Below are 57,671 nucleotides of genomic sequence, written 5' to 3'. Positions count from 1 at the left end.
TCTCGCCTGGTAGTGGTCACCGCCACCGGTCAAATCCTCAACTTCTATTTTAGCGTCGGGCAACCCTGCCTTAATCATTTCTGCTACTTGAGACGGTGTAACCATTGGTTTCTCTGATAAACGGCTGTAATTTAGATGTTAGTGGAACTATTTTGTCGAGGAGCTCGGTTGACTGCTGGCTGGCCGGGGAAAGGGCGAATCCACAAAACCCAATTCCAGTAACTGCTGGTAAGCTTTCTTGCCCAAGTCGCGAGTTGGCTGCTGCGATCGAATAATCTGAATCAGCAGAGGCACAGCCAGTTCGGGCTTATTTTGCGCCCGGTGTACCAACGCCAGCCGGTAGGTAGCTTCGTCGCGCATTTGGGCTGTTTCTACAGCTTTGGTGCGGTGGCTTTCGGCCAAGCGGATGTCAATTCCGGCAAAACTGCTCCCCAGTTGTTGGTAGAAGTTGGACAGTTGATTGAAAATTTGGCGGGATTCTTGGAGTTTTTGACTGGCGAGTGTGTAATTTTGATTGGAAATAGCACTGCTGGCTTCTGTCATCAAACGCTGGCCTCCTTGGACGCTCAGCAGGCTGCTGTCTTGCGTCAGAGGGCGAAGATTGTTGGGGTCTGTGGGGTCGTCGGCGGGTTCGACTTGCGGTTGGTTCTCTGGCCCAGAAGGTTGTTGTGCTTGGACTTGGAGCGGTTGCAACAGGGTAAAAGCTGCGATCGCCCCGATCGTAATCCGGGCAGTGGAGCGAAGCCAGCAAACAGTTCCAGAGTATACCATGAAATTACTTTGCGCCTGTGCGCTTTAAAAAAATATTTAGCTTGAGCCGATCTTACCATTGGCGATCGCAACCGGCTAAGTGTAAACCAAATTTGTTGAAATGTCAAAGGGTTCGATCGGGCAAAAGGCTTTTTATGAAAAATTCAAGTAGAGACTTGACAGGAGGTTCTCAGTATGAGAACATAAAGGTGTCGTTTAAAAAACGGTACTGGAATGAGACTAAAGTCCACAAGAAATCTTCTGAGTGCGATCGAACCCTACGGTGATGTCCCAAGTGCGATCGCAGCCTGGTGCAAGGTCATGGAAGACAACGATTGGAAATCGCTAGAAGAGATCCGACAGGGGTATTCTAAATCGGTCGATCAAGTCTATGGATATACTATTTTTAATATTAAAGGTAAACATTATAGATTAATTGTACAAATTAACTATAGCACCGGATATGTACTTTTTAAGAAGTTTTTAACCCATGCCGAATATAGCAAAATTAACTGGAATGATGAAGATGAAGTCAAGCAGAAAATAGGTTGAGGTTCCCCTAAATACATCGGGAAATCCTTACAGATTCCCTGATGTATTCAATCAATAAATCAAAAACATTCACTCCAATGGTTAAAAGCATGACACCGAGAAACAAACACCCACCTCGGAGAAACTTCAGGACAATATTATTCCTGCTTTCTTCTTCCTTTTGTTGTCATAAAGAATTGAATGAACTATGAACATCACAATTGAAAAAATAGCTTACGGTCAACTGCTGGCGAAATCGCAGCCTAAGCCCATCCTGAACGAAGAAGATTACGATATTGCCCTCGCAGAATTTGGATCTCTGATGTCCCAGGAAGAATTAACACTAGAAGAAGAAACTTTACTGAGTCTCTGGGGGCTGTTGATCGAAGAATACGAATCAAAATATTACCCAATTCCAGAAGCGACTCCCCAGGATGTTCTATTGCATCTCATGGAAGTTCGCGAACTCAAACAAGCCGATTTAGTGGGTGTGATTGGTTCCAAAGGAGTAGTCTCTGAGGTGGTTAATGGGAAACGGGCGATTAGCAAGGCGCAAGCTAAGGCGCTGGGAGAATTTTTTAATGTTAATCCTAGCGTGTTTATTTGAGCGTGTTTATCTGAAAAACTCGCCGATCTCGAAAAAGACTCGGCGGTTGAAACCGCTAGCAACGCGATCTCACAAACTAAGTCCGACGCGGACTGATGGAAAAACTACCGCTGTTAGTTACAGTTTCAAACCCCTCATGGTAAAAACATCCCTGACGGCTTATAAATATGTTTGATAAATAGACATCAAAGTCAAACAGGAACATTTCTGATGGTACAACCAAGCAAACCGACCTCCGAGACTCTCCAAAATTATCAAGGAATTGGAGTACCCGATGAAAGTCTGGCACTGATTTTGCAGCGCGGCGGCGATGAATTGCTGCTGTCAAAAGCGAACGATCGCTTTACAGTCCGCCCCTCACCAACAGCATCAGCCTCAAACGATTGGGCTGCAACAACTGGGGCAAAACTCAACCGTCGCGTCGGCCTCTTCAATCTGGAAGAATATCTCGTTGCGCCCTCTAACCTAGAAGCAGCAATGCAAGCAGCCCGCGCCAGCGATGCCGTAGCTTTTGCCAGCCACGTCTATTGCCCCGCCAACAATCCGAGTACATTCTTTTATCTGACAGACCAAATTACTATTCAATTTGGGGAACAAGTAGACGAACAATCGCGAAAAGCGATCGCTAATGCAGCAGCTTTAAAAATAGTCCGGCCAGTAGAAGGAATTCCCAACACCTTCGTCTGCGAAGTCACTAAACAAGCAACAGAAAATCCGGTCAAAATTGCCAACCGCTTGACAAGATATCCAGAAGTTTTGATCGCCGAGCCCAACATTTTAGTAGAGACGCAGCAGCATTACACGCCCCGCGATCCGCTTTATCCCAAACAGTGGTATCTCAATAACAAAGGCGGCAACCAACTTGTCGGCGGCGCTCAAATTTATGCCGAACCAGCTTGGGACATCACTCGTGGAGTTCGATCGATCGTAATTGCGATCGCCGACGATTCAGTTGACATCACCCACCCAGATTTTCAAGGCCAAGGCAAAATCGTCTCACCCATCGATTTCAAAGAGGGCGACACTTCCCCGATGCCAGTCGCCGACTCAGACAACCACGGCACAAGTTGTGCCGGCGTCGCCGTTGCTGAAGAAAACGGCAAAGGCATTGTCGGCGTCGCCCCCGGATGCGCCCTGATGCCCATCCGTACCAGTGGTTTTCTCGATGACGATTCTGTCGAAAAAATATTTAATTGGGCGATCGAAAAAGGGGCCGCCGTCATTTCTTGCAGTTGGGGGCCTGCTGCAGTTTACTATCCCCTTTCCCTGCGGCAGAGTGCCGTTATCACCAAAGCCGCCACCCAAGGGCGGGGCGGCAGAGGCTGCGTTATTCTGTTCGCTGCGGGGAATGCCAACCGCCCAGTCAACGGTACTGTTAACGAGAAAGGCTGGCCCAACAACGTCGTGGAGGGTCAAACTAGATGGCTAAACGGATTTGCCGTTCACCCCGACGTAATTGCCGTCAGCGCTTCCACTTCCCTCAACAAAAAAGCAGCCTACAGCAATTGGGGTAGCAGCATCTCGGTTTGCGCCCCCAGCAACAACGCGCCGCCGGGAACTTGGTTGCCAGAAACCGGATTTATCGCCACGCCGCCGGAGGTGACGCAGTATTTGCCCGGTTTGGGGGTGTTTACTGCCGATCGAGTCGGGAATCAGGGCTACGACTGGGGGGACTATACTGATACTTTTGGCGGTACTTCCAGCGCCACTCCAGTAGTCGCTGGGGTTGCAGGGTTGATACTTTCGGCTAACCCCCGTTTGACGGCGCGGGAAGTGCGCGGAATTCTCGAACAAACTGCTGAGAAAATTGTCGATCTCGATCCCGATCCCCAGTTGGGCAATCGCCTGGGAAATTACGATCCTAACAACGGTCGCAGCGATTGGTTTGGTTACGGGAAAGTGAATGCTTTGAAAGCTGTGCAAGCTGCGGTGAGAAAGGGTGGCGGCAATCCGAATATCGGCGGGGCGGTGTTCAGCGATATTTCTGGACATTGGGCACAGAAGTTTATTGAAGCTTTGGCTGCGGCGAATATAATTAGCGGTTTTCCTGACGGTTCTTTTCGGCCTGATGAGAGTTTAAACCGTGCTCAATATGCGGCGCTGTTGGTGAGTGCGTTTAGTCCGATTCCGAGGGTGCCGGCTACAAATTTTATTGATGTTTCTGCTACTTTTTGGGCGAGAAGTGCGATCGAACGGGCAAATCGGGGGGGGTTTTTGGCGGGGTTTCCGGGGTTGAAGTTCGGCCCGAATCAGAATTTGACTAAGAGTGAGGCGATCGTATCTTTGGTTAACGGTTTGGAACTCAAGGGCGGCAATCCTGATTCTTTGAAAGTTTACAACGATCGTTCTCAAATTCCTAATTTTGCTTTAAGTGCGATCGCCACAGCAACTGCTTTGAAGATTGTGGTTAATTATCCTTCCCGCGACTGGCTTTCGCCGCAGCGGGATATTACCCGCGCTGAGATTTCGGCTTTGATTTACCAGACTTTGGTGGCGATTAATCGGGCAAAGGCGATCGATTCTCCTTACATTGTCTAATGGCAATAGGTTCGTAGTGAGGACTGAAGTTCGCAGAATTCTATGAGGACTAAAGACCTCACTACAAACCTATTTTGTGCTGGCCGCTTTTAAGCTCTAAAATCCCCCAAAGCTTTCAAGGCAAATTGTGGCAAAGCTAACATCCTGCGCCACCGCCAAGGTTCTTGATAAAGTCGGTACAGCCATTCTAAATGATTGTCGCAAAACCAAGCCGGCGCGCGGGTTTTTGTTCCCGCCCAAATATCGAAACTGCCGCCTACTCCCACCCAAATTGACTGAGGGCAAAGGTGTCGGTGTTCGGCAATCCAAAATTCTTGGCGCGGCACTCCCAATCCTACAAAAATCAGTTTTGGCTGCATTTTTTTGAGGCTTTCACGGAAGTCTTTTTCTTCATCTGCGGAAAGATAACCGTGTTGAGAAGCAATCGACAATCCGTTAACTTTTTGCTGCCAAGTTTCTGCCGCAGCAGCCGCTACTCCGGGGGAACCTCCAAAGAAAAATAGTGGTTCCGAATCAGGCAATTTTCCAGCTTGTTGCAGCAGCGATTCTGCTAATTCAATCCCCGGATAGCGCTGCGCCGGTTTGCCACGCATCCGCAAGTACAGCACCACTCCCGAACCGTCGGGAATCACCAGTTCCGCTTTGCGGATTACATCGGCTAAAGCCTGATTTTGCTCGGCTTGCATCGCCATTTCAGCATTCAGCGTCACGACGTGACTTCCTAACCCTTGATGCAGGCGCTGCATCAGCCAACCTGCATAATCATCTAATATGTGAACTGGTAGTCCCAGCACTGAAAATTGCGGGCGCGATCCATCCATATTTTTTTCTTTGAGATTCCTACACACCTAGTTATTTAAATTAGCTGAGATTGGCGATCGACGCTAGAGCAGTTTTGGTCGCAAAAAACCCGGTTTGTGCCACCAAAAGTCTGTTAAGTCATCGTTCGGTGGCCCAGAAACCGGTTTTTTTGTAAGCGACGGGTCGCGCAAGTTCCTTAGAGTTTGCCAGCCAAGTGCGATCGAGCATTAGTGTTCGATTTTTTTGACAGACCCGTCTGCGTACCATTCCATCGGTACTAGCTCAATTTTACCATTAATTTTCACTGTAGAGTAGACAACTTTCACGAAAGGAACGCTGTTGTTATTGTGGTTTTGGGTAGACATGGCAATTACCTTTTTGTGTTTGGATAACTTGAGAAATGATCTAATATCTGATATATTTAAAAGTCTATTCACCGCAAATCTACTCGCATCAGGAAAAAGAAGGAAAACGAAATGGCGATCGCAAAAACCCAGCGGCAAACCAGATTAGATTATTACTACCAGCAAATCAAAAACATCATCCTCAAGCGCCAAAATCCAATTACTGGTTTGCTGCCGGCGAGTACCGCCGTTAACGCCCACGGCGACTACACCGATGCCTGGGTGCGCGACAACGTGTACAGCATTCTCGCGGTTTGGGGTTTGGGTTTAGCTTACCGCAAAATTGATGGCGATCAGGGCAGAACATTTGAACTCGAACACAGCACAGTCAAACTGATGCGCGGATTGCTGTTTGCGATGATGCAGCAATCGAGTAAAGTAGAACATTTTAAAAATACTCAGTCGCCGCTAGATGCGCTGCACGCTAAATACAATACTCAAACTGGAAGTATTGTGGTCGGTGATGACAAGTGGGGCCATTTACAGTTAGACGCTACATCTATATTCTTATTAATTCTTGCTCAAATGACGGCTTCTGGGCTGCACGTAATTTTTACAATAGATGAAGTCAATTTCGTGCAAAATTTAGTTTACTACATCGGTAGAGCCTACCGCACGCCGGATTACGGAATTTGGGAAAGAGGTCATAAAATCAATCGCGGCAATGCAGAATTGAACGCCAGTTCAGTTGGCATGGCCAAAGCAGCGCTGGAAGCCATAAATGGGTTGGATTTGTTCGGTATTCAAGGTTCTCAAGCGTCAGTTATTCACGTTTTGCCCGACGAAATTGCCAGAAGTCGCATAACTTTGGAATCGCTTTTGCCTCGCGAATCTAGTTCAAAAGAAGTAGATGCCGCTTTATTGAGCGTGATTAGTTTTCCGGCTTTTGCTGTGGAAGATCGAGAATTAATAGAACGGACTCGAAATAAGATTATTGACAAGTTGCAAGGAAATTACGGCTGCAAGCGGTTTCTGCGGGACGGACACCAAACAGTTTTGGAAGATGCCGATCGCCTGCACTACGAACCCACAGAATTAAGGCAGTTCGAGCACATTGAATGCGAGTGGCCGCTATTTTTCACTTATTTGCTCTTGGACGGCATATTTCAGGGGAATCAAGCTCAAGTGCAAGAGTACCAGCAGCGTTTGGAATCTCTAGCAGTCGATCGCTCTGGTTTGCCGCTGCTACCAGAATTGTACTACGTGCCCGCCGAAAATATAGAAGCAGAAAAGCTCAATCCCCGCAGCCAGCAGCGCTTACCCAATGAAAATATTCCCCTCGTTTGGGCGCAAAGTTTGTATTTTCTCGGTCAATTGCTGAACGAAGGATTAATCGCAGTTGGCGACATCGACCCGCTGGGAAGGCACCTCTCAGTGGGCCAACACAGAGAACCTTTAGTGCAAATTGCACTGTTAGCTGAAGACGAAGATTTGCAAGCAGAATTAGCCGCTAACGGCATTGCGGCACAAACCCCAAAACAGGTAGATCCAATTCAAGTCCGCCAGACTAAAGAATTATCAGCTATTTACACGCAAATTGGACGCAACGACCAATTAGGCTTAACCGGCCGCCCCGTGCGCCGTTTGCGGAGTTTAACAACTTCTCGGGTGTTTAAAATTCGCGAAGAGGCGATCGTATTTCTCCCCTCATTTTTGAACAGACAAGAGTTTTACTTAACTTTAGATTACCATTTTTTAGTAGCTCAAATCAAGAGCGAAATAGCTCACATTCACCGCCACTGGTATCAGTTGGGACGCCCTACGGTAACGCTGATGCTGACTCACACGATGCTGGAAACCGGCCGGGAAGCGTTGTTAGAATTAATGAAGGAATTCCGGGATGGACACTGTAACAACACGCCAGTTAAACTCGGAAATCTTAAGCAGTTAATGCTGACTGCTGGCACGGAGAGAATTGATTTGATGCACGATTTTGAATTTACCGAATCTCCGGTGACAGGTGCAGTAGAAACGCGCAGCTATCTGGCTTACAATCCTGAAAGAACTTGGTCTTTGGGTCACACGCAAGAATTTAAATTAGAGCTTGAAACTAATACTCAGTTATTGCTCACCAGCCTGCGCGATTCAGAAAATTTGTACGAACAAATTGAGTTGCTACACACGCTAGTTCGCCTCAAAGGAATAAATTTTGATACAGGATTTGGAGGTGCCGAAGCCACTGTACAAGTTGTGGATTTGCTCAACGAAGTTTATACAAAAGCTGGAGAAAGTTCGCAATCAAAAATCCAATGGGCAGTCATCCGCCATGCCGCAGGTTTGCTGGACAAAGTTGATATCAGCTTGTCCGATGCAGTGACAGACATTTTGGTGCGGCAAAAACAGATTGCTGTGGGGAAAGCCTACAGCGAAGATTCGATAATTTCGCGACCCGGATCTTACACGGAAGTGATGGACAAAATTCGCCAATTCTGCGGAGAAGATATTCGCGATCGAGTTCTCACCCAAGAAATTCTAATTTACCTCAGCGTCCTAATTAAAGCAGAACCGCAATTATTTAAAGGTCTGCTGACACTGAGAGTTAGCTACTTTATTCTGCTGTTAACAAGCGAATTAGCCCGCGAATTGGGAGTTACGCAAAATGAAGCTTACGAACATTTAATGCAGCTAAGTCCCTTTGAAATCAAAAATCGCCTGCGCCAAGTGTTGACAGAATACGAGGAAATGAATCAAATCCTCAAACAGCAAGAATCCCTGCGCGTCAAACAGCAGGAAAAAGATATTGAATGGGTAGTAGCGCCAGTTTCCGAAGAATCGCAAATGCTTGCGGGAGGATGGCGGCGGAAGCGGCAAATGGAAGGTGCTGTCAATCGCGTACCGAAGGATTTTTATCCGAGTGTTTGGGGACTGCTGCGGCACTGCAAAGGCTTGATAATTGGCGACAAATTAGAGCGGCGCAATCGGTTAGATAGCCATATTATATTATCGGAAATGACGCCGGGAGAAAAGAATTTCGCGCTACAAATCGAGCATTTGTTGAATAAGATTGTGGCGCCGGAATACCGACAAGTCAATATTGAGGCGCTGATGGAGTTGGCGGCGATCGCCCAGCGCAACCCAGAATTGCAAGTAGAAGAATACATCGTTTTAGATGTATTAGTCGGTCACGCAGTTCGGCTAAATTGGCAAGGAAAATACCCCGAAAGAGCCGATAAATACGACGAAGATAAAGCGGCGGCTTGGCAAGCTTTTTACAACACTTCGCCTTACGTTTGCGCGAGTCACGTACTCGATGCTTTCCGGTTCTTGACGAAATTTGGATAGATTGAGTGCGTGTGGTTAATACAAGCTACCCCCTTCATAGTTCGGCGGTTGAAACCGCAACTACACAAACTAAGTCCGCCTCTGCGGACTAAGAAATAAGGGAGATATTTAAGCTTGATGGGGATTATGCGAGAGCCCTCATACAGCGAGCGATGGCTATTATAAAGCAGCTTGCGCCCGCTCTGCACGTCCTTACGCGCCTGCTACACATCACCCGCACCGCATTTTTTGTACGGTTGGCAACACCAGCGATCCTTCCGGCGAGGCTCGCGCCGTCCAGAGTCCTGAGGCTGGCTCATCATGGCGTTGTCACAGTATTGTCGGTTTCTAGGAATAGCTTTGTACGGTTTTCTTCACTGCCAATTAATTCTGATTCTTTCACGTTCATTCTGGTAAATACGACCAACTCAGTGGGGTTTTCCTGGCTGTTGCTCCTACTTAGGAAGCGGCATCATGATAACTGTAAGCAACGGGCTTCAACCCAAACTTTCGTTATAAAGTCTTACCAATCTTTGAGGTGACAGATTATGTTGATGCGCTATTGGCAACCATTCACAGAAATTGAAACGATCCGCCAGCAACTCGATAAAGTTTTTGACCAACGGGCAACAACGAAAGATAACTCACAAGCCACTTGGATGCCCGCTGTGGAATTTGCTGATGCTGGGGACAACTTCGTATTAAAAGCGCAACTGCCTGGAATTGACCCCAAAGACATTGACGTTCAAGTCACTCGCGAAGCAATTTCTATCTCTGGCGAACGCCGCTACGAAAACACAGACGAAAAACCCGGCTACGTCCGCTCAGAATTCCGCTATGGCAAATTCCACCGGACGCTTCCCTTGCCCGCACACATTCAAAACGACTCTGTGCAAGCTGAATACAAAGATGGCATTCTAACGCTAACCCTGCCCAAAGTGACTGAAGCTCGCAATAAAGTCGTCAAGATTAACTTGGCTCAAATTGCTGGAAATCCAGCGAATCCGGCCCTAGAACAGGCTAACCAATAACGATCGGCGTTTGGTGTAACGAATGGTGAACTCAGTACGCAGAAGGCTGCGCTTAATTGAGTGAGACAAATTTTACCAAATTGAGCCTGATTGGATTTACCTAACAACAACGGAATTGGAAAAACTCATACCGGGAGCTACAATTGCTCTCGGTATTCTTTATTTGGGAAAGCCTTAGAAAAGCTACCTATAGGTGTAGCGAATCTGGTTGACTACTTCGAGTGCAGATGTTGGAGAATCGCAATAGTTGACACAAATATCTGCACCAGATTTTGCTAATTCAAAGGCGATGCCAGCACCAATTCCTTTCCAGCTACCTGTGACAACTGCAATCTTATTGGCAAGCATAGTTAGTATTGCAAAATACAGGTAATTACACCTATTCCCCAAGTTTTGCCAACTCTGCGATCGCTCTCCTTTCTATTTTAGATTTTGGAGCTACCATTTGCACAGTCGTATTGCCAGTCCAATTAACCTAAACTTTGGGCTGTAATTTTACACTGTAAACTGTGAATGCGTTCAAGGTCAATGAAAGCTAGGGTCATTGCTTGAATTTTATCGTCAATTTTAACTATCAATTTTAACGCCCGCTAAAAAACAGCAATCCCACCGAGGGAGGCATATTTTGTTTCATACCCAAGGGCGTGAACACATGGGACGTTGGTAAGAGGGTGAGGGATTAACAGCTCGCTGTGCGGGTACACGCCCTGGTTTTTGGACAACGTTTGGTGGTTGTGTGACCGCGAAAGGAATTAACCTGAGGAGTGATCCCGTTAATTTAGAATTTGATACACAGCATGACAGTTGGCGGTAAGCTCACTCTCATGCGTTTCAAGTAACTCGCAGTCGCGATAGCTAGCCCAGTTTTTGCCCAATATCCTTGATAACGGTAAGGCAGGAATGTTTTGACGCGAGTACGATCGCCATCAACGCCCCAATTTTTGGGAAACTACACCCAAACCAAAACCCCAACACGCCCGCCATGCCCAAACTTCCCGAATGCGCTCGCTGTCTCCTCGATCGCCCGCAACCCACACTTAATCTGTGCAGTTCATCCCACAGGCTCAGACACCGACACTTGCCCCGACTTTTGAGCAGACGCCAACGCTGAACCCGATGAAGTGTGGGAACCCGAAGGGGCAAGCTACTATGGTGGCGAATTGATTCTGCAACCGAGGCAGCGGTGGACACCAGAAAGAAAAACAGTTAGAACTTTTGGATACCCACCCACTGTTTACTGACCGGTGTCCCCAATGTGAAATGACTTACCCCCAGTATGAAACGCCGCCTGTTCATTGGGATTGTTCGGCTTGCGGATGGATAGATGATTCGGTTTGAGGTGATGGTTGACAACGATAATTATCAGCAACGGCAAAACACTCGATCGACACCCCCCTTGAAAGTGCAGCCAACTAATCCCCCAACAAACACCCAAAACGCGCCTTGACGCAGCACAGTTAACAACACAATCTCATGAGACCATGATTGCCAGAAGCGAAACATGAGCTCACTTTTGTTGAGTAAATTACTATGTTACGATCAGCTCCAATAATAATTAACTTTTAAAACCGGCCTTAACCTCACACTCAATTCCCTTGCGATCGGTAGAATAACAATGACCATCAACTTAGCTGGCTATCAATTCGTTGAAACCCTCCACAGCGGGATAAGAACTTCAGTCGATCGCGCTCGGAAGGATTCAGACTTTTCCAGCGTGATCGTCAAAAGGCTAAAGGCTGAGTATCCCACTCTTTCGGACATCACCCGCTTGCGACACGAATATCAAATCCTGCACAGCTTGAACGTAGAATCGATTATCAAAGCCATTAGTTTAGAAAGCTATAAAAACGGTTTAGCACTGATATTAGAAGATTCCGGCTCCGAGTCTCTCAACGATTGGATGAAGGGTAAAAAAGTCTCAATCATTCAATTCCTTTCTTTGGGTCTCCAGCTTGTCTCTGCCTTAGCAGAACTCCATAAACATAACATTATTCATAAAGATGTAAAGCCACAAAATATTATCATCAACCCAGCCACTGAAAAAGTTAAAATTATTGATTTCAGCATCGCTTCGCGCCTGGAGCGAGAAAATTCGACGCTCAGCCATCCCGATTTGCTCGAAGGCACACTCGCCTATATGTCGCCCGAACAAACTGGCCGGATGAATCGGTCAATTGACTACCGCACTGATTTTTATTCACTAGGCGTTACCTTCTATGAAATGCTCACAGGCGAGTTGCCCTTTAATTCCACAGACCCGCTGGAATTGGTACACAGCCATATTGCCAAAACTCCCATTCCCCCTCACCAGCTAAATCCTGAAATCCCACCCCAAATTTCAGCGATTGCGATGAAGTTATTAGCTAAAAATGCTGAAGACCGCTACCAAAGCACTGAAGGACTAAAATTTGACTTAGAAACTTGTTTTATCCAACTACAGGCTAGCGGAGATATTTCCAACTTTGTTGTTGGAAGTGCGGATAAAGCAGGGCAATTAAATATACCGCAAAAGCTCTACGGTCGCTACAAAGAAATTGAAGAAATTCTAGAAACTTTCGAGCGCGTTGCCAGTGGCACCACCGAATTAATGCTGGTCTCCGGTTATTCCGGGATAGGCAAAACAGTTTTGGTCAATGAAGTTCACAAACCCATTGTGCGGCAACGAGGCTATTTTATTGCGGGGAAATTTGACCAGTTCAAGCGCAATATTCCTTATGCTTCCCTGATTCAAGCATTCCAATCCTTAACTCAGCAACTTCTAACCGAAGGCGAAGTAGAAATCCAAACTTGGAAAGAAAAACTGTTATCCGCTTTAGGCGATAACGGACAAGTCATCATTGATGTTATCCCTGAAGTCGAATTAATTATTGGCAAACAGCCACCCGTAGCAGAACTAGGGGCAACTGAAGCTCAAAACCGTTTCAGCCGCGTCTTTAAACAATTCATTGGCGTATTTACGACTATTGACCATCCCTTAGTTATCTTCCTCGATGACTTGCAGTGGGCGGATTCAGCATCGTTGAAGTTAATTGAATTGCTAATAACTGATTCTGATAGCAAGTATTTCTTGCTGATTGGGGCATATCGAGATAACGAAGTTTCTCCAACTCATCCGACGATTCAAACAATTGACAAGATTCGCCAAAGTGGTGCGACGGTGAATAATATTGTCCTTCAACCATTACACCTAGTTCATGTCGAAGAATTAATTGCGGATACTTTAAATGAAGCTGGCGGTTCGGAATCCCTTTCAGTAAAGACGCGAAATTTCGCGTCTCTACTTTTTAATAAAACGCAGGGCAATCCTTTCTTCTTAAGTCAACTCCTCAAAACTCTCTATCAAGAAGATTTGTTGACTTATAACTTCACCCCCCTAATCCCCCCTTACCAAGGGGGGACAAAGGGGGGTTGGCAATGGAATATCGAGCAAATTCAAGCGATCGGCATCACCGATTACAATGTTGTCGAACTGATTGCTAGAAACATACGCAAATTGCCAGAAGATACCCAAAAAGTATTAAAATTTGCTGCTTGTATTGGCAACACTTTTAACTTAGAAGTTTTGGCGATTGTCAATCAGGAATCATCCTTAGTCACGGCGGCGCAATTGTGGGCAGCACTTCAAGCTGGGTTGATTTTACCTTTGAGCAACGAATACAAAATTCCCCTCGTATTTAGTCAGGAAGAATCGGGCGGTTTTACCTTAACTGATGTGAAGGTTGACTACAAGTTTTTACATGACCGAGTGCAGCAAGCTGCCTATTCTTTGATTCCAGATGAGCAGAAAAAAGAGACCCACTTAAAAATCGGTCAACTGCTGCTGCAAAGTACAACGCCCGAAGACCGAAAAGAAAATATTTTCGCTTTAGTTAACCAACTCAATTATGGTACTGACTTACTTACCACTGAATCCCAAAAATATGAACTAGCCCAATTGAATCTGATTGCAGGTCAGAAAGCGAAAGCTGCTACAGCCCACGATTCCGCCGTCAAATATTTGCAAGTGGGTTTATCTCTGCTAGCGGTAGATAGTTGGGACAATCGGTATGAACTGACATTAAGGCTGCATGAGGAAGCAGCAGAGTCAGCATATTTGAGTGGTGATTTTGACGGAATGCAGAGATTCGTTGAGATAGTACAAAACTGCGCCAACACGCTATTGGACAAAGTAAAAGTGTACGAAGTCCAGATTCAAGCTTATATGGCGCAGAACAAGCTGGTGGAAGCATTGAATACGGGGCTGCAAGTCTTAAAGCAGTTGGAGGTAGAGTTTCCCGACTCGCCAAACCCATCTGATATTGGCCAGGCGCTGGGGGAAACTGCGGCAATTTTGAGCGGAACCCGAATGGAGGACTTAATCGATCTCCCTGAAATGACCGATCCTTATCAATTAGCAGCGATCAGGATTTTGTCAAGTATATTTTCTGCTTGCTATTCTGGGATGCCCGCACTGGTGCCTTTAACAGTGTGCAAACAGGTCGATTTATCCGTTCAATATGGCAATGCTTCTGTGTCTCCCTTTGCGTATGCGCTATACAGTCTTCTTCTTTGCGGGGCGGTAGGAGATATTGAGCGGGGCTATGAGTTGGGCCAATTAGCTTTACGTCTAGTGTCAAAGTTAAATGCCAAAGAAATCGAAGTCAAGACTTGCCACTTAGTGTATGCTGCTGTTCAACATTGGAAAGAACACGTCCGAAATACCTTAGAACCTTTCCTGGCAGCTTTCTCTACGGGGCTGGAAACTGGAGATTTAGAATATGCTGGCTATGCCGTCATGGTGTGGAGTCATTACTCGTTTTTTGTTGGCAAGCAACTAATGCAACTCGAACGAGAGATAGCAACTTATACATATGCCATTCATAAAATCAGCCAAGAAACAGCGCTTAATAATACAAAAATTTGTTGGCAAGCCGTCTTAAACATGATGGGAAGAAGCGAAAATATATGGCAGTTAAAGGGGGAAGTCTACGACGAAGACAAAATGCTGCCGCTATATCAGCAAACCAACAACCAACTGGCAATTCATTACTTATACTTGCACAAAGTTGCGCTTGGTTATGTGTTTGAGAATTACGCGGAAGCTTTAAAAAATATCCCTCAAGTAGAAAGTTCTTTCGGCTCATCTACAGGGCAGCTAACTGTTGTTATCTTCTATTTCTACGATTCTCTAGTACGGCTAGCTGTGTATCCTGAAACTTCGCAGTCCGACCAACAGGACATTCTTAACCGAGTACAAGCTAATCAAGAGAAATTGCAAAAATGGGCGCAGTATGCCCCAATGAATCATCTGCATAAATTCTATTTAGTAGAGGCCGAAAAATATCGTGTTTTAGGCGAAAAAGTAGAAGCGATCGAGATGTACGACAAAGCGATCGCTCTTGCTAAAGAAAACGAGTATATCAACGAAGAAGCACTAGCTCAGGAACTCGCTGCTAAATTCTATTGTTCATGGGGTAAAGAAAAGATTGCCCGAACCTACATGACCGATGCTTATTATGCCTATATGCGCTGGGGAGCTTTAGCTAAAGTTAAACATCTAGAAGAAAAATATCCGCAATTAATAGCGCGATCGCCTGCGGTCACCGAAACCCCTTTCGATCCTAAGATGACAATTCCTCCTTTGACCATTACAGGCGGTCAAACAGAGTTGCTAGACTTGGCAACTGTAATGAAAGCATCTATTGCCATTTCTAGCGAAATTGTTCTACCTAACTTGCTCACCAAGTTAATGAAAATTTTGATAGAAAACGCAGGTGCTGAAAGTGGAGCGCTTATTCTCTCAAAAGAAGGTCAACTTGTTATAGAAGCGGCGGGGACTAAAGATCGAGTCCGAGTGCTGGAATCTTTACCAGTATCAACTTCTGGGCTAGTGCCTATTTCGGTACTTAATTACGTCACCAGAACTCAGAAAGATGTCGTTTTAAATGATTCGGGCCGCGAGGAAATCTTTAACGCCGACCCCTACATTACCCAGCACAAACCAAAATCAATTTTGTGTGCGCCTATCCTATATCAAGGTAAGTTAACTGCCATCCTGTACCTAGAAAACAACGTGATTGCTGGCGCTTTCACGCCGAAGCGGGTAGAAGTTTTGCGGATGCTATCGGGACAAGCTGCGATCGCCTTAGAAAATGCCAACCTCTATCACACTTTAGAAGTCAAAGTAGAAGAGCGAACCGAGGAATTAAAAGCCAAAAATACGAGCCTAGAAGTGGAAATTCAAGAGCGACAGCGAGCCGAGCAAGCGGCCGAAGCCGCAAACCGCGCCAAGAGCCAATTTCTCGCCAACATGAGCCACGAACTTCGCACACCGCTCAACGGCATTTTAGGTTATACCCAAATCCTCAAACGAGACACAGGTTTAACCAGTCAGCAAAATTCTGGTATTAACATCATTCATCAGTGTGGCGAACACCTCCTCACTCTGATCAATGACGTTCTAGACCTGTCCAAAATCGAAGCCGGAAAAATGGAACTCTATCTCACCGAGTTTCACCTGTCAGACTTTCTCCAAGGCATTACTGAAATCTGCCAGATTCGCGCCCAACAGAAGGGAATCTCTTTGATTTACGAACCGCTAACTGCACTTCCCACTTGCGTCCAAGCCGATGAAAAAAGGTTGCGGCAAATTCTCATCAACTTACTCGGTAATGCCATAAAATTTACCGAAAAAGGAGGCGTTAGTTTTAAAGTACACAGGCTGGAGACTCAGCAATCTTTGTCATCACCAATCGCCAATCCCCAATCCCTAACAGCGAAATTTATTTTCCAAGTAGAAGATACAGGCATTGGCATCGCGCCGGAGGAACTCTCAAAAATATTTTTGCCCTTCGAGCAAGCCAGCGATTCAGTTAGCCAGATAGAGGGGACAGGATTAGGGCTGCCAATTAGTCGCCAATTAGTGGAGATGATGGGCGGCGAACTGAAAGTACAAAGCTCTTTAGGTAAAGGCAGTATTTTCTCGTTTGAGTTAGAGTTGCCTATTACCGAAAACTGGGAAGGGTATCAAAAAGAAACTGAAAAAATTATCAGGGGTTTCTCAGGCGATCGGCGGAAAATTTTAGTAGTTGACGATCGCTGGGAAAATCGCTCTGTCCTAGTTAATCTTTTAGATCCTATTGGGTTTGAATTAAGGGAGGCAACGGACGGTCAAGACTGCGTGAATAAAGCGCTGTTATTTCAGCCGGACTGTATTATAATTGACTTAGTAATGCCAGTCATGGACGGCTTTGAAGCGGTGAGGCGGATCAGAAAAATCCCTGCATTGAAAGATGTAATCGCGATCGGAACTTCTGCTAGCATTTTATCCGGCGAGCCCCACAGCATTTTCCAGGCTGGTTGCAACGCTTTTCTCCTCAAACCAATTCGGGCAGAAAAGTTATTAGAATGCTTGGGCAACCATTTAGGTTTAGAATGGGTTTATGAGGAGCGAACAACTTTCCGTTCAGAAGGTATATTTACCGATGCCTCTTCCCAAATCCAAGACCAACAAATGATTGCTCCCCCTTCGGAAGAAGTTGCAGTCCTGTTCGATTTAGCGATGAAAGGTGAACTCCTCAGTATTGAGAAGCGAGCCAGCAAGCTGAAGGCAATAGATATGCGTTATGCACCTTTTGTCAATCAGTTGCTTGAATTAACTAAAAACTTTGAAGAAGACAAATTAGTAGAATTTGTTCAACAGTTTAGATGAGGAGTAAAAATGACTAGCGAATCTTTAGACAGAGGCACCATTTTAATTGTGGATGATACGCCCACTAATCTGGGTTCAGTATTGGATTTTTTGAGCGCATCTGGCTTCACTGTTTGGGTAGCTCGCAGTGGGTCTAGCGCTCTCAAAAAAGTGCAATATTCCCAGCCGGATTTAATTTTGTTGGATGTTCTGATGCCAGAGATGGACGGATTTAAAACCTGTCAAAATCTAAAAGCAAATGACTTAACTAAAGATATCCCAGTTATTTTTATGACCGCGCTGGACGATACAGAAAGCAAAGTCAAAGGCTTTAATGTGGGGGGAGTTGATTATATCACTAAGCCCCTTCAACAGGAAGAAGTTTTAGCTCGGGCTATCACGCACCTGAATCTGCGAAATCTAACTAAAAAGCTTCAGGCGCAAATTGTCGAGCGCGAGCGAGCGCAAGCCGACCTACAAGTTTTGACACAAGAGCTCGAGACGCGAGTAGAACAGCGCACCGCTGAACTTTCCCAAACGAATGAACGCCTCAACCAGGAGGTTGCTGAACGCAAGCTTGCAGAAGCAGCTTTGCAAGCATCGGAAGCGCGAGAGCGGCACAAAGCCCTAGAGCTCGAAAATTCCCTGCACGAACTCAAGCAGGTGCAAAGCCAGCTCATTCAGAGCGAAAAAATGTCCGGGCTAGGTCAGCTCGTAGCTGGCGTAGCCCATGAAATCAATAATCCAATTAATTTTATTTATGGAAATCTTTCTTATGCTCTGGAATATTCAAAAACTTTGGTCACTATCCTTGACCTCTACGAAAAGCACTATCCTAATCCGGCTCCAGATATACAAGCAGAAATCGCCACAAGCGAGCTAGATTATCTCAAAGACGACTTGCCTAAAATGTTCAAATCGATGTACTTAGGAGCCGATCGCATCCGCGAAATCGTTTTATCTTTGCGCCTCTTCGCACGGCAAGAAGGATATGAAATGAGATCGGTCAACCTTCACGAAGGGATCGACAGCACGCTGATGATTTTACAGAGTCGGCTAAAATTTAACTCAGACCGCCCCTCGATTGAAGTAGTGCGGGACTATTGCCCAAACCTGCCCGAAGTGGACTGTTATGGGGGAGAAATGAATCAGGTATTTATGAATGTACTTGCAAATGCGATCGATGCTATTGACGAGTGGAACACGCAGAGATCGCTAGAAGAAATTAAAGCGAATCCTAGCGTGATTCGGATTAGCACAGAAGTAACAAGCAGCAATTGGGTAGCTGTCCGAATTGTGGACAATGGGCCAGGGATATCGGAAGAGGTTCGTCGCCACGTATTTAACCCGTTTTTTACGACAAAACCCCCCGGTAAGGGCACAGGGATTGGGTTGTCGATTAGCTGGCAAATTGTAGTGGAAAAACACCGGGGAAGCTTGGGGTGTATTTCTGCACCAGGCAGGGGAACAGAGTTTACTATTGAGATTCCGATTCGGCAGGAGTCTCCTGTCTTGTCGCTGTCAGCTTGATCTTCTGCAAAAAAGTTAGTGAATCCATCGGGTTGATTTTTTAAACTACTCCCCAATCTAGCCAGCTTAAAAAAAGTTGTGTGGCCGCTGCTTGTCAAGTTTCCTCACCAACGATCGTCATCCCAGGGGTCACAAACTAAAAAACCTAGGGGTCGCCGGGACTGTGTGCGATCGTCCCGTCAGACTTGCTACGGATTAACGAGTTTGAAAGAGGTTTCAGCAGCAGCTTGGGCACAACTTATGAAGAATGTGCAAAACTCATTGCTTTGGAACATCACCAAGAAGCAAGCAGAAGCTATGAAATTTCTGGCGAAGTTAGCATAGAGGCTATCAATGAAATTGAGCGTCAGATAGCGCTATTTGAGCAGTCAGCCGACAAAAATGGAAATAAACCTGCTTTTGAAGAAATGATAGAAGCTGTTCTTGAGGCTCAAAAAACGAACCATTTAGTTAGGCGATCGGTCAAAGCAGATTTGTACGTGCTATCCCGTGACGGGAGGAAATTTTTCTTTGAAATTAAAGGATCGAAACCCAACAAAGGACAATGCTTGGAGGTAATTCAACCCCTGCTGAGATATCATTTACTGTGCGGACTGTCTCGGCCCGATGCTCAATCTTATTCTGCTATGGCTGACAATCCTTACGGGCCAAATCGTTCAGATTATAAATGGTCAGTGGCAAGGAAGTACACGCCCTTTGAACAAGCTGTCATTATGGGACATGAGTTTTGGAATATTATAGGGGGAGAGACTGCCTACGAAGAACTTTTGGATATATATCAAGAAGTGGGGCGGGAGAAGGGTAAGCATATGCTTGATGCTCTTGCTTTTGGATTTTAGTAAAGTATGAGTTTCTTCAGCTTTCTCTTTTCAGTTAACTAATATATAAAAGAGTTGAGGACAAATAAAAGTGTCAGAGCAACTTCATGAATTATTAGCATTTATTTTAGAAAAAGAAGTAGGACTGCCTGCCAGAAAGTCTCGCTCTTTTGCCAGTCACTTTGCGGAGTTAGAAGAATTTTTTAACTTAGAAGCAGCAACACTCAGAAACGGCATCAGCAGCATATCTGGCCAAACAGCGCTCAGATTTACTCCCGATGAGATTGAACGCATTTTAGCATTTATATCTTCAGGCAAGCTTTCGCTGCAACTTACTATCGCTGAAAATTTTTTAGCCAGCATTTGTCGAGATTTTACTGGGCGACAGCTAGTTATGGTGGAAAATCTGACTTTAGGGAAAATTCATCCCAACCCATTTTTAATCAGGGCGTTAAATCTGGACACTCCTGAAGAAGTTGTCAGGCTTAATGTTTATATGACGGCTACTAGGTCTATTGTCACTTCAATGGGATTTTTTATTCAAAAACTATTGATATCTTGCTCTGAAAGTGCAGAAAGTCCACCGGAAGAGTCAGGATGGGACGCAATTAAAACTACCAGTGATGGTCAGAAATGCTGGATACAGGTCACAAGTGGCCCGAATGATATGGATAAAGACCAGATAGTATATTGGGCTGCCAAAATTGAGGAAAAAATTCAGGAGGGCGATCGCGCTTATATTGGTATAGCTTACGGCAAAAGAACTAATAAAACTGTAACACTTGGTTTGCTGAAGCAAATTTTGCCAAATTCGGAAATGATAACTTTAATAGGTCGAGAACTGTGGGATTTTGTCAGTGAAGATACTGATTTCACTGTCAATTTGTTTGAAGTTTTGCGTCTATCCGCCAGTCAAGTTTTAGCACAAAGTTCTATTGCTGAAGCTATAGAAAGGTGTAGCGATCGACTAATCGCTGAATTTATCGGAAAGTACGGTGAGGGAAGTCAAGGTGTTTTTAACTATATAGCAGATATATTTTGAGTGACAGGTTCGTAGTAGCGCCCAAACGCTACTACAAACCCCATACTACAAAACTCCTTTAGAACTCGGAATCCGACTGGCGCGGCGCGGATCGATTTCTACCGCCATCCGCAGAGCTCGCGCAAATGCTTTAAACGCCGCTTCCACAATGTGATGAGAATTTCCCCCCTGCAACTGTCGAATATGCAGCGTCATTTGAGTGTGGTTCACCACCGCCGAAAAAAACTCTTTGACTAATTCGGTATCGTAAGTGCCGATCCGCTGGTTGGGAATTTCCAAGCTGTAACTTAAGTGAGGCCGTCCCGAAAAGTCTAGCACTACTTCAATTAAAGCTTCATCCAAAGGTGCGATGAAATGCCCGAAGCGAGAAATGCCCGATCGATCGCCGACAGCTTTTGCTAGCGCTTGGCCTAAGGTAATTCCCACATCCTCGTTCGTGTGGTGGTCGTCAATCTCCAAATCACCGATCGCCTGCACGTCCAAATCGATCAATCCGTGAGAAGCAATCTGGTGCAACATATGGTCTAAAAACGGAATCCCCGTAGACGCCTTGCAAGTTCCTACACCGTCTAGATTGAGGCTGGCCGTGACATCCGTTTCCAGTGTCGTGCGTTTCACCAAGGCGGCCCTAGCTGGTTGAACTGAAGTTGCAGGAGGTACAGAAGGGCGATCTATTATCTCCATAATTCGCAATGGGTCATTCATTAGTTATTGATAATTAGTAATTGAAGATTACAGATTGAGCAGCGCTGATTCTCAAGTGTTTAGTTAAGAGAATTATCCACAACTCAAAACTCTCGAAAGGGGCGGTTTTTGCATAAAACTTACTTGTTAAAGTTAAAGTTTATTGTCTCAACCCGCCCCTACATAACTCAAAATTCTCGACAACTGTTACATTCCCATGATTTCGTAACCGGCATCGACATACAAAACTTGACCCGTAATTCCGCTAGCGAGATTGCTGCACAGAAAAGCCGCAGCATTTCCCACTTCCTGCTGAGTCACCGTCCGCCGCAGCGGCGCCACTTCCTCAACGTGGTGGATCATGTCCAGAATACCGCCAACTGCTGACGAAGCCAGAGTCCGAATCGGGCCAGAAGAAATCGCATTTACCCGAATATTTAACGGGCCCAGTTCAGCAGCCAGATAGCGAACATTCATTTCCAAAGCCGCCTTAGCAATTCCCATCACATTATAATTAGGAACTACCCGGACGCCGCCCAAATAAGTCAGCGTCACAATACTGCCACCCTCGGCCATCAGCGGTTTAGCTGCTGCACAAAGCCGTACCAGCGAGTAAGCGCTAATATCTAAAGCATTGGAAAAACCTTGGCGCGAAGTGTTGGTGAAATCTCCCGAAAGTTCGTCCTTGCCGGCAAAAGCCAGACAGTGGATCAGGACATCTAACTTGCCCCATTTGTCGGCGATGGTTTGAAAAGTAGACTCAATTTCGCTCTCGTCTTGGACATTGCAGGGCAAATACAGACTGGGATTGAGCGGTTCCACCAGTTCAGCGACTTTGCGCTCGTGCTTGCCTTTCTCGTCCTTCAAATAAGTTATGCCGAGGTTGGCCCCAGCTTTGTGGAGCTGCTGAGCGATGCCCCAGGCGATCGAGCGATTGTTGGCAATGCCCGTAACAAGAGCATTTTTTCCGGTCAAATCTATCATCTGTATTTCTTCTAGAAGCAACTAGCACCGTTCTCATTGGCTCTGTGCGACAACCCCGCCAGTTTAGACACAACTGATTCAGCTTTAACTGATTGAGACACAATTGAGACACAATTGAGACACAATTGAGACACAATTATATTAATTTTGCTGTGGAGCTACATGGGGGCGGAATTGAAAAAGTTAAGAGAAGGGCTAGATTTAATCATACAGTGCGTGTTTACCTTAACATTAGATGGAAGTAACCGAATCCTTGGATATTGGAGGTTGGGCAGTATATTTACTCAATAAGGTTAATCGGCAAGTTATAAAGTATTGATTAGTACAGAAGGATCTAGTCGTGACGCATGATAGACCGCTAGCAGCCGTGTTCCGCCAAATCAGCGGCGGGGCGTTTCCACCCATTGTGGAAACCTTTGAACGGGGCAAGACAATTTTTTTCCCTGGAGACCCGGCTGAGCGCGTCTACGTTCTCATTAGAGGTGCTGTGAAGCTCTCCAGGGTGTACGAAGCAGGGGAAGAAATTACAGTAGCCCTCCTGCGCGAAAATAGCGTATTTGGGGTGCTGTCTCTGATTACGGGACACCGATCGGACAGGTTTTACCACGCGGTAGCCTTTACGCCGGTAGAGTTGATCTCGCTGCCGATCGAACAAGTCGAGAAAGCGCTCAAGGAAGACCCGGAACTGTCGATGGTGATGCTGCGGGGACTGTCGTCTCGGATTTTGCAAACCGAGATGATGATTGAAACGCTGGCCCACCGAGATATGGGTTCGAGACTCGTCAGCTTTTTGCTGATTCTGTGCCGGGATTTTGGCGTGCCCGGTACAGAGGGGATTACGATTGATTTGAAGCTGTCCCACCAGGCGATCGCCGAAGCGATCGGCTCGACTCGGGTAACGGTGACTCGTTTGCTGGGGGATCTCAGGCAAGAAACAATGATCTCGATCCACAAGAAAAAGATCACAGTCCACAACCCGGTGGCTTTAAGCCAGCAATTCACTTGATGCCGAGAAAGTATAGGATTTTGGATTTTGGATTTTAGATTCAATCCAAAATCCAAAATCCAAAATCTAAAATCGGAATGACTGCTGGATACATCCTGGTATTTGTAATGTTAGTGTTGGGGGGTGTGATCGCCACTGTCAGCGATCGCCTTGGGACGAAAGTCGGCAAGGCAAGGTTGAGCTTGTTCAAGCTTCGCCCCCGCGATACTGCTGTTGTTGTGACAGTGATGGCCGGCAGCATCTTGTCAGCAATTACTCTGGCCATTTTGTTTGCTACTAGCAAGCCGCTGCGAACGGGAGTTTTTAGAATAGACGAGATTCAAAAAAGGCTCAACAACGCCCGCCGAGAAATCAACCAGGCCACTCAAGAAAAAAATCGAATTGAAACTGAATTAGCTCAAGCAAGAGCCGCTCAAGCGCAAGCTAGAGCCAATTTAGAGCAAATTAATCAATCCCTCCAAGCAGCTAATGCCGAGCAAGCTCGGACGCAAACAAAATTAAACTCGCTGCGGGCCCAGCTCAACAGCGTGCAAGCAGCCAAGTCTAAAACTGAACAGCAGTTAAGTCAGGTAGAAGCGGCTAAATCTAAGACAGAAGAACAGCTCAGCAGCGTGGAAGCAGCTAAATCCCGCACCGAAGAACAATTGAAACTGGTTGAAACGATCCGATCGACTACACAAGCTCAGCTCGATCGCACTGAGAACCAATTGAAAACAGTTTCTGCTCAAAAAACGACTTTAGGATCGGAAATCGCCCAACTGCAAGAGGAACGCCAACAGTTAATCGAGCAGCGAGAGCAGGTAAAAACTCAAATTGCCCAGCGCGATCGAGAAATTGCCAAGCGAGACGCAGAAATTGCCCAGCGGGACAAGGAAATTGCCCAGCGAGAGGGAGAAATTGTTAAGCGAGACGCAGCAATTGTCGATCGCAACGAACTAATTGCCCAACGAGACAAGGAAATTGCTCAGCGGGTGCAAAATCTGGCCGAGCGCGATCGAACTATTGTCGAGCGCGACAAAGTAATTGCCGAGAGGGAAGCACTATTAGAAACCTTGGCACAGCAACAAGCTCAACTCGAACAGCAACAAACTGTCTTGCAGCAGCAAGTGCAAGTTTTGGAACGCGACTTTCAGGCAATCCGCGAGGGTACAGTTGCCATCAGGCGCGGTCAAATTTTAGCTGCTGGCGTCGTTCGCATTATCGAACCCGGTATGGCGAGCCGCGCGATCGATCGGCTTTTGCAAGAAGCAAATAAAACCACCGTGGGACTGATGCAGCCGGAAAATAGGAAGGTTAGAGACCAGGTTATTCAAATTACTAAAGCAGAAATCGATCAACTAATTAGTCAGATTAAAGACGGTCAAGACTACGTGGTGCGAATTGTCGCGGGCGCTAATTACCTGCGGGAAGAAAAGGTAATTAAGGTATTTGCAGAAGCAGAAATCAATCGAGTGGTTTTCCGCGCTGGAGATGTGATTGCAGGGGTTGCTGTCGATCCGGTGACTTTGACCGACGAACAGGTGCGACAGCAGTTGCTGCAATTGATAGAAGCTTGTCAATTTCGCGCTCGCCTGATCGGTGTTGTCGGCGGTAGAGTCCAAGTTGCCGACAGTCAGATTGAAACTTTAGCTGGTTTTATCGAGCGATTGCAGCAGTACGAGAAACCGCTGGACGTTCAGGCGATCGCTGCAGATGTCACTTACATCGCCGGCCCGCTTAAAATAGATTTAGTGGCTCTTGAAAACGGAGCCGTTGTTTTCCGCACCGGACAACAACCACCGGGTCGAGGAGATTTGAAAGTTAAATAATAAGTGCGATCGACATATCGAATTTTAGCCAAGATTTTGGGCGATCTAATTACAGTTTTGCTTGACATTTTTGCGCCATTGACATATCATTTAATCCTGGGAATCCGTGCCCCCATATATATAGCAACCGCCACATCAGGCGCGGACATAAATAACCTCATAAATAGAGCCAATATCGGTCAAGCATAAATGGTTCGATTCCGGTACTATGCAATCATCAACTGCCAACTGCCAACTGTCAACTGTTAAAATGCAGGAGCGTGCGGTGTAATGTCAGACAATCAAAATGAACCCAGAGAATACGATGCCGTCCGTGGCGGTCAAAATTCAATTCCTGTCAATGCTGCGGTACTCGGAGGCATTCCTGGTGTTAAAAGCCGCCTAGCCTCACCCATTGTCGAAGTGAGAATCGCCGCCCTCTCCGAAGCACTCAAATATGGAGAAGCAGGCTTAGATGTGATAATGCAAGCCTTGCGCGAGGAATCAATGCAGGTGAAATTTGCTGCCTATTCACTCGTGAAAGATAGAGATGATTTAAAGATAAAACCGCAGTTTCAAGACTATCTTCCTACATTTGAATTTGATGTCATCACAGTGGATGCTGAAGGAAAAGAAAACAGTCGTAGAAAGTCTTTTGCTCATTACTTCCCGGAAGACTTAGGTAATGGAGTTGTGCTCGAAATGGTTTACATTCCCGGAGGCACATTTATGATGGGTTCGCCAGAAACAGAGCGAGGTAGAAAAGATAAGGAAAGTCCGCAGCATCAAGTAACAGTACCAGCTTTTTATGCAGGAAAATACCCCCTCACCCAAGCACAGTACCAAGCAGTTATGGGAAATAATCGCTCGGAGTTTAGAGGTGATAAACTTCCTGTAGAAACCGTAAGCTGGAATCAGGCTGTAGAATTATGCCGGAAACTTTCTGAAAAAACAGGCAAGATTTATCGCTTACTTTCGGAAGCAGAATGGGAATATGCTTGTCGCGCCGGAACTATAACACCTTTCTATTTTGGCGAGACAATTACCACGGATTTAGTTAATTATAACGGTTATCAACCCTATGGTGCAGCGCCCGAGGGACTTGTTCGCAGACAAACAATGGATGTAGGGAGTTTTGGCCCGAATGCCTTTGGACTTTATGATATGCACGGTCAGGTCGGCGAATGGTGCAGCGATAAGGTGCACATTAACTATGACGGCGCACCGATTGACGGAAGTTCTTGGGAAACTGGAACAAGTAGTGGCCGAGTGCTGCGTGGAGGTTCGTGGAGGATCGGTGCGGTCAATTGCCGTGCTGCCTTCCGCAGCTTCTTCCCTGCGCGCTACTCGGGCCTCTTGGGCCCGTGCAGGGGTTTTCGTGTAGCGGTTGCTTTGGCTGTCCCTTCCTCCCTGTCTTATCTGTGAGGACTCTTCTTGACTCTTTAGCCCTTTTCCCTTTTTCCTCTTTACCCTCTTGCGCGCGCTTTAATTTTTTTTGGGGGAACTCATCTTTGCACCGATTCAAGATAGTAGGGTGCGTCGCCATCTGCAATTTGCAAATCAAATCGACAATTTCATAGCGACGCACCGCCTGCACAGGGGTGAGAGAAACCGGGTTTTTGCGCGGGGAGTCAAAGAAACCGGGTTTTTTCGATAAATTAAAACGGGAAAGCAAAGATTGTGGCAAAAACCCGGTTTCTGATTTTAGGCATTATATGGCCGCACGGATTCCCATGATGATATAATATGTCACTTCTACAAAAAACTCAAGTAAAATAAGTACGATCGCCCGCAAAAATTTTGAGACATTCAAGAATGCAAGTATCAAATGATATCTAGGTTGGCGATGGGTTTCCTCGGCCACAACAGCGCAACTACAAACTTATTAACTCAGAACTAATAAATATAATATGATTTTAGGTTTCGATCCAGGTAAAGACAAATGCGGCATAGCTGTAATGGGTAGAGATAAGAAGGTCTGCTACTATCAAGTTGTGCTGTCGGAAGCAGCGATATCTACTATTCAATCTTTGTGCCAACAGTTTCCCATTGAGTTATTAGTGATGGGAGATCAAACGACTTCTAAGAGTTGGAAACAAAAACTGACGCAGAGTTTGTCGCCGGAGATCGAAATTGTTCGGGTTGACGAGAGGTTCAGCAGTTTGGAAGCCAAAGAACGCTACTGGGAAATGTACCCTCCGACGGGACTTTCTCGCTTGATTCCCCAGGGGATGCGGACTCCGCCGCGGCCGGTAGATGATATAGTGGCGATCGTCTTGATTGAGAGGTATTTGAACAAAACTTAGTCAATTTTATAAGCGTTACCACTGATTCTCTTTGATTATTAAGGAATCAATATGTTTTGGCTGCTCTTGAATTTTTCACTTAAATAAAATACACCCTAAATTTAGTGAAATTATCATTAAATAACAGTTAGTGTTACTTGATGACAGCTTCCGTCAAAATTACCTTACCATTCTGCCGGACTTGTAGGCGTTCCGGGTTAATCGAATAGATAATATTGCCGTTAGTCGCTTCATAAGTTCCGTCGTCACCTGTCCTTACTTGCATGACATTGATTTGGCTGCCATTTATTTTGCTGAGGCCGCGGTAAAAAATTTCGCCTTCCTGGGTTTTGCAAATGTATATAGAAAAGTTGGGCGTTGCGAAAAATTGCACCATTTGGGCTCTCGGACATCCCTCAACTTGAGCAATTTGCAGCGGTTGATTATTGCCCAAAGTGTTGGGTGCGATCGCCCGAACTTTGGCAATCGGTTGATTTAGTGGAGTTGCTTTTGCTGAGGCTGTCAAAAAGCCGTGAAGCGAAGCTATCCCGAAGGGAATCGCACTAATGCCTGCTATAACTAGACCTACTCCTTTAATGCCCTTAACTCTATCTTTATAAAACATCTTGTCACTCCTGGTTTTAACTATATAATTACATCTTAAGCGATCTTTGCTGGATATTAATAATATTTAATATCAGAGGTGAAAGGTGCAGAAACACGGTACACTGTCGGTTTAAGTAAGGTGCGAGCTGTGCACCCTACACCAGTGAAAATACATAAGTATGTCAATGCGATCGAAGGAAAGCAATCTCTTGCATTTATGACATTTTTAAGATTTTATGACTTGTTCGCGCCAATCTGAGAAACCGGGTTTCTTCATATATTTCTCGTTACTAAACCTTTGATTTTCGTAGAAACCGGGTTTCTCGCCTCCCAGGCGATCGCGAACTGACTCAGTTACAGCGTAATGTTTATTTGCGCTTAGCTATTTAGTGAAGAATAAAAAGGGAAACAGAAGATACATTTTTTCTCCCATTTCCCATTTTTTAAATAACCGTCCTCCTGACTGCGAACCTGGTAATTAATTAACTGCTGCCAACTGTTTGTCTTTGATTTCCACAGGCGCGGTTAATGCCTCTTCCAATTCCGCACAGCCGAGTTTTTCCTCCAAAATAGCCATCACTTCGCGGCCGAAATCATTGGAATTACGCTGCCAAGCTTCTAAACAAATTTGCCCGAAAAACGAACCCAAAGGCTCGGGATTCCACAGCAACTTGCGCGCTGTCCAAGGCATCAAACTCATGGGATCGTAACCAGGTTGCAGAATCTCCTTTTTAAAGGCGTATTCTTCCAAAATTGTGTGCGGCTGCAACCCGATAAAGAAAATAGCTGGTTCTACTTTATCGGCTCCGAAAATTCGCTCTAATTCTCGGTGATAAGCAATAGTTTGCCGGATGGTTTCAAAGGTTTCGTCAATGACGTTAAACGAGTAATTAACTGAAACCACATCGTTGTAACCTGCTGCTTTTAAATCGCGACAATTTTCCAAAACTACTCGCAAGTTGTAGCCCATCCGCATTTTGCGAACCAGTTCCTGGGAACCGCTGGTGATGCCGATTTCAAAGTAATTCATCCCCGTTTTTACCATCAAATCGCACAACTCTGGTGTGAGATTGTCCGCACGGATGTAAGCGGCCCAGTGTATGTCGTCCATGCCGGCGGCGATGATTTTTTGCAATAATTCAACTGCATCGTCGATGAATTTGCGTGCTGGGATAAATTGAGCGTCGGTAAACCAGAAATTGCGGATACCTCGATCGTACAATTGCCGAATCTCCGCCACCACCTCATCCGCCGGATTGATCCGCACTTGTTTCCCTTCAATCACCGTATAAATGCAGTAACAGCAATTATGAGGACAGCCGCGCTTGGTTTGGACTCCCACGTAGAAGTCCATATCCTGTAGATAATAGGAAAATTCCGGCCAAATGGTTTCGATGTAGTTATAATCGCAAGCAGTTTTCTCGATGTTGGCTGGTTTTTCGTGAATTAGCTTCGCGCGCGGCACGGTTTCTCCCACCACATAACATCTTTCCTCGGCCAAATCTTCGCCCTTAATCAACTTCTCCAGCAAAGCTTCGCCTTCCCCCACCGAAACCACAGTTCCCGCCGGCAAACTGCGGCCCAACTGCTCGTAAAACACGCTCACAGCACCGCCTCCGACCACTGCACGAGCTTCGGGGCGGTATTTCCGGGCCCGCTTCAATCCGCGCTTAATCAGTCCCAAATTGCGCCAGAGTTCGGTGTAGTAAGACGCTGCTAAACGCAGTCCTCCGAGTGCTCCCCGGAACTTGATCAGCGGATTTTTGGCGTAGTAAAACTCGAAGGCATTTTGCAGCGGATTGCCGCCCCTGCCGCCCACGGGCGCGTAAATTTGAATGTCCCGCCAAGAGAAAACCAGCAGAGTCGGCTTAAACTCGTCTATGCTGGCATCTAAAGCTTTAGCGAAATCCAGGGGGGGTACGGCACCTAAATCAAAAATGCGCTGTTCGACATCGGGAAACAGCTTGTGTACGTGATCCGAAAGATACACAACTCCGATCGGGAAAATAGGATTGCAAGGGAGGCGAACGTACAGGACTCGGTTTTCTCGGTTTTCCATGATTGCCATATCCTAAAGTGGAACTTTTTCAGCTATGTTAATATTCTTTTAATATAACTTTACAATCTATCTAATTTTCGCAATTTGACATTAAATATTCTTAAATTTTTCTATTGGGATTAAGGCCGAGCTTGTTGGTGTCGATCGGCGACAGCAGTAGAAAAAAGCTAATTTTTAAGCCAATACAGCGTATTTTGACAGAAAATCCCAGCGGGGAGTTAAAAACCAGATATTTATCCGGTTAAATCTTAAGTTAGGTACGATCGGTCTCTAATCTGTGAGGGAGTTGGTAGTCGGCTTTACAGTAGGCTGGGATCGCCTAGTGTTAGCCTGAGAAGATAACTAAAACTTTTAGGCAAAGCTCCCTCAGCAGTTATGGCTCAAATTCTTGACCCCGTACCCTCAGACGCCGACAGCAAAATTCTGTGCTGCTACGTCAACGCCACCAGTCAAATTCAGATTGCTCGCATCGCCAACATTCCTAACTGGTACTTTGAACGAGTGGTGTTTCCCGGACAGCGCTTAGTGTTTGAAGCGATGCCGGCCGCAGCATTGGAAATTCACACCGGAATGATGGCCAGTGCAATTTTGTCGGATAAAATTCCTTGCGATCGCTTGCAGATTAACGAAGGCCCCTATTCAAACGTCAATCCTAGCAGATCGCCAGAGGCAGTTCAGGGCGATCGAGCAGTAATGGTCGGCCGCCCCAAATCCCGAGAAATCTCAGAACCTTTGACTGTCCCGGCACTAACCGCCGTCGATTAATCGCAGTTGTGAGTTTTGAGTTATAAATTGTCAGTTAATTGATAACTCCGCGCTCAAAATTCCAACTTCTGCAAAGCGGTAAAAACTCAACAGTTAAGAATCAAAGTTTCTGAAATGAATTTTAGATCAAGACTCACAACTGCAAATATTGTCCGGTTTTTCGTATTTCCCTGAGTTTTGTTGGCGGGCCCGAAAGCTGTGCAAAAATATCATTAAACAGCTTCTCGAATTTCAGCCATGTCAGTAGAACCGATCGCCTCTTCCCCATCTTCTGCCCCAGTATTTGAGCCGGCGATATTCCGGCTTTCTCCCCTGATTAGAATCACGCTGTTGAGCTTGTACGCAGCCCTAACCATTCCCTTGCCCTTTTTGTCGGAAGTAACCAAAGCACCCGTTCCCCCCGCCGCACTCTGGGCAGCAATTGTTGTCGGGGCTGTGGGTCTCTACGGCGTGCTCAGTGAAAGGGTAATTGTCAGCGAAGAAGGGATTGAAGTCACATATCCCAACTGGTTTCCGCGTTTTTTTCGTAAGGGTTGGTCGCTACCGTGGACTGAGGTGAAAGCTCTCAAACCTCGATCGACCGGTCAAGGAGGTTTAGTTTACTATTTTTTGAGTCATTCGGGAGAAGGTTATTTGCTGCCAATGCGAGTGGCTGGGTTTGGTAAATTAGTCGGTTTGGTGGAAGCAAAAACAGGTATTGATACTAGAGATGTCCGCCCTTTGTCGCAGCCTTGGATGTATCTTATTTTACTTTTATGTACGCTGCTGTTGCTGTTGGTAGATGCGTGGACTATTGTCACGGCGATCGGGCTTAAAGGCAATCTGTAATATTATCTCCGGTATAATAACCGTTATAAAGTTGGTACTGAGGATTTCAGTCCTCATAAAACTTGCTCGGACTGAAGTCCTAACTAAGCTGTACTACATTTAGTTTTTATCTTTGGGGCGGGCTAGAAGCAACGGCTCACAAAAGTTGCCATCAAAATAAGTATATAGATTAAACGTGTGACAACTTAAAAACCTCTTTGATTGTGTTCTTTTCAGCGGATACGCTTAGCTAAAAAACATTTAGTTAGTTTGCATTTTTAAAACTCTTAAATTTATTGTGGGGTGGGCATCTTGCCCGCCCTATCCAGGTTAAATGTGGAACATCTTATTATCAAACACGCGCAAAAAAGAAAAACCCGGTTTCTTTAAGAAGCCGAGTTTTTACGTATTCTATTGTTTATTTAAGCTACTTAACTTCAGCCGATCGCCGACTGTGAGGCGATTCGTAGTAAACCCCCGATCCTGTATCCGAGACAAAATGACAATCCCAGTAAGAGCGAATAAAGCTCTTCCAAATTGGCTCGGTTGACTTGCGATAATAATCGCCCAACACTGGCTTGATGGCTTCCGTTGCTTCCTTCAAGTGATAGTGCGGCATTGTCGAGAAAATGTGGTGGGCTACGTGAGTCCCGATGTCGTGATGGATGGAATTGATGATTCCGTAGTCGCGATCGATCGTAGACAATGCACCTTTCAAGAAAGACCAATCTTTACCCCGATACCAAGGAATATCGGCTTCTGTGTGGTGCAGGAATGTTACCAAATCCAGCCACATCACGAACACTACATAGGGAACCAAGTAGAACTTGAGTAAAAACAGCCAACCAAACTGATAGGTTAGGGCGCCTAAAAAGGCTACCATCAGTACCAAGGATGCGGAACTCGTCAACACATCCCATTTTTCGGACGGACGGAAAATCGAGCTACCGGGCATGAAGTGAGAACCTTCCCGATCGGGCGATCGCCGAAATAGATAAATTGGATAGGCAAATAACATCAAATAAAAGCGTCCCAGCTTTTCGTACCAAGGCATTTGATTGTATTTGCTCTCCGATACCGGATACCAGCTTTCATCGTTATCTAAGCTGCCTGTATTTGCGTGGTGGGTTCTGTGACTAATCCGCCAACCGTGGAAGGGCACGAGAATTGGAGCGTGGGAGAGGTGTCCGATCAGGTTGTTGAGCCATTTGCTCTTAGAAAATGAACCGTGTCCGCAGTCGTGGCCCACTACAAACAATGCCCAAAACATGGTTCCCTGCATCAACCAAAAGATTGGGTAAAACAGCCAGGAATCGACGGTGTAGGCGATCGCATACAAACCGGCGATGATGCCAATATCTAAAAAGAAATAAGCCAGAGATTTCCATGCCGAGGGCTCAAAACAGTGGGCTGGAATGGCTGCCTTGATATCTTGAAGAGTAAAAGGTAACTCTGTTGTACGAGAGGACGAGTCTTGATTGCTCGGGGGATTGAGAACAGTATTTGATTGCACGAAGTTTCCGATTTAAGCTGACTTGAGAAACCGCATTCCGCCTTGTAACAGTCAATCGATTTTAGATTTTAGATTTTAGATTTTAGATTCACTCCACAGATGAATCTGGGGGCTTAACTAAGATCTAAATTTTTTGGCTCTCCCGGACAGGAGTCGGGGGGTTGTATCCCTATGCAGGTGAAATCACTGCTTCAAACTGCAAGGAGCCATATTTTTACTCTGCAAGGGTTCCTAAAGTTCTTTAGTTCGCATGAACAGCCCGTCCGCGATTCTCAAGCAAGTTGGCTTGTGGAATACTTGTGTGGGAAAAATTAGTGCGATCGACCCTGTTATCTGAAAAAATCTCATGTGCCCGTTGTTGGTGCGAAATGCGACTTCCATCTGAGAGTGGACATCTGGAGGAACTACCTCCAGTCTGCAGGTAGCATACAGCGTTTCGAGCAGCAATTGTGAACGAGAGTGTAGGAAAAAACCATCGATTTTAGATTGGCGATTTTAGATTGAAGGACAGATCTCAAATCTCAAATCTGCAATCTCCAATCTAAAATCCCAGTGTTGGGTTTCACACAAGTTCTACCCAACCGACTGTTCACTACTCTTCACAAATTCTGCAAGAACTGCTAAAGCTAAGTTAATGTAACATTTCTACACACATTCTGGCAATGACTTACCAGAAAAACTTGAAAATCCATAAATTGGGGAAAGTGACGGACGATCGCTTTCCCGCTTTTTGATTTTCTAGGTTCCAGCTTTTTCTAATATGAGCTTAGACCGTTTTACCACTTCTGGAACGTCGATCGGATAATCGCCGGTGAAACAGGCCGAACAAAAACTCATCGGGTCTTCGTTAGTCGCCCTCAGCATTCCATCCCAACTCAAGAAAGCCAAAGAATCAACCCCTATTTGGGCGCCGATTTCTGCGACTGACTTAGTAGCAGCAATCAACTGATCTTGATTGTCGGTGTCGATTCCGTAGAAACAAGGATGAGTCACCGGCGGCGAGGATATTCTCATGTGAACTGCGGTCGCGCCAGCATCCCGCAAGGCTTTGACGATTTTGCGGCTGGTAGTGCCGCGCACGATCGAATCATCGATAATAATTACTCGCTTCCCTTCCAACACATCTTTGAGAGGGTTGAGTTTCATGCGGATTCCTGACTCCCGCATTGTCTGAGTCGGTTGAATAAAAGTGCGCCCGACGTAGCGGTTTTTAATTAATCCTTCGGCGTAAGGAATGCCGGAAGCTTGAGAAAAGCCGATCGCCGCCGGGATTCCAGAATCGGGAACGCCGATGACTATATCCGCATCAGCCGGAGATTCTGCTGCTAACAAACGCCCGATCCGCAGCCGGTAGCTGTACAAACTTTCACCTTCCATCTGGCTGTCGGGTCGAGCAAAATAGATCATTTCAAAGATACAAAGTTTGCGCTTCTGCTGCTGACTCCAGTGGAAGGAAGCCATACCTTCCTCTGTAATCCAAACTAATTCCCCCGGTTCTACGTCCCGCAAAAATTCAGCACCGATAATATCCAAGCCACAAGTTTCCGATGCTAAAACGTATCGTACCGGAGTTGTGGGGAGGATGCCAATTACCAGCGGGCGGACGCCGTGGGGGTCGCGGACTCCCATCACGCCTTGGGGGGTGGCGATCGTCAAACTAAAGGCTCCTTGGCACATACCAAAGGCGCTGATCGCTGCTTCGAGCCAGTCTTTGCCCTTGTCTACCTCGGAACCGATCGCCACTGCGATCGCCTCTGAATCCGTCGTGCTGACAAATTCGCACTTCCGAGACAGCAATTCTTCCCGCAATTCTTTGGTATTGACAAGATTCCCGTTATGTGCTAAGGCGAGACTTCCCAAACGGGTTTGGACGACAACAGGTTGAGCGTTGACAACCCGCGACGAGCCGGTAGTAGAGTAGCGAGTGTGGCCTACGGCTAAGTTACCGGGCAAGTGACCTAAACTCGATTCGTTAAAGACTTGGGAAACCAGTCCCATATCTTTGTGAAGGTGGACTTTTTCACCGTCAAAGGTGGCAATTCCTGCTGATTCCTGACCGCGGTGCTGCAAAGCATACAAACCGAAGTAGGTCAACTTGGCGACATCTTCACCCGGTGCGTAGATACCGAAAACGCCACAAGCTTCCTCGGGCTTGTCGGGTTTGTTAGAATGCTCGTCAGCCGCGAAGGAATGGTTGGGAATCATAGATGGGTGGGTTCCTAATGGGGAAGGTGGGTTAGGGGGACAGTTTCAGCGGGAAATCTTGTTTGCGAAAGCGTCGCATAACTTAACATTCCCTTAATCTTGCCACGGATCTGTCATTATTTCCAACTCGTGTAGCATTTCAGACAGAAGCGATGCGGCGTTCAATGGCATTGTAGTATCGATCGCCCCCTGATCCTATATTAACCTTGATTAATTGTGGGCGACGGATTCGGTGATTGAAAAATACTGTTGGCGAATTCGCCAAGCTGTTACCCCTCACATCTGGAATGCAGCATTTGGGTTCGCTTTGGCTAGTTAATAGCTATATGGTTAATTAAACATTTAGTCCAGAGCCACCATTTTTAGGGGTGAAGGGTGAAACCATTTTTAAATTCGCCAGCAGTCTCTTGCAATCGCTTAAGAGTCAAACTCTTGTCCCAGCAGAAGGGAACGAAAAAATAGGCGATCGTGCAATGGAAAATAAATTATAAAATTGCTTCACTGGCTTTTTGAAATATTAGAATTTAAGCGCGATCGAGCTTGACTCATTCATAAAATTCACCTACTATATCATCATGGGAATCTGTGCGGTCATGTAAAGTCTATTTGGGCGCGGCTAGTTATGGCAATAGCACGGAGCAGATAAGTTTTTCAGTTTAATTTGTAGGGTACGTCGCTGTGAAATTGTCGATCGAACTTGCAGATTGTTTCGGGCGACGCACCTTACTAATTTGTGGTGCGTCCCTGTGAAATGGTCGATCGAACTTGCAGATTGTTTCGGGCGACGCACCCTACGGCTTCAACCCGCGCACCATCCAGGTAAAGTCTCGTGTAGGCGCGGTTTCAACCGCCGAGTCTTAAAAGAAGAGGCCTCGCGGGAGACTACAGCAAAGAACCGAAAACCGGAGACTAGGCGGGAACCAAAGCCACGCGAAAACCGATGTCCGAGAAACGATCGCCCGCCGAATTGCTAAGACGATAGGCGCTGCGACAATTCACCGCAGTGTCGTTCCAGGAACCGCCGCACCGCACCGGGCGATCGTTGCGATCGTTGTCGAGATGACTGCACCATTCCCAAACATTTCCGTGCATATCATAAAGTCCAAAAGCATTGGGCCCAAAACTCCCGACATCCGTTGTTTGTTTGCGGAAAAGTCCCTTCGATGCCCCAGCGTAGGGATTATTGCCATTATAATTAACTAAATCCGGGGTAATTGTTTCACCAAAATAGAAAGGTGTTTTAGTGCCGGCGCGACAAGCATATTCCCATTCCGCTTGTGAAGGTAAGCGATAAGTCTTGCCTGTTTTTTTAGAAAGCCGCTTGCAGAATTCCACAGCGTCATTCCAGCTTACTTTTTCGACAGGAAGTTTCGCACCTTTGAACTCAGAAGGGTTATTTCCCATCACCGCTTGGTATTGTTCTTGAGTGAGCTCATATTTACCCATAAAAAAAGCAGGCATATTCACGGTACGCTGCGGCCCTTCATAGCTACTTCGTCCGGCTTCGGTATCGGGGGAACCCATCACAAAACTGCCGCCAGGAATTGCTACCATGTCTAGACTAATACCATTCCCAATATTTTCTATAAAAGCCTGTGCTTTTCCTTGACGGCGGTTGGCGATTTGCCCCGTTGAGTTGACTGTCACTGTTTCAAAAGTAAAGCTTTTTAAAGCATTGGAAGATAACTTAGGTTTTGGAGTTTCTGTTGCAGGTTTTGGAGATGGTTTTGGAGATGGTTTGGGCGATGGACTTTTTGCTACAGATTGTGGGGATGCTTGAGGCGATGATTTTTTGGCTGTAGTTTTTGGATAGGATTTTTGAGCTGATGATTGAGGAGATGGCTGCTCATTTTTGGAGCGAGGTGGAAGATTTGGTGAAGATGAAGAAAATTTGTTGTTCAACAAACTTTGACTCAGCAGGGCTAATGCAAATCCTCCCCCAGCAAAACCCGCTAATTGCAATAAACCTCGCCTTGTTGTGTTAGTTTGTAACGGCAAAGAGTGTTGTGGAATCACAGGGACTGTGGGGTTTAGTATCGGTGCGGGAGTTGGTATTGACTGACGTTGAAAATCTATTAAAACTTCATCTGCTGATTGATAGCGCTGCTGGATATCTTTTGCCAACAACTTAGATAAAATCACTTCCAATCCCTTGTCTATGGGACTTTTCAAATGTTGCTGCCAATTTCCTGTCCAACTATAACCGTGTTCCGTCCACAAACCATAAGGATGTACCCCCGTCAGTAGATGAAAAGCCGTCGCCCCCAAACTGAACAAATCGCTTGCTGCATAAGCTTCACCCCCTTGCATTTGTTCAAGCGGTGCATAACCATGCGAACCAATTTGCGTTCCCCGTCTTGATATCACTGTTCCCGACAACTGTTTGGAAACTCCGAAATCAATCAGCATTAACACACCGTCCCTGCGACGGCGCATAATATTCTCAGGCTTGATATCTCGGTGAATGATTTTTTGTTCGTGAACAAACTTGAGAACAGGTAGAAGTTCGAGTAAGAGTTGCTTAACTTGGTTTTCTTGCCAAATTCCCTGATTTTGGAAAAGCGTCAACAAATTATCCCCATCCACAAACTGCTGTACGAGATACAAATATTTGTTGTCTTCAAAGTAGGCATCTAGTGATGGAATTTGGGGATGTTGTCCTAGCTGTTGCAGTTGTCTGGCTTCTTGCTGAAATAATTCTACCGCTTTGCTAATCGCCCAAGTTCCCTGGACATCTGGTGCTAATTGTTTAACGACACAGGGTTGATTGAGTCGATCAATATCTTCTGCTAAATAGGTTCTGCCGAAGCCACCTTGACCGAGGAGTTTGATCATGCGGAAACGATTTCGCAGGATGGGTACGAGTTGAAGACCACAACTGATGCAATATGTTTGTCCGTCGGGGTTTTCAGGTTTTTGACAGTCGGGATTGAGACAGCAAATCATTTGTTTTAGGAATGATATTGTTTATATTGTATAGGACTTACGCATGGGGCCCAGAAACCGGGTTTTTTTTTATGAAAATACTTCGTTCGCTCTCGCAGATTCGGTAAAAAACCCGGTTATGAAGGCGGAGTGCGTCCAGTAGTCTAATTTGTAGGGGGCGGATATGTGAGATTTGCATCTTACTTGGAGATTGTAGATGGCGACGCACCCTAAAGCTGCAACCCACGCACCATCAGGTTTTCGTTGGTGTAGACGCGGTTTCAACCGCCGATTCCAATTCTTGAAAAATTTTGTAACTACCGCAAACTACTTCGATACAAATATCCCCTTCCAGCCGAAAGTAGAAAAGGGGCGACGAACCTGTCTCAACCAAACCTGCTTGATTTTGAAAAGGATAGGACAAAGTAGATAAAATTTGACTCTTATCTTCTGTCAATTGTCTTAATTCTGCGTTAGCCACATTGTGTAGCTATAGTTGGCTGTGACTGAATTGAAGGATAAGTATCACAGGAGTGAACCGTGCCAATAAATTATGGTGGAAATTAACGCTTCAGCTCAATATCAAACTCAAGCCGAGAACGATAAAAGTGAACGTCAAACTCTAAGAAAAAATTTGTCTGTCCCAGAATCAATGATACACTATCACTTTTTGCCCAAGCAAATACTAATCTTACCGGAGCAAACTCCCCTATTTCAGCCATGAAAAATACTGGCATCGCTGGTGGATTACCCACGTTACCGGCCAGTCGAATAATGGCTTTGCTATCATCCCACACTAAGCCAAGCTGAATTCCTATTTGGTAAGGCAATACACTCAGTGTTGCACCGCTGTCTACTAACCCAACAACTTCGACTCTCTCGTTATTGTGGCCAGAATCAAGGGAATGCGCGGTAAGCTGTCAAACTCATCTTGAGAGGGGTGATTGGTAGAGTATTGAAATCGCATAATACTCACTTTTCGTCGCTGTTAGCCTGATTCATTGCCTGCATAAAAGTTGCACCAGCGCCAAAAGTATCGTAGGGAGTTGGTAAGTAGTAAGTCTTGTAAGGTTCCAAAGGAAAAATATTCTCACTGATATCTTCTTCCGCCATAAGAATACGGATTAACTCTCGTTTATCGATCGCAGACAGTTTTCTAATAGTAGGGAGTAATTCTGTTAGTGTCATCGGTTGTTTTCCTACGATGCGTCTATCTTGATGATAGCAGGTCAACAGTGTTTGTAGGGTGCGGATCTGTGGGATATTCGATGGAATTTATAGGTTTGAGATGGCGACGCACCTGACTGACTCTCGCGGTGTGTCGCTGCGAGATTGTCGATTTGATTTGTAGATTGTTGCGGGCGACGCACCCTACCACTACTAGGCGGAAACTAGGACGAGGAAGAAACCGACGCTACCGCAACGCGAAAACCCAGGTGCCTGCTGCGATGGACCGCCCCCGCCCAATGCCTGCCACGATAGGCACTACGGCAATAGACCGTATTGCAGTTCCAGCCACCACCACGCAGCACTCGGTTATTATCTGTTCCAGTTTCCCAAGAACTTCCGTCAGTCGGCGCGCCACTATAATTATCGTGCCATTTATCGCTGCACCATTCCCAAACAGTCCCGTGCATATCATACAAACCAAACGGATTCGGCCCAAAACTCCCCACATCCGTTGTTTGTTTGCGGTAAAGTCCCTTCGGCGCAGAACCGTAGGGATGATTGCCATCATAATTAACTAAATCCGGGGTAATTGTCTCGCCAAAATAGAAAGGCGTTGTAGTTCCGGCGCGACAAGCATATTCCCATTCGGCTTCCGAAGGTAAGCGATAAATCTTGCCGGTTTTTTGAGAAATTTTCTGGCAGAATTCCAGAGCATTATTCCAGCTTACTTGTTCTACAGGACGTTTCAAACCTTTGATATGAGAAGGGTTATTCCCCATCACTACTTCCCACTGTTCTTGAGTAATGGGATATTTACCCATAAAAAAAGGAGAGATATAAACAGTACGCTGCGGCCCTTCATTGTTACTTCGCCTTGCTTCCGTATTGGGAGAACCCATCACGAAACGGCCACCAGGAATTGCTACCATGTCTAAGGTTGCACCGCTACCTAAATTTTCCCTAAAAAATTGTGCTTGACGGTGTTGATGGCTAGTTATATTACCCCGCACATCAACTGTCACCGTGTCAAAGTCAAACTTTTTTAAAGTCTGTATAAAATTTGGCGTTGACTGACGTTGAAAATCTATTAAAACTTCCTCTGCTGATTGATAGCCCTGCTGGATATCTTTTGCCAACAACTTAGATAAAATCAATTCCAATCGCTGATCTATGGGAGTTTTCAAATGTTGCTGCCAATTTCCTGTCCAGCTATAACCGTGTTCTGTCCACAAACCATAAGGATGTACCCCCGTCATTAGATGAAAAGCCGTCGCCCCCAAGCTAAACAAATCGCTGGCTGCATAAGCTTCACCCCCTTGCATTTGTTCAAGCGGTGCATAACCATGCGAACCAATTTGCGTTCCCAGTCTCGACATCACTGTTCCCGACAACTGTTTGGAAACTCCGAAATCAATTAGCATTAACAAACCGTCGCTGCGACGGCGCATAATATTCTCAGGCTTGATATCTCGGTGAATAATTTTTTGTTCGTGAATAAACTTGAGAACAGGTAGAAGTTCGAGTAAGAGTTGCTTAACTTGGTTTTCTTGCCAAATTCCCTGATTTTGGAAAAGCGTCAACAAATTATCCCCATCCACAAACTGTTGTACTAGATACAAATATTTGTCTTGTTCAAAATAGGCATCTAGTGATGGAATTTGGGGATGTTGTCCTAGCTGTTGCAGTTGTCTGGCTTCTTGCTGAAATAATTCTACCGCTTTGCTAATCGCCCAAGTTCCCTGGACATCTGGTGCTAATTGTTTAACGACACAGGGTTGATTGAGTCGATCAATATCTTCTGCTAAATAGGTTCTGCCGAAGCCACCTTGACCGAGGAGTTTGATCATGCGGAAACGATTTCGCAGGATGGGTACGAGTTGAAGACCACAACTGATGCAATATGTTTGTCCGTCGGGGTTTTCAGGTTTTTGACAGTCGGGATTAAGACAGCAAATCATTTGTTTTAGGAATGATATTGTTTATATTGTATAGTGTGCAAGAACCCCGACTTCTGTAATAGGTTTTTGCCAGAATCGTGAATTTTGTAAGAAGTCGGGTATCTCAGGTGTGTCTTTAAACCCGGAGATCCCCCCTAGCCCCCCTTAAGAAGGGGGGGACAAGAGTATTCAAAGTCCCCCTTTTTAAGGGGGATTTAGGGTGCTCGAAATTTCATGTTGTCAAACAGATGCAATCCGACGCTCGATCGCATTATAGAACCGATCGCCCATATCACCCATCGCCACCTCAATTAACACTTGATTGTCAGCACTCACAACCCGCAAAGGTGATTCAGCACAGCAAACTAAACCAATTTTCTGCCACATTTTGGTCAAATGTTCTTGCAGGTAAGACTCCCAAATTTCTTGATTTTTCGGTGCCACTGAAACTACAATGCAGTTGCCCATTTCACCAAACAAAATTTCATCCCAGCGGCTGACATTTGCTGAATTAGAACTGAGATGAATTTCCGCACCCATTTTAGCCGAGATACAGCATTCCGCGAGGGCGATCGCAATTCCACCTTCCGCACAATCATGGGCAGAACCTACCCAACCTTGCCGAATTCCCTCGCGGCAAACCGATTGCACTTTTCTTTCCAACTCAAAATCTATCCTTGGCGGTTTCCCAGCTACAATCCCGTGAATTGCCGCTAAATATTCCGAACCTCCCAGAGTAGGAGAAGTATCGATTTTTGAGCTTTCAGATGAAACTTCTGAGTTTGGGGATGATTCACCAATTCCCAGCACATAAATTAAATCACCTTTCTTTAACCAAGCTTGGCCCGCAATCTTCTTCAAATCGGGAATTAACCCCACCATTCCGATTACCGGAGTCGGATAAATTGGTTGAGGATTTCCCTCAGCATCAACCGTTTCATTGTAAAGAGAAACATTGCCGCCAGTCACAGGCGTTCCCAACTCGCGACAAGCATCAGCAATCCCGCGACAAGCTGACGCTAACTGCCAATATCCGATCGGCTTTTCGGGACTGCCAAAATTCAAATTATCAGTAACTGCCAGAGGTTCAGCACCCACACAACTCAAATTTCTTGCTGCTTCCGCTACGACTGCTTTTGCACCTTCATAAGGATCGAGATAAACATAACGAGAATTGCAATCAACGGTTGCAGCAACTCCGGGAATAATCCCCGGCGGCGCTTCCTTCTTGCTAAGGGGGGGAGAAAGTTTTGGAGTTTCCCTACCTTGTGCCTTTGTAAATAGAGGAATTACCTCTTCTTCCTGTTTGCTTTCAGAAGCTAGAGAAACAGCATCTTCTCTCTGTAGATCCCCCTTAGCAAGGGGGGGTTCTTCTAACTCCTTAGCATGGGAAGATTGGCAAGGTTCTAGCGGACGCAATCTGACAACCGCAGCATCAGCGCCTCCCGGTAAAACAACAGTATTGTTTTGCACTTGATGGTCATATTGGCGATAAACCCAGCGTTTAGAAGCGATGGTGGGAGTATCTAAAAGCGTCAGCAAAATCTGATTCCAAGTTTGGAAATTGCCGTTAATTTCGATACCTGTAACTGTAGATTGTGGCAGGGAATCCGCCGTCCATTCCCATGCTTTTTCAGCATATTCTGGCGGCTCTGTCAACAGTTCTCGGTGATAAATTGGCGTGTTATCTGCCAAAGCAGTCGCGGTAATTTCCGCCGCGATTTCGCCTTTAAAGAGAATTCGGACGATCGGCTCTTCGATGACTGTACCCGCGACTACGGCGTGCAATCCCCAGCGGTGGAAAATATCGATTAATTCCTGTTCGCGTCCTTTTTGGGCAACAAACAACATCCGTTCTTGGGATTCCGAAAGCAGGTATTCGTAGGGAATCATGCCGCTTTCTCGAACGGGAACTTTGTCTAAATCGAATTCAATGCCGACGCCGCCTTTGGCTGCCATTTCTGATGTGGAACAGGTGATTCCGGCTGCGCCCATGTCTTGGGCGGCGACGACTGCACCAGTTTTGAATGCTTCTAAACAAGCTTCAATTAAGGATTTTTCTAAAAATGGATCTCCTACTTGGACTGCGGGGCGATCGTCCATTGATTTGTCTGTCAATTCTGCACTGGCAAAACTTGCTCCTCCCATGCCATCTCGCCCGGTAGTGGAACCGACGTAAAGGACGGGATTTCCGATGCCGGATGCCCCGGATTTGACGATTTCTTGAGTTTCCATTAAACCCAAGGCCATGACGTTAACTAATGGGTTGCCGGAATAAGCAGGATCGAAGTAAACTTCGCCGCCAACTGTGGGTACTCCGATGCAATTTCCATAATGAGAAATTCCCGATACTACGCCTTTGAACAATCTCTGAGTTTTAGCATCGTCTAAGTTGCCGAAACGCAGGGAATTTAAAAGTGCGATCGGGCGTGCACCCATTGTGAAGATATCGCGGAGAATCCCGCCGACACCCGTTGCTGCACCTTGGAAAGGTTCGACTGCTGACGGGTGGTTGTGGGATTCAATTTTGAAGGCGAGTTGCAAGCCGTCTCCCAAGTCTACGACGCCGGCATTTTCTCCGGGTCCGACGAGAATTCGATCGCCCTCTGTGGGAAACTGTTTTAATAGCGGCCGCGAATTTTTGTAACAGCAGTGTTCGCTCCACATAACGCCGAACATTCCCAATTCAGCTTTATTAGGATGGCGACCTAGACGCTGAACGATTTCTTCATATTCTTCAGGAGTGAGTCTTTCACCGGCAATTTGTTCGGGGGAAAATGGAGATTCGGAGATGGGAGACATGGAAAGTCGTTATAAACCACAGGCTTTATTCTAAATGCCCTGTGCTTGGTTAATCTAAAATCTACAATCTAAAATCTAAAATCCCAGGCGCAATGGGTTTGTTAATCTAAAATCTATAATCTAAAATCTAAAATCTAAAATCTAAAATCGAATGACTCAACCTCGAAATCTCAATTTTGCTAACCAAAACTTGCGGAACCGTTCTTTTAAAGGCCTTGACTTGTCAGGGGCGAATTTCAGCGGTTGCGACATTCGAGGCTGCAATTTCACCGGGGCGATTTTGAGGGGGGCAAATTTTCAGGGTGTCAGAACCGGACAAAGCCGCAGGCGGGTGAGAAATTTGATTGCTAGGGCTGGGGTAACGGCGGTGATAGTGACGGCGGCTGGGGCTTTGACTGGACTTATTGCCGGGGCGGATGCGGGGGCTGTGGCGGTGGCTGGAACCGCTGCGACGGCGATTGCTGCGACTCGGGGCGAGGCTGGAATTGTGGCGGGGGCTGTGGCTGGGGCTGCTGCTGCGATCGGGGCTAGCGGTATTGTGACATTTTTGGGCGGGGATACTATCCGGGGAATTGTCTTATTTTTGGTTTCTGGGGTAATTCTTGGGTTAACGGCGATCGGCTTTTTTATCGCTGTTGAACAAATAGAAAAATTGTCGATAACGTCGTTTAGAAAAGCTGATTTAACTGATGCTGTATTCGATCCTGGGGCGGTTCTAGATGCCGATTTTTCCGATGCGCGAGGAGTGCGGTGGTAGACTGCACAATTACTGATTTTTTACCCATTCCCGGAATTCTCGCACTGCTGCGGTTGCGCCTGTAGTTTGACAGCGATCGATAAATTCGTCAACTTTTGCAGTCGGTAGCATCGGGAAAGCCCGGGAAAAATTGCACTCGGCATATTCGCCATTTTGCAATTGATAAAACTTGATGCTTCGTCCGTCGTACCGCCAAATTTCTGGTACGCCTAAATCTGCATATAAATCGAATTGATTTAAGGAACTGCTGGTAATATCAATTTCCAGTGCTAAATCGGGCGGCGGATCTTGAGCAAAGTCTAATTCTGTTCTCCCTCTGACCAGTGCTTCATTTTGGATATAATAGCATGAATCTGGTTCTTTACCCGCTGCTTTTTTGCGTTTTTTAATAGTCATTGAGCCAAAGGGGTTGTACTCAAGATTGAGTTCTTCTATGAGAGTTACAATTAAGCGATCGATCAGCCTGTTGCGATTTTCATGTTCCGGTAGCGGCACCATAATTTCTAATTGACCTTGATGATAAGCAATTCGGGTGGAACGTTTGTTGCCGAGTTCCGCTAGCAGGCTTTCATATAATTGCCAACTGATATTTTGCAGTAAAACTCGCTGTTCGGCGGGCGTTGATATTGTTAGCATTTTACTTGGCTTTTAAAGCTTGAGTATATTTTAGTTTATCTTTTTATTTTGCGAACCGCACAAAAAGTATCTGCAGACAGCTAGGGTCATGCGCTACTCTAGTTAATAATAGACTGTGGTCATTAGTCCTTGTTGTATGAAGCTGCGATCGTTCTTTTCTTTCCTCATTGCTGGCGTTTTGGCGCTCTTAGGCTTCAGTGCCGGCGGTTTTTACTGGCTGACAACTCAAACTCCCCTGAATTTGCTCGCTGGCGGGCCGACAACTACTCCGGCTGCGGCTGTGTTTGTCTCGAAACAAGCACCTTTGTTAGCATCAATGCTTGTAAATCCCGATCGCCTCGAAGCATTGCGACAAGTTTTTGCCACTCCCGAAGAAAGAAGTCGATCGCACGCAGAATTTGAGCAAATCAAAAAAAGTTTCCTCGCCAATACAGGCCTGGATTACAGTCGAGATATCCAACCTTGGATAGGTGACGAAATTACTCTCGCCATCACAACGCCCGATTTGGATGGCGACAGCAGCAACGGCAAAGAAAGTGGGTTTTTGCTAGCCGTTTCTTCCCAAAATATCGATCGCAGCCAACAATTTCTCGACTCCTACTGGCGAAAACAATCTCGGGCAGATAAAACAGTGCAGTCGGAACTCTATAAAGGCATCCAACTAACTTACAAAAAATCGCTTACAGCTAACAAAAAATCCGCTACCATTTCGCCTTTCAACCAGTTTTCCCTGCCGAATTCAACTTTGCCGCGTAGCTTCGCAACAGCGGCCATCGGCGGCAGTTCAAATTCTGGAAATAACCCCAGTTTTGTTTTATTTGCCAACAGTCCGAATGTGATTCGAGATGCAATTAATAACGTTGAAGCAGCCACTCTAAATCTCAATAATAGCCCGGAATATCAAAAAGCTTTGCAGCAGCTAACTCAAGGCAGAATTGCTTTAGCATTTGTCAATCTCCCGCAGTCAGCAACCGAGCAAAATCCTCAAGTTTCTCTTAATTCTCTCGCAGTTGCTGTCGGAGTCAACAGACGGGGATTGCTGGCTCAAACTGCTTTAGTGACATCGCGAGAAAACACAGCTTCTCCCACACTCTCCGAACCTGTGCAAGCCTTGCAGTACATTCCCTCAGCCAGTCCTTTCGCCGTCGCCAGCACCGATTTAAAGAATTTTTGGGCTGATTTGTCATCTGCGGTGTCCACTAACCCTGAAGCCTCAAAATTAGTCGATCGCGCCCTGGCAGATATTCAGCAACTTTGGGGCGTCAACTTGCCGCAGGATATATTTGACTGGGTACAAGGAGAATACGCTTTAGCAGTGCTTCCGAATTCGTCAAATAGTGCTGACTGGATTTTCGCCGCCGAAAAATCTGCTGATTCCCAAAAGGCGATCGACAAACTCGATGAAATTGCCCGCAGCAAAGAATACAGCATCGGCAGCTTCAGTCTGAGAAACCAGAAAATTACCGCTTGGACGCAGTTGACAACAAGTCCCAATTATGGTAAAGAAAATAATAGAAAAAGTGCGCTCGAAACTGAGGCAAAAGGAGTCCGAGCCACCGTCGGCAAATACGAAATTTTCACCACTTCAGTAGAAGCAATGGACGCAGCACTAGAAGCAGCAGAAACAGGCTCTTTAGTTGCCAATCAAGATTTTCAAACCAGCATTGAACCGCTACCACCATCTAACGACGGCTATTTTTATTTAGACTGGCCCTCCAGCAGGGCAATTTGGGAAAAACAAATCCCGCTGTTGAGGTTAATTGAACTTTCGGCAAGACCATTGTTCGACCACTTGCGATCGCTCACCGTCACCAGTACGGGAGAGATCGCAGGAATTCGCAAAGCTACAATATTTATGCGGCTCAATTAGTCAGAAGGAAGGAAGAAGGAACAAGGAAGAAGGAAGAAGGAACAAGGAAGAAGGAACAAGGAAGAAGGAAGAAACTATGCCCAATTCCCAATGCCCAATTCCCAATGCCCAATCCCCAATAACTAAGGAGCAATCACTACTGGCTCCTTCACCTTTTTCGGTTTCCCAAAATAAGCTTGAAACACCTCTTTGGCGATCGGGGCCGCGGCAACAGAACCATAACCGCCATTTTCCACAACCGCGGCGATCGCAATTTCCGGCTTGTCAGCAGGCCCGAAGGCCACATACAAAGAGTGATCCTCCTGTCCAATAACCTCCGAAGTCCCTGTTTTGCCCGCCGTCATCGGAATCGAACCGTCATTCATCCCCTGTCCCGTACCCTCGGCAACCACAGCGATCAGTCCTTCCTTAACCACCTGAATTGTTGAAGGTTTCATCCCCGTATGTACCCGTTGAGTCTCCGCTGTGCCGGTCATAGAAGTCAAAAGATGGGGCTTCACCCGATAGCCGCCGTTAGCGATCGAACTTACCATCACCGCCGCCTCCAAAGGAGTTACCAACACCAACCCCTGACCGATCGACATCGTTACCGTATCACCCGCATACCAAGGTTCTTTATAAATTTTCTCCTTCTCCTCCGGCGTCGGGAGTTGACCGTGAGTGCCGCCGCCTAGCCCCAAAAGATTCAAATCCGTATCCTTGCCAATTCCCAAGCGGTGTCCCCACTTAGAAATTTGCTCCGGCCCCGTACTAATCCCCACTTGATAAAAAAACGTATTGCTGCTGAAAGCCAAAGCATCCCGAAAGCCGATGTCGCCGTAACCGCCGCTGTGTTCGTTAAAATCAATTCCCCCCACAGTAATGTAAGACGAAGTACCGAGAATTGAGTCCGGCGAAAATTTGCCCGACTCCAGACCCGCGACAGAAGTCACAATTTTAAACGTGCTACCGGGGGGATAGCCTTGCATCGCCCGATTCAAAAATGGATTTTGCGGATCTTGAAGAGTTTCCCACTCATCCTTAGTGATTTTTCGCGTAAACAGATTGGGGTCAAAAGTCGGGTGGCTGGCCATAACTAATACCGCCCCGGTTTTGACATCCAGCGCCACTACTGCTCCCCGGCGGTTCCCCAGGGCTTTTTCGGCTGCTTTTTGCATTTCCAAGTCTATGGTTAGCTGCACCGCCTCACCGGGTTTGGGCGGTGTCTCTCCCATCAGCCGTAATTCTTGATTTTGGGCATTTACCTCGATCAGCCGATCGCCCCAAACTCCCGCAATCTTCTGGTTAGAACTCGCTTCTATGCCCATCTGACCGACAATCATCCCCATCGGGTATTCCGGATGAGCTTCCAAGTCTGCTGCGGTAGCTTCGCCAATATATCCGATCACGTGAGCCGCCAAACTGCCTTCGGGATAGTAGCGGTTCGCTTCTGGCCGCACTTCCACTCCCCGCATTTGTCCCACCTCTTCTGCTAGCGGCACAAATACCTCTGGCGGCATGGCTTGCTTGAGCCGCACCGGTCTGTAGGATTGAGGATCGACCTCTTTTACTTTTTTTAAAATTTCTTGTACCGGCATTTTAACCAACGGACTCAACTTTTCTGCTGTCGCTTTCCACTGTTCCGGCGTTTGTTCTCTCGGCCACAAATATACCGATCGAGCTAAATTGTTTGCCGCTAGCAACTTGCCTTTGCGATCGATAATGTGTCCGCGATTCGCCGCCATTGGCACTAGGCGAACGCGATTGTTTTCGGCTCGTTCCCGGTTTTGCTTCCCTTGTATCAGTTGTAATTCCACCAGCCGACTAGCGTGCAGGCCCAGCAAACCTGTTGCCACCAGCATTAACACTATCGCCCGGTGTATCGGACGCTCCTGTTTCTTAGGAGTTTCTGCCAGGGTTTTGTCTGAAGAGTGAAATGCTGAGATCGAATAAACTTGTCGTTGCATCATTCTATAGGTAGATGTCAAATCCTAGATTTTAGATTGCTGATTGTCAATTGTGAAGTATACATCATCAAACCGGGGACAATCGGGCCTTGACTCTTGGGGGAAGGGGAATAATTGATGATTAACTTTTGACTAATCATTAATAACTCATGACTGGTAACTAATCCCCCAAGCACCAAGAAATAGCCAGAAAAATCAAGGTCAGGCTCAGCCAATTAGGGAGGTGGAGCCAGCCAGATAGGCCTATAGGTAACAATACCAAGGTCTGTGTCAATAGGGAACCGATCGCCAACAGCAAGGCTAGGAGTATCAAATTTATCATCTTGACACCGTACAATTTCGGACATGAGTCGCTCGCCTGTGGCAGAAATCCGAGTGGCACAAGCGAGCGCGATCGTACAGGGATTGTCCTGATAGACATAAGGAAGAGAACCCAGGAGGTTTTGAACTAATTTAAAAAAAATTATTCTTCCTCCCCAGGTTGGATTCTAGGGGCTGCGATGGGTAAATTCTGAGTTGTGGTTTTAAGTTGTGACCGAGGAGTATTGCCATGTTGTTTAATCAGCCAGCCAATTTCAAAAACGGTGCGCTCTTGGCTGCGATCGCCGCGATCGTCGCCCTACCAGTTTTAGCAGAAACAGCCAATTTCGGCACTTTAACTTTATCGCGAGGTTTTGCAGCCCCAACAGCAGTTTTGAGAGGTTCCACAGGCGGATCGTACTCTCTATCTGTCATCGCCAACGCCGATCGCCACAAAAACAAATGTTTGGGTTTTGCCACCCCAACTCCCGACCACATCATAGTCTTGCAGGAAAAATTTTCAAAACTCACACTCCAAGTCAACAGCGGAGGCAAGGACACAACCTTACTCGTACAAGGCCCCGGTAATGCGGTGCGCTGCGGAGACGATATAGGTCAGAATAAAGATGCTGGCCTACTTGATTCTGACTGGCAAGCAGGCTCTTACAAGCTTTGGGTAGGTACTGTCGAACCCGGAGTCAAGTCTAACTATACAATCTCAGTACAGGAATAGAACGCAGCGGCGCTGTTGCATAGCCACCATAAAAAGTCGTCAAATTCTACCCCACTCTCCCCTCTCCCGATCGACCGCTCACTTCCCCCATCCAGTAAAATGTAAAATCGAAAGTGGCGTGTTTAACCAAAATAGGTAACTCCGAAAGTGCTAAAGACTCTTAGAGCTGACTTCAGTATAATTTTCGATCGCGACCCTGCCGCTCGCAACTGGCTGGAAGTTTTATTTTGCTACCCCGGTCTTCAGGCCCTAGTGCTGCACCGCCTCGCACACTGGCTTTATGTGTTGGGACTTCCCTTCATCCCCCGCTTGATTTCCCACATTGCTCGCTTTTTGACCGGAATTGAAATCCACCCAGGGGCAACCATCGGCAAAAGCGTCTTCATCGACCACGGTATGGGGGTTGTGATCGGCGAAACAGCAATTATCGGCGATTTTGCCCTAATTTACCAAGGTGTCACCCTTGGCGGTACTGGCAAACAAAGTGGCAAGCGTCACCCTACCGTCGGCGAAAACGTAGTTGTAGGTGCCGGCGCCAAGGTACTCGGCAATCTGCAAATTGGCAATAACGTCCGCATCGGCGCCGGTTCCGTCGTGCTCCGCGACGTACCATCTGACTGTACAGTGGTAGGGATTCCCGGCCGCATCGTCTATCGATCGGGAGTGCGCGTCAATCCCCTAGAACACGGCAGTTTGCCGGATTCGGAAGCTGTGGTAATTCGCTCTTTGCTCGATCGTATCGAATCCCTCGAACAGCAAGTAAAAAGTTTGCTTCCTCAAGCATCTGTCTCCTTAAATTCTGTTCCCAATTCGCCTTCAGCATTCCCAACTTTAAATCAAACCAGCAATGTAGCTGTAGCTGAAAAAACCCAATTAGCTGTTGCCACCACTTGTCAGTTAAAAGATAAAGCAATTCAAGAGTTTTTTGACGGCACCGGCATCTGAGGAGTGAAAAATTAAAAGTTAAAAATCCCAATCTCTGTTTTTAATTTTTAATTTTTAATTTTTCACTTTAATTTTTCACGGATTAACCGATCGCATAGACCAATTTCCCTCCCCGTCGCGCCGATAAAGCGACCGATTTTGCGGTTCCCCCCGCAACTCCAAAAAATCCACCGTTTCCGGTTCCAACAACAGCAAGCAAAAATTAGGCAGCGGCTCGATGGCATTTGGGGAAGCAGAATCAAAAGCACTAGCGTCGGCTTTGTCATCCCCGGGCTGCGGCCAAGCAAACTGCGATCTAGCCGCCTCAGAAAGCTCCTGCCAAGTTGTGCACCGCGATAAGTACAACTCTGCCTCTGGATAATCTGCCCCTACCAAAACTAGCTTTCCAGCAATCCGAAATTGTTCGCGAGTTGTCGGGAAATACCAGCAAATTTCCCCCCAAGGATAGAGGTTAATTTCCTCGGCCTTTTGGCTGCGAATATCTATAATAAATTTCAACTGATTAGTATCTGCTAAAAAGCCTCGAAACACCACAGTGCGGTTTGCCGGACGCCCGGTGGCGCGAACAGTTGCTAGTTGCAAGTAACGGGCAAAAGCAAGACTGCGGTTGCGGTGGAGCGCGCGAGCTAAGGGCGATCGCCAAAGTGCTAAAGACATAAAGGAAGGAAGAAGGAAGAAGGAAGAAGGAAGAAGGAAGAAACAGTTATCCGTGAATTCCCTGTCATGCTAGTGGTAATTTTATGTCAAATTCACTTTCAAAACTCAAAACTATTGAAACTCCCCACAGCGGATACCACTGGGACGGCAGTTCCCGGCGCTTTTTTGAAGGCTGGTACTACCGAATAACATTACCGATTCACGGACAATCATTTGCATTCATGTATTCCATCGAAGACCCCAGAGGCGGTCAACCTTACAGTGGCGGTGCAGCTCAAATTCTCGGCCCGGAAGATAGCTATTTGTGCCGCACTTTCCCCGATGTAAATAAGTTTTGGGCGCACCGAGAAAGCTTAGGTTTCGGACATTGGGGCAAAACAGATTTACAAATTAAACCCCAATATTTAGAGCCGCAAGTATTCGACAGCCGCGTCGAAGAAGGCTATCAAGCTACTGCTACTTTGAATCAAGGTTATCTGCACGATCCGGGAAGTGGTAGCCGCTGTTTTTGGCAGTACGAAATTCAACCTATTTATGGCTGGGGAAACTCTGAGGAAATCCAGAAATCTACGGCGGGAATGCTATCTTTTCTCCCCGTATTTGAGCCGGGATGGCAAATTTTAATGGCTCACGGTTTAGCCACGGGCTGGATTGATTGGAACGGCCAACGCTACGAATTTAAAGATGCTCCCGCTTACAGCGAAAAAAACTGGGGCGGTGCTTTTCCGCAAAAGTGGTTTTGGATTAATTGCAATTGTTTTCAAGGCGAAAATGATTTAGCTTTAACTGCTGGTGGCGGCAAGCGGGGCGTGCTGTGGTGGATGGAATCCGTAGCAATGGTTGGTCTGCATTACCGAGGCAAATTTTACGAATTTGTGCCTTGGAATTCGCAAGTTAGTTGGAATATTGAACCTTGGGGAAGCTGGAAAATGCAGGCTAGAAACAGCCAATTTGAAGTTGAGTTGATTGGCACTACAAACAGTCCTGGTACTTATGTGCGAACTCCTACAGAAAAAGGCATGGCTTTTGGCTGCCGGGATACGACGCACGGCGAATTGCGCTTGCAACTGCGAGAGTTGTTGGGGGGAAATGTGGAAAACGATGGCAAGCAGCGTTCTAGAATTATCTTAGAGGCTCACAGCTCTTTATCGGGTTTGGAAGTTGGGGGCGGGCCTTGGGATGAAGTTTGGCGATCGAATTAAGTCAGCAGTCAGTATTCATTAGTCATTAGTCAGTATTCATAACAGCCACGATCAATTTACTCGGTTTGCAATTAAGCAAATTCTACCGCAACCAGCGGTTACAACAAGCTCTCAAGGTGATTTTGGGAGTAATTTTATGTTTGAGCACAATCTTGATGCCGGCGGCCATTGCTAGTGCTGCCGGTGATTTGTCTCGGCAACCTGTCACCGAAATTACTGTTAGTTTAGGTAACGAAGCTGGGGAACTCAAATTTTTCCCACTCTGCTAGAATCTGAATCGGGCAAGCGCTATAAATTAGTGCTAAAAAATCCCAGTTCGCAGAAACATTATTTCACTGGCAAAAACTTTGCTGATGCGAATTGGACTCAAAAAGTTGAAGCGGGTAAGGTGGAAATTAAAGGAACGATTCACGAATTGGAACTTAAACCGGGCGCTATGGCAGAATGGGTGTTTGTACCCATGAAATCGCGAAGTTACAACCTGCGCTGTACGGTAGCCGGACATACAGAGGCGGGAATGATTGGCAAAATTACGATCGCCTCTTAAATCCCAATCTCCGTCGCCTCAGCGGACATCCTATCAATTTCACATTAATTACCGAAAAACGATCGAACTTTCGGCCCTCTAGACACTTTTCAAGTAGACTCTAGCGGAGCCATTGTCAGTCCAGCACGGCTCAATTGCATATGATAAAGTTCTGCTTGCTCTTGCGGGCCAACCCAGACGGTGGCCTGGCCTTCGTGGTGGATTTGGTTGGCGAGTTTCCAAGCTTGATCGCTCGTCATCCCTGGAATGTATTTGGTCAAACATTCCACAACGTGCTGAAATGTGTTGAAATCGTCGTTGAGGACTATTACCCGATAGTTGGGATAAGGTTTGCGGGTAACTTGACTCGATCGAACGGGTGCTATGGTTGGTGAAGAGGTCATCGCGCGAACAGCCACTGAAACTACAAAATTCGTAAAAGAGTTACCGATTACAGTATAACCCAATTTATGAAATTTTTAACCCATATTTGGAAGTTCGATCGGCTTCGAGGTTTATTTTCACCGCTCCACCCTGCGTTGCACCGCGCCCGTCAAACTTAAGTTAATTAATACTCATCTCAACAAAGACTAAAGTCCTCACTACCAACCTATGAAGTTGTGTAGTAAGGACTTTAGTCCTCAAACTCAGATGCTACTAACCCGCAGCCAAATTTGCTGCTGCGAAATCCCAGTTAGCCAAATTATCCAAGAAATTAGTAATGTAGTCGGGACGGCGGTTTTGGAAATCCAAATAATAAGCGTGTTCCCACACATCCAAAGTCAGCAACGGAGTTTGGCCGTGTACTACCGGGGTGTCGGCGTTGGCAGTTTTGGTAACTTTCAAAGTACCGTGGTCCACAACCAGCCAAGCCCAGCCGCTACCGAACTGAGTTGTCGCAGCAGTCTTGAATTCTTCTTTGAATTTGTCGAAGCTGCCGAAGTCGGCGTTAATTTTGTCAGCTAAAGCTCCTGTGGGAGTGCCGCCGCCGCCCGGTGTGAGAGAATTCCAGAAAAAATTGTGGTTCCAAACTTGACCTGCATTGTTAAAAATGCCTGCTTTGGATGGGTCTTTAGCAGATTCCTTGACAATTTCTTCAAGGGATTTGCTCGCCATTTCAGTCCCTTCAATCAGTTTATTCAGATTGGTCACGTAAGCAGCGTGGTGCTTGTCGTGGTGGAACGAAAACGTCTCAGCCGACATATGAGCTGGTTCTAGGGCGTCAGCGGCGAAGGGTAATGGTGCGAGTTCAAATGCCATTGTGTTCAATCCTCTCTGGATTACTTTTGGTTTTTCGGTTGACTTTCCGGCTTTTGTATGATTAAAGCCGAGAGTCGCTAGCTTGAGTTTATCAAGCTGTGGTAAATAATTCTTTACAATTTTCCTATTTTATAGCAGTTGCAGCATTTTAGGATTTTGACTTCTGCTTTTCACCAGTCAAATCTACTAATCGGAGGTCGTATTTACCACAAGCTTTGGCAAAATGTCAACCCGCCAGCGCGGTAAATAAAAGTTTGTGGGCAATTGTCAACAGAGGGAATTTTTATAAGGGTTATAAATAAATTAAACGGATTTTTTGTCAAAGATAAGCTCACTTTAACTTAAGCTGTAAACAAGTCAAACAGATTGGAGGAGCCGTCTATGCAAAACCGTTCAAATAACCAGATTAATCACCCCCCGCAATGGTTGAATCTAAAACTAATAGTCAGCGCTCTCGAAACAGTTCAAGATTTAATTGTAATTTCTTTGTGTATTGGTTTGTTCTGTTTCATGGTACTCGAACTGCGAGAAATGTTTTTCTCGCTGCTGCCTCCTTTAAATTTTCAGCAAGTGACTGCCGACATTCTATTTTTATTGGTTTTGGTGGAATTATTTCGGCTGCTAATTATTTACTTGCAAGAGCAGCGCGTTTCGATAGGGGTGGCTGTGGAAGTTTGTATTGTCTCAGTTTTGCGAGAAGTGATAGTGCGGGGAGTGCTGGAAGCTCCCTGGGTTCAAATATTATCAACAGGCGCATTTTTGCTGGTTTTGGGAGTGTTGTTGGTAGTCCGAGTTTGGTTGCCGCCAACCTTTGAGGGAATTGACCCGGAACGTCGCATGGCTAGCAGAAAGAGAAACCTATCAGACCATGAATCTGTTTCACAACCTCTGGAAGTCAATCGATTTTAGTTTTTATATTACAGAAGACCCAGAGTCCCGACTTTTTAAAGAAGTCGAGACTCTAAAAGTTTTCTTTGATATAAGTCTTACTTATCAAAAAATTCCTGTCTTTTTTATGTGCAGCCAAACTCCTACACAACGGATCTGCTCATTGAATATGGGTTTTCCCTGTTGATGTTTCAATGCTGTCTTGCTTGGTTCCAGCAGCAATTAATTCTTCGGTATCGTTGTGCAACTTTTTGCAAAGCCGATTCAGGGGAAAATTGTTAGCATCATATCCAAAGGGATTTTCAACTTCTAAACCGATCGCCTCAACGCCAAACAACCCAAAAGACACTATCCCAACAACGGGAATTGTCCACCATTGCAAATCTTTCACCATCTGAAAAGGCAGGACCAAACAATATAAAAGTAATAGATGCCGTAGGTGAATCGAATAAGCTTTTGGCATCGGTGCAGCTAAAATGCGTTCGCCGCGATACAGACATTCTACTAATTGATCCAGCAAGCGATTGAGGGAGGCAAATTGAAGACTATCGACGTGCTTTTGGGTATACTGTTTAGTTAGATAGCCCCCAATCCGTTGCCTCACTTTCAAGGGCATATTAGTGACATATTGCAACCCTAAACATTGTTCAGGATAAAGCACCGACTTTTTTAATTCATTGTCAAATCCAGGGTATCTTAAATGCTGTTTTATTGCCATCAAAAAAGCCGAGATTAAGCGCCAAAAAGCTGCTTTTTATTGACGATTTGCTAAAGTTTGTTCGCCAATTGTCATCCACATTTTTCTGGAAAGATTACGGTTAGTAAATATACTCCGATCGGCAATTAGCCAGCCTTGCCAATTTTTTTAGGCTTCATTAGTCTGAAAAACTAATAGTAATACTAAAAGAATTACTGGGATCAATCCCGTTAAAATTGGTTGGCTCCTACCTGGATATCCATTTGTGTAAATGATAGTAATAATCGCAGCCATTACCATACTCAAAAGCACTTGGCTTTTGATATCCTGAATGACGGAACTTTTTAAATCTAGAGCTAGCTTAAAGCAATTATTGCGGTCAAAATTCATACAAATTGCCTCAATTAGAATGGGACATTATTTACGCCTGATGGTAAAAAAAATTCCAATACTCAGAGCGAAGAAACTCGCTTAAATGATTACGTTATGGAGTTGAATAAATGGTTGCGAGATAGATTCAAAGAACCAAGGCAAAAGTGGCAAGATTCAGAAGTATTACTGGAGTTTAGACTAAGCAGACCACAGGAGCGCGATCGAGTCTCCTGTTATGAACGTCAATTTTGAACGGCAAGGGTCGCTGGCAAACAAGCTATGAAGCCTAACCAATGGATAAATGCCAGCGACCGTTGACGTTCTCTTTGAGGGCGAATTGGAGCGACTGATGATGTTGATGGCGA

General features: G+C 46.0%; 46 protein-coding genes and 1 pseudogene (1 of these 47 running past the window's edge). 23 read left to right on the top strand and 24 right to left on the bottom strand.

Annotated elements, in window-relative coordinates:
* A protein-coding gene (locus tag QUA62_RS20045) for a BolA family protein (RefSeq protein ID WP_190657703.1) crosses the window boundary here: on the bottom strand, positions 1–105 show its 5' end (the start). 156 nt of this gene lie to the left of the window's left edge; 105 of the gene's 261 nt are visible here — the first part of the coding sequence; the start codon lies at positions 103–105; its stop codon lies off the left edge, out of view.
* A 42-nt stretch (positions 106–147) separates the two neighbouring features.
* On the bottom strand, positions 148–771 hold the full coding sequence (locus QUA62_RS20040; protein ID WP_190734082.1) for a hypothetical protein: 624 nt from the start codon (positions 769–771) through the stop codon (positions 148–150).
* A 213-nt stretch (positions 772–984) separates the two neighbouring features.
* On the opposite strand from QUA62_RS20040, the gene QUA62_RS20035 reads away from it, so the two are divergent.
* The 3 genes from QUA62_RS20035 (at position 985) to QUA62_RS20025 (ending at position 4,426) form a co-directional block, all read left to right on the top strand.
* Positions 985–1,302, top strand: a complete 318-nt coding sequence (locus QUA62_RS20035; protein WP_333406221.1) for a type II toxin-antitoxin system HigB family toxin — start codon at positions 985–987, stop codon at positions 1,300–1,302.
* Between the two features lie 187 nt (positions 1,303–1,489).
* Positions 1,490–1,888, top strand: coding sequence for a transcriptional regulator (locus QUA62_RS20030; protein ID WP_333406219.1), 399 nt, complete (start codon positions 1,490–1,492; stop codon positions 1,886–1,888).
* A 210-nt stretch (positions 1,889–2,098) separates the two neighbouring features.
* Positions 2,099–4,426, top strand: a complete 2,328-nt coding sequence (locus QUA62_RS20025; RefSeq protein WP_333406217.1) for a S8 family serine peptidase — start codon at positions 2,099–2,101, stop codon at positions 4,424–4,426.
* 89 nt (positions 4,427–4,515) lie between these two features.
* Here the strand turns inward: QUA62_RS20025 and QUA62_RS20020 are convergent, their stop codons facing one another.
* Both QUA62_RS20020 and QUA62_RS20015 read right to left on the bottom strand, forming a co-directional pair.
* Positions 4,516–5,247: a WecB/TagA/CpsF family glycosyltransferase gene (locus QUA62_RS20020; protein ID WP_333406215.1), complete on the bottom strand. Its 732-nt coding sequence runs from the start codon at positions 5,245–5,247 to the stop codon at positions 4,516–4,518.
* 207 nt (positions 5,248–5,454) lie between these two features.
* Positions 5,455–5,592: a hypothetical protein gene (locus QUA62_RS20015; protein ID WP_333183364.1), complete on the bottom strand. Its 138-nt coding sequence runs from the start codon at positions 5,590–5,592 to the stop codon at positions 5,455–5,457.
* 111 nt (positions 5,593–5,703) lie between these two features.
* On the opposite strand from QUA62_RS20015, the gene QUA62_RS20010 reads away from it, so the two are divergent.
* Together QUA62_RS20010 and QUA62_RS20005 are read left to right on the top strand one after the other, a co-directional pair.
* Complete coding sequence (locus tag QUA62_RS20010; protein WP_333406213.1) at positions 5,704–8,913, top strand: glycoside hydrolase family 15 protein; 3,210 nt, start codon at positions 5,704–5,706, stop codon at positions 8,911–8,913.
* A 527-nt stretch (positions 8,914–9,440) separates the two neighbouring features.
* Entirely contained in the window at positions 9,441–9,923 is a 483-nt protein-coding gene (locus tag QUA62_RS20005; RefSeq protein WP_333406211.1) for an Hsp20/alpha crystallin family protein, read from the top strand.
* A gap of 183 nt (positions 9,924–10,106) precedes the next feature.
* Here the strand turns inward: QUA62_RS20005 and QUA62_RS20000 are convergent, their stop codons facing one another.
* Both QUA62_RS20000 and QUA62_RS19995 read right to left on the bottom strand, forming a co-directional pair.
* Complete coding sequence (locus QUA62_RS20000) at positions 10,107–10,271, bottom strand: SDR family NAD(P)-dependent oxidoreductase (protein ID WP_333406209.1); 165 nt, start codon at positions 10,269–10,271, stop codon at positions 10,107–10,109.
* Between the two features lie 886 nt (positions 10,272–11,157).
* Positions 11,158–11,358: a hypothetical protein gene (locus QUA62_RS19995; protein WP_333406207.1), complete on the bottom strand. Its 201-nt coding sequence runs from the start codon at positions 11,356–11,358 to the stop codon at positions 11,158–11,160.
* A 180-nt stretch (positions 11,359–11,538) separates the two neighbouring features.
* On the opposite strand from QUA62_RS19995, the gene QUA62_RS19990 reads away from it, so the two are divergent.
* The 4 genes from QUA62_RS19990 to QUA62_RS19975 all read left to right on the top strand — a co-directional run bounded on the left by QUA62_RS19990 (position 11,539) and on the right by QUA62_RS19975 (position 20,982).
* Positions 11,539–17,613: an AAA family ATPase gene (locus QUA62_RS19990; RefSeq protein ID WP_333406205.1), complete on the top strand. Its 6,075-nt coding sequence runs from the start codon at positions 11,539–11,541 to the stop codon at positions 17,611–17,613.
* A 9-nt stretch (positions 17,614–17,622) separates the two neighbouring features.
* Positions 17,623–19,122 (top strand): response regulator, encoded by a 1,500-nt coding sequence (locus QUA62_RS19985; RefSeq protein ID WP_333406203.1) that lies wholly within the window; start codon positions 17,623–17,625, stop codon positions 19,120–19,122.
* 161 nt (positions 19,123–19,283) lie between these two features.
* Positions 19,284–19,961 (top strand): TdeIII family type II restriction endonuclease, encoded by a 678-nt coding sequence (locus tag QUA62_RS19980; protein WP_333406232.1) that lies wholly within the window; start codon positions 19,284–19,286, stop codon positions 19,959–19,961.
* A gap of 70 nt (positions 19,962–20,031) precedes the next feature.
* The gene (locus tag QUA62_RS19975) at positions 20,032–20,982 is read left to right on the top strand and encodes a PmeII family type II restriction endonuclease (protein WP_333406201.1); all 951 of its coding nucleotides are present in this window, start codon (positions 20,032–20,034) and stop codon (positions 20,980–20,982) included.
* 45 nt (positions 20,983–21,027) lie between these two features.
* Here the strand turns inward: QUA62_RS19975 and hisB are convergent, their stop codons facing one another.
* Positions 21,028–21,666 carry an imidazoleglycerol-phosphate dehydratase HisB gene (gene hisB / locus QUA62_RS19970; protein ID WP_190657741.1) on the bottom strand — a complete coding sequence of 213 codons (639 nt, stop codon included), beginning with the start codon at positions 21,664–21,666 and terminating at the stop codon, positions 21,028–21,030.
* A 207-nt stretch (positions 21,667–21,873) separates the two neighbouring features.
* Positions 21,874–22,650 carry an enoyl-ACP reductase FabI gene (fabI, locus tag QUA62_RS19965; protein ID WP_006634022.1) on the bottom strand — a complete coding sequence of 259 codons (777 nt, stop codon included), beginning with the start codon at positions 22,648–22,650 and terminating at the stop codon, positions 21,874–21,876.
* A 340-nt stretch (positions 22,651–22,990) separates the two neighbouring features.
* Here fabI and ntcA point away from each other — a divergent pair, with 340 nt between their 5' ends.
* The 4 genes from ntcA to QUA62_RS19945 all read left to right on the top strand — a co-directional run bounded on the left by ntcA (position 22,991) and on the right by QUA62_RS19945 (position 27,749).
* Positions 22,991–23,656, top strand: a complete 666-nt coding sequence (gene ntcA / locus QUA62_RS19960; protein ID WP_006634020.1) for a global nitrogen regulator NtcA — start codon at positions 22,991–22,993, stop codon at positions 23,654–23,656.
* Positions 23,657–23,733: 77 nt separating this feature from the next.
* Positions 23,734–25,464 carry a DUF3084 domain-containing protein gene (locus QUA62_RS19955; protein WP_333406199.1) on the top strand — a complete coding sequence of 577 codons (1,731 nt, stop codon included), beginning with the start codon at positions 23,734–23,736 and terminating at the stop codon, positions 25,462–25,464.
* Positions 25,465–25,734: 270 nt separating this feature from the next.
* Complete coding sequence (locus QUA62_RS19950; RefSeq protein WP_333406197.1) at positions 25,735–26,868, top strand: formylglycine-generating enzyme family protein; 1,134 nt, start codon at positions 25,735–25,737, stop codon at positions 26,866–26,868.
* Positions 26,869–27,353: 485 nt separating this feature from the next.
* Positions 27,354–27,749: a pre-16S rRNA-processing nuclease YqgF gene (locus QUA62_RS19945; RefSeq protein WP_333406195.1), complete on the top strand. Its 396-nt coding sequence runs from the start codon at positions 27,354–27,356 to the stop codon at positions 27,747–27,749.
* Between the two features lie 133 nt (positions 27,750–27,882).
* On the opposite strand, the gene QUA62_RS19940 is transcribed toward QUA62_RS19945, so the two are convergent.
* Both QUA62_RS19940 and QUA62_RS19935 read right to left on the bottom strand, forming a co-directional pair.
* The gene (locus QUA62_RS19940) at positions 27,883–28,353 is read right to left on the bottom strand and encodes a hypothetical protein (protein ID WP_333285865.1); all 471 of its coding nucleotides are present in this window, start codon (positions 28,351–28,353) and stop codon (positions 27,883–27,885) included.
* A 459-nt stretch (positions 28,354–28,812) separates the two neighbouring features.
* Entirely contained in the window at positions 28,813–30,393 is a 1,581-nt protein-coding gene (locus tag QUA62_RS19935) for a photosystem II high light acclimation radical SAM protein (RefSeq protein ID WP_333406193.1), read from the bottom strand.
* A gap of 375 nt (positions 30,394–30,768) precedes the next feature.
* On the opposite strand from QUA62_RS19935, the gene QUA62_RS19930 reads away from it, so the two are divergent.
* Both QUA62_RS19930 and QUA62_RS19925 read left to right on the top strand, forming a co-directional pair.
* Positions 30,769–31,158: a DUF1830 domain-containing protein gene (locus tag QUA62_RS19930; RefSeq protein WP_006634015.1), complete on the top strand. Its 390-nt coding sequence runs from the start codon at positions 30,769–30,771 to the stop codon at positions 31,156–31,158.
* Between the two features lie 237 nt (positions 31,159–31,395).
* Entirely contained in the window at positions 31,396–31,986 is a 591-nt protein-coding gene (locus QUA62_RS19925; protein WP_333406192.1) for a hypothetical protein, read from the top strand.
* Positions 31,987–32,392: 406 nt separating this feature from the next.
* On the opposite strand, the gene QUA62_RS19920 is transcribed toward QUA62_RS19925, so the two are convergent.
* The 8 genes from QUA62_RS19920 to purL all read right to left on the bottom strand — a co-directional run bounded on the left by QUA62_RS19920 (position 32,393) and on the right by purL (position 44,517).
* Entirely contained in the window at positions 32,393–33,478 is a 1,086-nt protein-coding gene (locus QUA62_RS19920; protein ID WP_006634013.1) for a DUF3474 domain-containing protein, read from the bottom strand.
* Between the two features lie 738 nt (positions 33,479–34,216).
* Positions 34,217–35,683 carry an amidophosphoribosyltransferase gene (gene purF, locus QUA62_RS19915; protein WP_333406191.1) on the bottom strand — a complete coding sequence of 489 codons (1,467 nt, stop codon included), beginning with the start codon at positions 35,681–35,683 and terminating at the stop codon, positions 34,217–34,219.
* Positions 35,684–36,592: 909 nt separating this feature from the next.
* Positions 36,593–38,629, bottom strand: a complete 2,037-nt coding sequence (locus tag QUA62_RS19910; RefSeq protein ID WP_333406190.1) for a bifunctional serine/threonine-protein kinase/formylglycine-generating enzyme family protein — start codon at positions 38,627–38,629, stop codon at positions 36,593–36,595.
* 232 nt (positions 38,630–38,861) lie between these two features.
* Entirely contained in the window at positions 38,862–39,089 is a 228-nt protein-coding gene (locus tag QUA62_RS19905) for a hypothetical protein (protein ID WP_333406189.1), read from the bottom strand.
* An 82-nt stretch (positions 39,090–39,171) separates the two neighbouring features.
* Positions 39,172–39,438 carry a hypothetical protein gene (locus QUA62_RS19900; protein ID WP_333406188.1) on the bottom strand — a complete coding sequence of 89 codons (267 nt, stop codon included), beginning with the start codon at positions 39,436–39,438 and terminating at the stop codon, positions 39,172–39,174.
* Between the two features lie 142 nt (positions 39,439–39,580).
* Complete coding sequence (locus QUA62_RS19895; RefSeq protein WP_333406187.1) at positions 39,581–39,796, bottom strand: hypothetical protein; 216 nt, start codon at positions 39,794–39,796, stop codon at positions 39,581–39,583.
* Between the two features lie 203 nt (positions 39,797–39,999).
* Positions 40,000–41,736 (bottom strand): bifunctional serine/threonine-protein kinase/formylglycine-generating enzyme family protein, encoded by a 1,737-nt coding sequence (locus QUA62_RS19890; protein WP_333406186.1) that lies wholly within the window; start codon positions 41,734–41,736, stop codon positions 40,000–40,002.
* A gap of 219 nt (positions 41,737–41,955) precedes the next feature.
* Positions 41,956–44,517 carry a phosphoribosylformylglycinamidine synthase subunit PurL gene (gene purL, locus QUA62_RS19885; protein ID WP_333406185.1) on the bottom strand — a complete coding sequence of 854 codons (2,562 nt, stop codon included), beginning with the start codon at positions 44,515–44,517 and terminating at the stop codon, positions 41,956–41,958.
* Positions 44,518–44,668: 151 nt separating this feature from the next.
* Here purL and QUA62_RS19880 point away from each other — a divergent pair, with 151 nt between their 5' ends.
* The gene (locus QUA62_RS19880) at positions 44,669–45,274 is read left to right on the top strand and encodes a pentapeptide repeat-containing protein (RefSeq protein ID WP_333406184.1); all 606 of its coding nucleotides are present in this window, start codon (positions 44,669–44,671) and stop codon (positions 45,272–45,274) included.
* 9 nt (positions 45,275–45,283) lie between these two features.
* Here QUA62_RS19880 and QUA62_RS19875 read toward each other — a convergent pair whose 3' ends face one another.
* Positions 45,284–45,910 carry a Uma2 family endonuclease gene (locus tag QUA62_RS19875; protein ID WP_333406183.1) on the bottom strand — a complete coding sequence of 209 codons (627 nt, stop codon included), beginning with the start codon at positions 45,908–45,910 and terminating at the stop codon, positions 45,284–45,286.
* Positions 45,911–46,046: 136 nt separating this feature from the next.
* Here QUA62_RS19875 and QUA62_RS19870 point away from each other — a divergent pair, with 136 nt between their 5' ends.
* Entirely contained in the window at positions 46,047–47,780 is a 1,734-nt protein-coding gene (locus QUA62_RS19870) for a DUF3352 domain-containing protein (protein WP_333406182.1), read from the top strand.
* Positions 47,781–47,902: 122 nt separating this feature from the next.
* On the opposite strand, the gene mrdA is transcribed toward QUA62_RS19870, so the two are convergent.
* Positions 47,903–49,729: a penicillin-binding protein 2 gene (gene mrdA / locus QUA62_RS19865; RefSeq protein WP_333406231.1), complete on the bottom strand. Its 1,827-nt coding sequence runs from the start codon at positions 49,727–49,729 to the stop codon at positions 47,903–47,905.
* Between the two features lie 547 nt (positions 49,730–50,276).
* Here mrdA and QUA62_RS19860 point away from each other — a divergent pair.
* A complete protein-coding gene (locus QUA62_RS19860; protein ID WP_333406181.1) occupies positions 50,277–50,759 on the top strand; it encodes a hypothetical protein in 483 nt (160 codons plus the stop codon).
* 147 nt (positions 50,760–50,906) lie between these two features.
* Positions 50,907–51,704, top strand: a complete 798-nt coding sequence (gene cysE / locus QUA62_RS19855; RefSeq protein ID WP_006634002.1) for a serine O-acetyltransferase — start codon at positions 50,907–50,909, stop codon at positions 51,702–51,704.
* 75 nt (positions 51,705–51,779) lie between these two features.
* Here the strand turns inward: cysE and QUA62_RS19850 are convergent, their stop codons facing one another.
* Positions 51,780–52,361 carry an Npun_F5749 family FMN-dependent PPOX-type flavoprotein gene (locus QUA62_RS19850; protein ID WP_333406180.1) on the bottom strand — a complete coding sequence of 194 codons (582 nt, stop codon included), beginning with the start codon at positions 52,359–52,361 and terminating at the stop codon, positions 51,780–51,782.
* A gap of 83 nt (positions 52,362–52,444) precedes the next feature.
* Here QUA62_RS19850 and QUA62_RS19845 point away from each other — a divergent pair, with 83 nt between their 5' ends.
* The 3 genes from QUA62_RS19845 to QUA62_RS19835 all read left to right on the top strand — a co-directional run bounded on the left by QUA62_RS19845 (position 52,445) and on the right by QUA62_RS19835 (position 54,110).
* Positions 52,445–53,563, top strand: a complete 1,119-nt coding sequence (locus QUA62_RS19845; RefSeq protein WP_333406179.1) for a tocopherol cyclase family protein — start codon at positions 52,445–52,447, stop codon at positions 53,561–53,563.
* A gap of 65 nt (positions 53,564–53,628) precedes the next feature.
* On the top strand, positions 53,629–53,832 hold the full coding sequence (locus QUA62_RS19840) for a hypothetical protein (RefSeq protein WP_333406178.1): 204 nt from the start codon (positions 53,629–53,631) through the stop codon (positions 53,830–53,832).
* A 29-nt stretch (positions 53,833–53,861) separates the two neighbouring features.
* Entirely contained in the window at positions 53,862–54,110 is a 249-nt protein-coding gene (locus QUA62_RS19835; protein WP_333406177.1) for a hypothetical protein, read from the top strand.
* Between the two features lie 89 nt (positions 54,111–54,199).
* On the opposite strand, the gene clpS is transcribed toward QUA62_RS19835, so the two are convergent.
* Both clpS and QUA62_RS19825 read right to left on the bottom strand, forming a co-directional pair.
* Complete coding sequence (clpS, locus tag QUA62_RS19830) at positions 54,200–54,493, bottom strand: ATP-dependent Clp protease adapter ClpS (RefSeq protein WP_006633998.1); 294 nt, start codon at positions 54,491–54,493, stop codon at positions 54,200–54,202.
* A gap of 253 nt (positions 54,494–54,746) precedes the next feature.
* Positions 54,747–55,349, bottom strand: coding sequence for a superoxide dismutase (locus tag QUA62_RS19825; protein WP_333406176.1), 603 nt, complete (start codon positions 55,347–55,349; stop codon positions 54,747–54,749).
* A 381-nt stretch (positions 55,350–55,730) separates the two neighbouring features.
* On the opposite strand from QUA62_RS19825, the gene QUA62_RS19820 reads away from it, so the two are divergent.
* Positions 55,731–56,258 carry a phosphate-starvation-inducible PsiE family protein gene (locus QUA62_RS19820; protein WP_333285913.1) on the top strand — a complete coding sequence of 176 codons (528 nt, stop codon included), beginning with the start codon at positions 55,731–55,733 and terminating at the stop codon, positions 56,256–56,258.
* 139 nt (positions 56,259–56,397) lie between these two features.
* On the opposite strand, the pseudogene QUA62_RS19815 reads toward QUA62_RS19820, so the two are convergent.
* A pseudogene (locus QUA62_RS19815) lies at positions 56,398–57,324 on the bottom strand (hypothetical protein).
* Positions 57,325–57,671 lie beyond the last annotated feature (347 nt).

The sequence above is a fragment of the Microcoleus sp. MON1_C1 genome, assembly GCF_036701945.1.
GTDB lineage: Bacteria > Cyanobacteriota > Cyanobacteriia > Cyanobacteriales > Microcoleaceae > Microcoleus.
The sequence above is the reverse complement of the archived record's forward strand: the minus strand, read 5'-3'. Positions and strand labels throughout refer to the sequence as shown.

Excerpts from the sequence above, each read along its gene's own strand:
- QUA62_RS20040 (WP_190734082.1), bottom strand. The coding sequence starts at position 771 with ATGGTATACTCTGGAACTGTTTGCTGGCTTCGCTCCACTGCCCGGATT.
- QUA62_RS20035 (WP_333406221.1), top strand. The coding sequence starts at position 985 with ATGAGACTAAAGTCCACAAGAAATCTTCTGAGTGCGATCGAACCCTAC.
- QUA62_RS20030 (WP_333406219.1), top strand. The coding sequence starts at position 1,490 with ATGAACATCACAATTGAAAAAATAGCTTACGGTCAACTGCTGGCGAAA.
- QUA62_RS20025 (WP_333406217.1), top strand. The coding sequence starts at position 2,099 with ATGGTACAACCAAGCAAACCGACCTCCGAGACTCTCCAAAATTATCAA.
- QUA62_RS20020 (WP_333406215.1), bottom strand. The coding sequence starts at position 5,247 with ATGGATGGATCGCGCCCGCAATTTTCAGTGCTGGGACTACCAGTTCAC.
- QUA62_RS20015 (WP_333183364.1), bottom strand. The coding sequence starts at position 5,592 with ATGTCTACCCAAAACCACAATAACAACAGCGTTCCTTTCGTGAAAGTT.
- QUA62_RS20010 (WP_333406213.1), top strand. The coding sequence starts at position 5,704 with ATGGCGATCGCAAAAACCCAGCGGCAAACCAGATTAGATTATTACTAC.
- QUA62_RS20005 (WP_333406211.1), top strand. The coding sequence starts at position 9,441 with ATGTTGATGCGCTATTGGCAACCATTCACAGAAATTGAAACGATCCGC.
- QUA62_RS20000 (WP_333406209.1), bottom strand. The coding sequence starts at position 10,271 with ATGCTTGCCAATAAGATTGCAGTTGTCACAGGTAGCTGGAAAGGAATT.
- QUA62_RS19990 (WP_333406205.1), top strand. The coding sequence starts at position 11,539 with ATGACCATCAACTTAGCTGGCTATCAATTCGTTGAAACCCTCCACAGC.
- QUA62_RS19985 (WP_333406203.1), top strand. The coding sequence starts at position 17,623 with ATGACTAGCGAATCTTTAGACAGAGGCACCATTTTAATTGTGGATGAT.
- hisB (WP_190657741.1), bottom strand. The coding sequence starts at position 21,666 with ATGGAGATAATAGATCGCCCTTCTGTACCTCCTGCAACTTCAGTTCAA.
- fabI (WP_006634022.1), bottom strand. The coding sequence starts at position 22,650 with ATGATAGATTTGACCGGAAAAAATGCTCTTGTTACGGGCATTGCCAAC.
- QUA62_RS19955 (WP_333406199.1), top strand. The coding sequence starts at position 23,734 with ATGACTGCTGGATACATCCTGGTATTTGTAATGTTAGTGTTGGGGGGT.
- QUA62_RS19950 (WP_333406197.1), top strand. The coding sequence starts at position 25,735 with ATGTCAGACAATCAAAATGAACCCAGAGAATACGATGCCGTCCGTGGC.
- QUA62_RS19945 (WP_333406195.1), top strand. The coding sequence starts at position 27,354 with ATGATTTTAGGTTTCGATCCAGGTAAAGACAAATGCGGCATAGCTGTA.
- QUA62_RS19940 (WP_333285865.1), bottom strand. The coding sequence starts at position 28,353 with ATGTTTTATAAAGATAGAGTTAAGGGCATTAAAGGAGTAGGTCTAGTT.
- QUA62_RS19935 (WP_333406193.1), bottom strand. The coding sequence starts at position 30,393 with ATGGAAAACCGAGAAAACCGAGTCCTGTACGTTCGCCTCCCTTGCAAT.
- QUA62_RS19930 (WP_006634015.1), top strand. The coding sequence starts at position 30,769 with ATGGCTCAAATTCTTGACCCCGTACCCTCAGACGCCGACAGCAAAATT.
- QUA62_RS19925 (WP_333406192.1), top strand. The coding sequence starts at position 31,396 with ATGTCAGTAGAACCGATCGCCTCTTCCCCATCTTCTGCCCCAGTATTT.
- purF (WP_333406191.1), bottom strand. The coding sequence starts at position 35,683 with ATGATTCCCAACCATTCCTTCGCGGCTGACGAGCATTCTAACAAACCC.
- QUA62_RS19910 (WP_333406190.1), bottom strand. The coding sequence starts at position 38,629 with ATGATTTGCTGTCTCAATCCCGACTGTCAAAAACCTGAAAACCCCGAC.
- QUA62_RS19895 (WP_333406187.1), bottom strand. The coding sequence starts at position 39,796 with ATGACACTAACAGAATTACTCCCTACTATTAGAAAACTGTCTGCGATC.
- QUA62_RS19890 (WP_333406186.1), bottom strand. The coding sequence starts at position 41,736 with ATGATTTGCTGTCTTAATCCCGACTGTCAAAAACCTGAAAACCCCGAC.
- purL (WP_333406185.1), bottom strand. The coding sequence starts at position 44,517 with ATGTCTCCCATCTCCGAATCTCCATTTTCCCCCGAACAAATTGCCGGT.
- QUA62_RS19880 (WP_333406184.1), top strand. The coding sequence starts at position 44,669 with ATGACTCAACCTCGAAATCTCAATTTTGCTAACCAAAACTTGCGGAAC.
- QUA62_RS19875 (WP_333406183.1), bottom strand. The coding sequence starts at position 45,910 with ATGCTAACAATATCAACGCCCGCCGAACAGCGAGTTTTACTGCAAAAT.
- QUA62_RS19870 (WP_333406182.1), top strand. The coding sequence starts at position 46,047 with ATGAAGCTGCGATCGTTCTTTTCTTTCCTCATTGCTGGCGTTTTGGCG.
- mrdA (WP_333406231.1), bottom strand. The coding sequence starts at position 49,729 with ATGATGCAACGACAAGTTTATTCGATCTCAGCATTTCACTCTTCAGAC.
- QUA62_RS19860 (WP_333406181.1), top strand. The coding sequence starts at position 50,277 with ATGTTGTTTAATCAGCCAGCCAATTTCAAAAACGGTGCGCTCTTGGCT.
- QUA62_RS19850 (WP_333406180.1), bottom strand. The coding sequence starts at position 52,361 with ATGTCTTTAGCACTTTGGCGATCGCCCTTAGCTCGCGCGCTCCACCGC.
- QUA62_RS19845 (WP_333406179.1), top strand. The coding sequence starts at position 52,445 with ATGTCAAATTCACTTTCAAAACTCAAAACTATTGAAACTCCCCACAGC.
- clpS (WP_006633998.1), bottom strand. The coding sequence starts at position 54,493 with ATGACCTCTTCACCAACCATAGCACCCGTTCGATCGAGTCAAGTTACC.
- QUA62_RS19825 (WP_333406176.1), bottom strand. The coding sequence starts at position 55,349 with ATGGCATTTGAACTCGCACCATTACCCTTCGCCGCTGACGCCCTAGAA.
- QUA62_RS19820 (WP_333285913.1), top strand. The coding sequence starts at position 55,731 with ATGCAAAACCGTTCAAATAACCAGATTAATCACCCCCCGCAATGGTTG.